The 56,711-nt window shown below is 36.3% G+C and carries 64 protein-coding genes, 2 pseudogenes, 1 riboswitch and 1 other annotated feature (1 of these 68 cut by a window edge); of the genes and pseudogenes, 46 read left to right on the top strand and 20 right to left on the bottom strand.

Translation table 11 applies throughout. The features are described 5' to 3' along the window. On the bottom strand, positions 1-352 hold the 5' portion of the coding sequence (locus PLX19_RS16000) for a GNAT family N-acetyltransferase (protein ID WP_272189703.1). It extends 206 nt beyond the left edge of the window; only the first 352 of its 558 coding nucleotides appear in the window; its start codon is at positions 350-352; its stop codon lies off the left edge, out of view. 122 nt (positions 353-474) lie between these two features. Between PLX19_RS16000 and PLX19_RS15995 the strand changes: the two genes are divergently transcribed. The 12 genes and pseudogenes from PLX19_RS15995 to PLX19_RS15940 all read left to right on the top strand — a co-directional run bounded on the left by PLX19_RS15995 (position 475) and on the right by PLX19_RS15940 (position 10,276). Further along, entirely contained in the window at positions 475-669 is a 195-nt protein-coding gene (locus PLX19_RS15995) for an abortive phage infection protein (protein ID WP_272189702.1), read from the top strand. An 18-nt stretch (positions 670-687) separates the two neighbouring features. After that, positions 688-1,005 (top strand): hypothetical protein, encoded by a 318-nt coding sequence (locus tag PLX19_RS15990; RefSeq protein ID WP_272189701.1) that lies wholly within the window; start codon positions 688-690, stop codon positions 1,003-1,005. Between the two features lie 392 nt (positions 1,006-1,397). Beyond that, a complete protein-coding gene (nrdI, locus tag PLX19_RS15985) occupies positions 1,398-1,757 on the top strand; it encodes a class Ib ribonucleoside-diphosphate reductase assembly flavoprotein NrdI (RefSeq protein WP_272189700.1) in 360 nt (119 codons plus the stop codon). After that, positions 1,744-2,508 (top strand): annotated as a pseudogene (locus PLX19_RS15980) (ribonucleotide reductase N-terminal alpha domain-containing protein); the annotation flags it as partial. The gene nrdI and the pseudogene PLX19_RS15980, both read left to right, overlap by 14 nt. A 349-nt stretch (positions 2,509-2,857) precedes the next feature. Next, positions 2,858-4,177 (top strand): annotated as a pseudogene (locus PLX19_RS15975) (ribonucleoside-diphosphate reductase subunit alpha); the annotation flags it as partial. Between the two features lie 189 nt (positions 4,178-4,366). Then, entirely contained in the window at positions 4,367-5,335 is a 969-nt protein-coding gene (nrdF, locus tag PLX19_RS15970) for a class 1b ribonucleoside-diphosphate reductase subunit beta (RefSeq protein ID WP_272189698.1), read from the top strand. A gap of 225 nt (positions 5,336-5,560) precedes the next feature. Then, the gene (locus PLX19_RS15965; RefSeq protein WP_272189696.1) at positions 5,561-5,950 is read left to right on the top strand and encodes a GntR family transcriptional regulator; all 390 of its coding nucleotides are present in this window, start codon (positions 5,561-5,563) and stop codon (positions 5,948-5,950) included. Continuing rightward, on the top strand, positions 5,938-6,636 hold the full coding sequence (locus PLX19_RS15960; protein WP_272189693.1) for an ABC transporter ATP-binding protein: 699 nt from the start codon (positions 5,938-5,940) through the stop codon (positions 6,634-6,636). Before PLX19_RS15965 ends, PLX19_RS15960 begins: the two co-directional genes overlap by 13 nt. Then, the gene (locus PLX19_RS15955; RefSeq protein WP_272189692.1) at positions 6,633-7,424 is read left to right on the top strand and encodes an ABC transporter permease; all 792 of its coding nucleotides are present in this window, start codon (positions 6,633-6,635) and stop codon (positions 7,422-7,424) included. The genes PLX19_RS15960 and PLX19_RS15955 overlap by 4 nt, the downstream gene beginning before the upstream one ends. A 14-nt stretch (positions 7,425-7,438) precedes the next feature. Further along, a complete protein-coding gene (locus tag PLX19_RS15950) occupies positions 7,439-8,341 on the top strand; it encodes an ABC transporter ATP-binding protein (protein ID WP_272189691.1) in 903 nt (300 codons plus the stop codon). After that, entirely contained in the window at positions 8,341-9,117 is a 777-nt protein-coding gene (locus PLX19_RS15945; protein ID WP_272189690.1) for an ABC transporter permease, read from the top strand. The genes PLX19_RS15950 and PLX19_RS15945 overlap by 1 nt, the downstream gene beginning before the upstream one ends. 133 nt (positions 9,118-9,250) lie before the next feature. Next, the gene (locus tag PLX19_RS15940) at positions 9,251-10,276 is read left to right on the top strand and encodes a type II CAAX endopeptidase family protein (RefSeq protein ID WP_272189735.1); all 1,026 of its coding nucleotides are present in this window, start codon (positions 9,251-9,253) and stop codon (positions 10,274-10,276) included. Positions 10,277-10,298: 22 nt separating this feature from the next. On the opposite strand, the gene PLX19_RS15935 is transcribed toward PLX19_RS15940, so the two are convergent. Then, entirely contained in the window at positions 10,299-10,481 is a 183-nt protein-coding gene (locus PLX19_RS15935) for a DUF3913 family protein (RefSeq protein ID WP_272189687.1), read from the bottom strand. Positions 10,482-10,813: 332 nt separating this feature from the next. Here PLX19_RS15935 and PLX19_RS15930 point away from each other — a divergent pair, with 332 nt between their 5' ends. Continuing rightward, complete coding sequence (locus PLX19_RS15930) at positions 10,814-11,212, top strand: SseB family protein (protein ID WP_272189686.1); 399 nt, start codon at positions 10,814-10,816, stop codon at positions 11,210-11,212. 144 nt (positions 11,213-11,356) lie between these two features. Then, positions 11,357-11,545, top strand: coding sequence for a hypothetical protein (locus tag PLX19_RS15925; RefSeq protein WP_272189685.1), 189 nt, complete (start codon positions 11,357-11,359; stop codon positions 11,543-11,545). 161 nt (positions 11,546-11,706) lie between these two features. Here the strand turns inward: PLX19_RS15925 and PLX19_RS15920 are convergent, their stop codons facing one another. Then, positions 11,707-12,609 carry a S66 peptidase family protein gene (locus tag PLX19_RS15920; RefSeq protein WP_272189684.1) on the bottom strand — a complete coding sequence of 301 codons (903 nt, stop codon included), beginning with the start codon at positions 12,607-12,609 and terminating at the stop codon, positions 11,707-11,709. Positions 12,610-12,719: 110 nt separating this feature from the next. On the opposite strand from PLX19_RS15920, the gene PLX19_RS15915 reads away from it, so the two are divergent. Beyond that, positions 12,720-13,805, top strand: coding sequence for an NAD(P)H-dependent flavin oxidoreductase (locus PLX19_RS15915; protein WP_272189683.1), 1,086 nt, complete (start codon positions 12,720-12,722; stop codon positions 13,803-13,805). A 33-nt stretch (positions 13,806-13,838) separates the two neighbouring features. On the opposite strand, the gene dltD is transcribed toward PLX19_RS15915, so the two are convergent. The 5 genes from dltD to PLX19_RS15890 are packed head-to-tail and all read right to left on the bottom strand — an operon-like array spanning position 13,839 to position 18,172. Further along, entirely contained in the window at positions 13,839-15,014 is a 1,176-nt protein-coding gene (gene dltD / locus PLX19_RS15910; protein ID WP_272189682.1) for a D-alanyl-lipoteichoic acid biosynthesis protein DltD, read from the bottom strand. Next, on the bottom strand, positions 15,011-15,250 hold the full coding sequence (dltC, locus tag PLX19_RS15905; protein WP_020061867.1) for a D-alanine--poly(phosphoribitol) ligase subunit DltC: 240 nt from the start codon (positions 15,248-15,250) through the stop codon (positions 15,011-15,013). The genes dltD and dltC overlap by 4 nt, the downstream gene beginning before the upstream one ends. Before the next feature lie 58 nt (positions 15,251-15,308). Next, positions 15,309-16,502, bottom strand: a complete 1,194-nt coding sequence (dltB, locus tag PLX19_RS15900; RefSeq protein WP_272189679.1) for a D-alanyl-lipoteichoic acid biosynthesis protein DltB — start codon at positions 16,500-16,502, stop codon at positions 15,309-15,311. Next, the gene (gene dltA, locus PLX19_RS15895) at positions 16,499-18,013 is read right to left on the bottom strand and encodes a D-alanine--poly(phosphoribitol) ligase subunit DltA (RefSeq protein ID WP_272189678.1); all 1,515 of its coding nucleotides are present in this window, start codon (positions 18,011-18,013) and stop codon (positions 16,499-16,501) included. The genes dltB and dltA overlap by 4 nt, the downstream gene beginning before the upstream one ends. A 12-nt stretch (positions 18,014-18,025) precedes the next feature. Beyond that, positions 18,026-18,172, bottom strand: a complete 147-nt coding sequence (locus PLX19_RS15890; RefSeq protein ID WP_035435359.1) for a teichoic acid D-Ala incorporation-associated protein DltX — start codon at positions 18,170-18,172, stop codon at positions 18,026-18,028. 320 nt (positions 18,173-18,492) lie between these two features. Between PLX19_RS15890 and PLX19_RS15885 the strand changes: the two genes are divergently transcribed. Continuing rightward, positions 18,493-19,671: a M20 metallopeptidase family protein gene (locus tag PLX19_RS15885; RefSeq protein ID WP_272189677.1), complete on the top strand. Its 1,179-nt coding sequence runs from the start codon at positions 18,493-18,495 to the stop codon at positions 19,669-19,671. 300 nt (positions 19,672-19,971) lie between these two features. Further along, positions 19,972-20,418, top strand: a complete 447-nt coding sequence (locus tag PLX19_RS15880) for a flavodoxin (RefSeq protein ID WP_272189675.1) — start codon at positions 19,972-19,974, stop codon at positions 20,416-20,418. Positions 20,419-20,474: 56 nt separating this feature from the next. On the opposite strand, the gene PLX19_RS15875 is transcribed toward PLX19_RS15880, so the two are convergent. The 5 genes from PLX19_RS15875 to PLX19_RS15855 form a co-directional block, all read right to left on the bottom strand. Further along, positions 20,475-21,383 carry a phosphotransferase family protein gene (locus tag PLX19_RS15875; protein ID WP_272189672.1) on the bottom strand — a complete coding sequence of 303 codons (909 nt, stop codon included), beginning with the start codon at positions 21,381-21,383 and terminating at the stop codon, positions 20,475-20,477. A 258-nt stretch (positions 21,384-21,641) separates the two neighbouring features. Further along, complete coding sequence (locus PLX19_RS15870; RefSeq protein WP_020061860.1) at positions 21,642-21,791, bottom strand: hypothetical protein; 150 nt, start codon at positions 21,789-21,791, stop codon at positions 21,642-21,644. A 17-nt stretch (positions 21,792-21,808) separates the two neighbouring features. Further along, positions 21,809-21,985, bottom strand: a complete 177-nt coding sequence (locus PLX19_RS15865) for a 2-isopropylmalate synthase (protein ID WP_272189671.1) — start codon at positions 21,983-21,985, stop codon at positions 21,809-21,811. Positions 21,986-22,270: 285 nt separating this feature from the next. Continuing rightward, positions 22,271-22,741, bottom strand: coding sequence for a L,D-transpeptidase (locus PLX19_RS15860; RefSeq protein ID WP_272189670.1), 471 nt, complete (start codon positions 22,739-22,741; stop codon positions 22,271-22,273). Positions 22,742-22,916: 175 nt separating this feature from the next. After that, the gene (locus tag PLX19_RS15855) at positions 22,917-24,275 is read right to left on the bottom strand and encodes an MATE family efflux transporter (RefSeq protein WP_272189668.1); all 1,359 of its coding nucleotides are present in this window, start codon (positions 24,273-24,275) and stop codon (positions 22,917-22,919) included. Between the two features lie 182 nt (positions 24,276-24,457). Here PLX19_RS15855 and bacA point away from each other — a divergent pair, with 182 nt between their 5' ends. Further along, positions 24,458-25,249 carry an undecaprenyl-diphosphate phosphatase gene (gene bacA, locus PLX19_RS15850; protein ID WP_272189666.1) on the top strand — a complete coding sequence of 264 codons (792 nt, stop codon included), beginning with the start codon at positions 24,458-24,460 and terminating at the stop codon, positions 25,247-25,249. Between the two features lie 26 nt (positions 25,250-25,275). Here bacA and PLX19_RS15845 read toward each other — a convergent pair whose 3' ends face one another. After that, on the bottom strand, positions 25,276-25,830 hold the full coding sequence (locus PLX19_RS15845; RefSeq protein ID WP_272189664.1) for a thioredoxin family protein: 555 nt from the start codon (positions 25,828-25,830) through the stop codon (positions 25,276-25,278). 64 nt (positions 25,831-25,894) lie between these two features. Next, on the bottom strand, positions 25,895-26,335 hold the full coding sequence (locus tag PLX19_RS15840) for a regulatory YrvL family protein (RefSeq protein WP_272189663.1): 441 nt from the start codon (positions 26,333-26,335) through the stop codon (positions 25,895-25,897). 368 nt (positions 26,336-26,703) lie between these two features. Here PLX19_RS15840 and PLX19_RS15835 point away from each other — a divergent pair, with 368 nt between their 5' ends. From PLX19_RS15835 to PLX19_RS15825, 3 genes are all read left to right on the top strand, one after another. After that, on the top strand, positions 26,704-27,123 hold the full coding sequence (locus PLX19_RS15835; RefSeq protein ID WP_272189662.1) for a MarR family winged helix-turn-helix transcriptional regulator: 420 nt from the start codon (positions 26,704-26,706) through the stop codon (positions 27,121-27,123). A gap of 140 nt (positions 27,124-27,263) precedes the next feature. Next, on the top strand, positions 27,264-27,419 hold the full coding sequence (locus PLX19_RS15830; protein WP_242217100.1) for an imidazoleglycerol-phosphate dehydratase: 156 nt from the start codon (positions 27,264-27,266) through the stop codon (positions 27,417-27,419). Between the two features lie 540 nt (positions 27,420-27,959). Next, a complete protein-coding gene (locus tag PLX19_RS15825; RefSeq protein ID WP_272189661.1) occupies positions 27,960-29,303 on the top strand; it encodes a TrkH family potassium uptake protein in 1,344 nt (447 codons plus the stop codon). A 179-nt stretch (positions 29,304-29,482) separates the two neighbouring features. On the opposite strand, the gene PLX19_RS15820 is transcribed toward PLX19_RS15825, so the two are convergent. Then, entirely contained in the window at positions 29,483-29,845 is a 363-nt protein-coding gene (locus tag PLX19_RS15820; RefSeq protein ID WP_272189660.1) for an imidazole glycerol phosphate synthase, read from the bottom strand. A 478-nt stretch (positions 29,846-30,323) separates the two neighbouring features. On the opposite strand from PLX19_RS15820, the gene ytfJ reads away from it, so the two are divergent. Both ytfJ and PLX19_RS15810 read left to right on the top strand, forming a co-directional pair. Further along, positions 30,324-30,698, top strand: a complete 375-nt coding sequence (gene ytfJ / locus PLX19_RS15815) for a GerW family sporulation protein (RefSeq protein WP_272189659.1) — start codon at positions 30,324-30,326, stop codon at positions 30,696-30,698. 127 nt (positions 30,699-30,825) lie between these two features. Further along, a complete protein-coding gene (locus tag PLX19_RS15810; RefSeq protein WP_272189658.1) occupies positions 30,826-30,915 on the top strand; it encodes a phosphoribosyl-ATP pyrophosphatase in 90 nt (29 codons plus the stop codon). A gap of 446 nt (positions 30,916-31,361) precedes the next feature. Here PLX19_RS15810 and PLX19_RS15805 read toward each other — a convergent pair whose 3' ends face one another. Further along, on the bottom strand, positions 31,362-31,604 hold the full coding sequence (locus tag PLX19_RS15805; protein WP_139207656.1) for a YkuS family protein: 243 nt from the start codon (positions 31,602-31,604) through the stop codon (positions 31,362-31,364). 98 nt (positions 31,605-31,702) lie between these two features. Next, positions 31,703-31,957 (bottom strand): DUF3911 family protein, encoded by a 255-nt coding sequence (locus PLX19_RS15800; protein ID WP_272189657.1) that lies wholly within the window; start codon positions 31,955-31,957, stop codon positions 31,703-31,705. Positions 31,958-32,362: 405 nt separating this feature from the next. On the opposite strand from PLX19_RS15800, the gene ilvE reads away from it, so the two are divergent. From ilvE to PLX19_RS15695, 21 genes are all read left to right on the top strand, one after another. After that, positions 32,363-33,259, top strand: coding sequence for a branched-chain-amino-acid transaminase (gene ilvE / locus PLX19_RS15795; RefSeq protein ID WP_272189656.1), 897 nt, complete (start codon positions 32,363-32,365; stop codon positions 33,257-33,259). 14 nt (positions 33,260-33,273) lie between these two features. Then, complete coding sequence (ilvD, locus tag PLX19_RS15790; RefSeq protein ID WP_272189655.1) at positions 33,274-34,941, top strand: dihydroxy-acid dehydratase; 1,668 nt, start codon at positions 33,274-33,276, stop codon at positions 34,939-34,941. A 23-nt stretch (positions 34,942-34,964) separates the two neighbouring features. Beyond that, positions 34,965-35,192, top strand: a binding site (T-box leader). Between the two features lie 73 nt (positions 35,193-35,265). Then, on the top strand, positions 35,266-36,960 hold the full coding sequence (ilvB, locus tag PLX19_RS15785) for an acetolactate synthase large subunit (protein ID WP_272189654.1): 1,695 nt from the start codon (positions 35,266-35,268) through the stop codon (positions 36,958-36,960). Continuing rightward, entirely contained in the window at positions 36,960-37,475 is a 516-nt protein-coding gene (gene ilvN, locus PLX19_RS15780; protein ID WP_272189653.1) for an acetolactate synthase small subunit, read from the top strand. Before ilvB ends, ilvN begins: the two co-directional genes overlap by 1 nt. Before the next feature lie 27 nt (positions 37,476-37,502). After that, complete coding sequence (gene ilvC / locus PLX19_RS15775) at positions 37,503-38,513, top strand: ketol-acid reductoisomerase (protein ID WP_272189652.1); 1,011 nt, start codon at positions 37,503-37,505, stop codon at positions 38,511-38,513. A gap of 1 nt (position 38,514) precedes the next feature. Beyond that, entirely contained in the window at positions 38,515-40,038 is a 1,524-nt protein-coding gene (locus tag PLX19_RS15770) for a 2-isopropylmalate synthase (protein WP_272189651.1), read from the top strand. A 14-nt stretch (positions 40,039-40,052) separates the two neighbouring features. Further along, positions 40,053-41,117: a 3-isopropylmalate dehydrogenase gene (gene leuB / locus PLX19_RS15765; RefSeq protein WP_272189650.1), complete on the top strand. Its 1,065-nt coding sequence runs from the start codon at positions 40,053-40,055 to the stop codon at positions 41,115-41,117. Then, positions 41,117-42,511 carry a 3-isopropylmalate dehydratase large subunit gene (leuC, locus tag PLX19_RS15760; protein WP_272189649.1) on the top strand — a complete coding sequence of 465 codons (1,395 nt, stop codon included), beginning with the start codon at positions 41,117-41,119 and terminating at the stop codon, positions 42,509-42,511. The genes leuB and leuC overlap by 1 nt, the downstream gene beginning before the upstream one ends. After that, the gene (gene leuD, locus PLX19_RS15755) at positions 42,489-43,067 is read left to right on the top strand and encodes a 3-isopropylmalate dehydratase small subunit (RefSeq protein ID WP_272189648.1); all 579 of its coding nucleotides are present in this window, start codon (positions 42,489-42,491) and stop codon (positions 43,065-43,067) included. Before leuC ends, leuD begins: the two co-directional genes overlap by 23 nt. Before the next feature lie 435 nt (positions 43,068-43,502). Continuing rightward, the gene (gene hisZ / locus PLX19_RS15750; protein WP_272189646.1) at positions 43,503-44,765 is read left to right on the top strand and encodes an ATP phosphoribosyltransferase regulatory subunit; all 1,263 of its coding nucleotides are present in this window, start codon (positions 43,503-43,505) and stop codon (positions 44,763-44,765) included. Then, entirely contained in the window at positions 44,741-45,376 is a 636-nt protein-coding gene (gene hisG, locus PLX19_RS15745) for an ATP phosphoribosyltransferase (RefSeq protein ID WP_272189645.1), read from the top strand. Before hisZ ends, hisG begins: the two co-directional genes overlap by 25 nt. A gap of 12 nt (positions 45,377-45,388) precedes the next feature. Further along, positions 45,389-46,681, top strand: coding sequence for a histidinol dehydrogenase (hisD, locus tag PLX19_RS15740; protein ID WP_272189644.1), 1,293 nt, complete (start codon positions 45,389-45,391; stop codon positions 46,679-46,681). Beyond that, positions 46,681-47,265, top strand: coding sequence for an imidazoleglycerol-phosphate dehydratase HisB (gene hisB / locus PLX19_RS15735; protein WP_272189643.1), 585 nt, complete (start codon positions 46,681-46,683; stop codon positions 47,263-47,265). Before hisD ends, hisB begins: the two co-directional genes overlap by 1 nt. A 1-nt stretch (position 47,266) precedes the next feature. Continuing rightward, positions 47,267-47,872: an imidazole glycerol phosphate synthase subunit HisH gene (hisH, locus tag PLX19_RS15730; protein WP_272189642.1), complete on the top strand. Its 606-nt coding sequence runs from the start codon at positions 47,267-47,269 to the stop codon at positions 47,870-47,872. Continuing rightward, the gene (hisA, locus tag PLX19_RS15725) at positions 47,869-48,588 is read left to right on the top strand and encodes a 1-(5-phosphoribosyl)-5-[(5-phosphoribosylamino)methylideneamino]imidazole-4-carboxamide isomerase (protein WP_272189641.1); all 720 of its coding nucleotides are present in this window, start codon (positions 47,869-47,871) and stop codon (positions 48,586-48,588) included. The genes hisH and hisA overlap by 4 nt, the downstream gene beginning before the upstream one ends. After that, on the top strand, positions 48,582-49,340 hold the full coding sequence (gene hisF, locus PLX19_RS15720; RefSeq protein WP_272189640.1) for an imidazole glycerol phosphate synthase subunit HisF: 759 nt from the start codon (positions 48,582-48,584) through the stop codon (positions 49,338-49,340). Before hisA ends, hisF begins: the two co-directional genes overlap by 7 nt. After that, positions 49,337-49,642 (top strand): phosphoribosyl-AMP cyclohydrolase, encoded by a 306-nt coding sequence (gene hisI, locus PLX19_RS15715; RefSeq protein ID WP_272189638.1) that lies wholly within the window; start codon positions 49,337-49,339, stop codon positions 49,640-49,642. The genes hisF and hisI overlap by 4 nt, the downstream gene beginning before the upstream one ends. Before the next feature lie 12 nt (positions 49,643-49,654). Continuing rightward, positions 49,655-49,978: a phosphoribosyl-ATP diphosphatase gene (hisE, locus tag PLX19_RS15710; RefSeq protein WP_272189637.1), complete on the top strand. Its 324-nt coding sequence runs from the start codon at positions 49,655-49,657 to the stop codon at positions 49,976-49,978. A gap of 11 nt (positions 49,979-49,989) precedes the next feature. After that, positions 49,990-51,009 carry a histidinol phosphate phosphatase domain-containing protein gene (locus PLX19_RS15705; protein ID WP_272189636.1) on the top strand — a complete coding sequence of 340 codons (1,020 nt, stop codon included), beginning with the start codon at positions 49,990-49,992 and terminating at the stop codon, positions 51,007-51,009. 115 nt (positions 51,010-51,124) lie between these two features. After that, positions 51,125-51,283, top strand: a complete 159-nt coding sequence (locus PLX19_RS15700; RefSeq protein WP_272189635.1) for a DUF4025 domain-containing protein — start codon at positions 51,125-51,127, stop codon at positions 51,281-51,283. A gap of 177 nt (positions 51,284-51,460) precedes the next feature. Next, positions 51,461-52,432, top strand: a complete 972-nt coding sequence (locus PLX19_RS15695) for an NAD(P)-dependent oxidoreductase (RefSeq protein ID WP_272189634.1) — start codon at positions 51,461-51,463, stop codon at positions 52,430-52,432. 37 nt (positions 52,433-52,469) lie between these two features. Here the strand turns inward: PLX19_RS15695 and pssA are convergent, their stop codons facing one another. Both pssA and PLX19_RS15685 read right to left on the bottom strand, forming a co-directional pair. Further along, positions 52,470-53,174 carry a CDP-diacylglycerol--serine O-phosphatidyltransferase gene (pssA, locus tag PLX19_RS15690; RefSeq protein WP_272189633.1) on the bottom strand — a complete coding sequence of 235 codons (705 nt, stop codon included), beginning with the start codon at positions 53,172-53,174 and terminating at the stop codon, positions 52,470-52,472. A 358-nt stretch (positions 53,175-53,532) separates the two neighbouring features. Beyond that, the gene (locus PLX19_RS15685; protein ID WP_272189632.1) at positions 53,533-55,419 is read right to left on the bottom strand and encodes an LTA synthase family protein; all 1,887 of its coding nucleotides are present in this window, start codon (positions 55,417-55,419) and stop codon (positions 53,533-53,535) included. 189 nt (positions 55,420-55,608) lie between these two features. Here PLX19_RS15685 and PLX19_RS15680 point away from each other — a divergent pair, with 189 nt between their 5' ends. Then, entirely contained in the window at positions 55,609-56,004 is a 396-nt protein-coding gene (locus tag PLX19_RS15680; RefSeq protein WP_272189631.1) for a DUF3888 domain-containing protein, read from the top strand. 89 nt (positions 56,005-56,093) lie between these two features. Next, positions 56,094-56,276, top strand: a riboswitch (Lysine riboswitch). Positions 56,277-56,628: 352 nt separating this feature from the next. After that, positions 56,629-56,711, top strand: an 83-nt coding sequence (locus tag PLX19_RS26235) for a hypothetical protein (protein WP_442869058.1), incomplete at its 3' end; no start/stop codon positions are given.

The raw sequence follows: 56,711 nt of genomic DNA, 5'->3' as shown, positions 1-56,711 counted from the left end.
AGGAAACAGATAGAGTATCAATATAATATTCATCTTCTTCTGCTTCTTTTTCTAATATAATAGAAGAATCTTGTTTAATGTCTCGTAACCGTTTCACAATTGGGTCATCTAGTTGAGTTGCTTCACTTCCGTGGTAGGCTACAATAATACCAACAGCTTTACCATCTCGTTCTTCAACGAAACAATTTTCATAACTGAGTCGGTTTTCCTTTTTCGTAAACCAATATTCTAACCCTTCTAGAACTTCCGTTTCATTTGTGCCGCCTGTTAATTTTTCAGCAATTTCATGCAGTGCGTTGTACAATAAAGGAGATATTGCTTGAGCATCTGTTTGTTTTGCTTTCCGAATCATGGTATCCCTCCTAGTGTCCATTTTATTGTATCATAAGAGTTAGCATGATAAGAAATGATTTGCTGCTTTAGGAGTGTATAGAAGTAGTCGTGAAATAAAAATACGACAGAGAGGTGATTAGTATGGATAAACAACAAGTAAATATGATTTTAGATCAGCTTAAAAATAAAGAAATACAAGAATACATTGTCACAAAAGAAGTGTTTTATACATTTCGAGAAGTTTTAGTAGAACGAGAAGACTTTAAGCATTTTCGAGGTAACGCACAGCACAGTGGGAAAATCATTTATACATATATGGAAACACCACGCTCGTAAGAAAGGAGAGGAGTTTATTTGGGAGAGTTTAAGCAAGGGATACTTCCGCATTGGGACTGTTTTTGGAAAGATGAGAAGGGAAGAAAATTTGTTGGGATGGTTATGTTTCCGGAGAAGCGAAAGCGAATGAAGGAAATCATAGGACAATTAAAACTAGCATATGAACAAGAACGAAGTGTGCTTGTAATAGCAAAACTTCAAAATTCTATTCAAAAAGTGAAAGGTACGATTGCGTATTTCGATGAAGAGTCACCTGTTTTTACGATGCAATGTAAAGATGAAATTTTCTATCATATATTTTTGAGCGATATCGTGCGCGTAGAACATCATGAATAGGAGTATACGTACAAATAAAATGATAGAAAAAATGTGTAACCGGTTTCGAACAGTTTCTAATAGGGAAACTGTTCGTTTTTTTTTGACAAATGAGAAATAGATTTCGCATGTATATTTCTTTTTTTGACAATTTGATACGATGAACTTTTTTGGAAATGTGGCTAAATCCGTTGACAACTTTTTTGAAATACACTTTATTGACATGTCTTTTAGAATGTTGTTTCATATTCTTTGTATTGTAAAAAGATCGGTCTATTTTGTCGAAAAAGTAAATTTTTAAAAAGAAAGAAATTATACATATATCTTGTGTCCTTTTTTAAAAAGTAATACAATATATAGAGAATTCATCGAGAACGAACATGACGCGAAAAGATGTAAAGGGAGGGTCGGAGATGTTAGTTGCATATGATTCTATGACAGGAAACGTAAAGCGTTTCATCCACAAATTAAATATGCCGGCCGTTCAAATTAATGAAAATCTCGTATTAGATGAAGAATTTGTCCTTATTACGTATACAACAGGTTTTGGAAATGTGCCGGAACGTGTTTTGAAATTTTTAGAACGTAATCATGAACGTTTAAAAGGAGTATCTGCAAGCGGAAATCGCAATTGGGGAGATATGTTTGGGGCAAGCGCAGACAAGATTTCAACGAGATATGAGGTGCCGGTTGTATCAAAATTTGAGTTATCTGGAACAAATAAAGATGTAGAATTTTTTAAAGAGAGGGTGCTGGAGATTGCGACACATTGAATTGAATAATGAGATCACGCAAATGCAGGACGGGTTCTATCAGCTTCATAAAGATAAAGAGGCACTAGCAGACTTTATGGAAGAGGCGAAAGAGAATACCGTTCCTTTTGATAGCGTGGCAGAACGCATCGAGTATATGTTAGAGTATGATTACTACTATGATGTGTTAAGCGAATATAAGATGGACGAGGTGGAAGCTGTATACGATATCACGTACGGCGAAAAGTTCGAATTTCAATCTTATATGGCAGCATCTAAGTTTTATAAAGATTACGCGTTAAAAACGAATGATCAAAAACAATACTTAGAAAGTTATCCTGATCGTGTGGCAATTGTATCGTTATACTTAGGACGAGGAAATGCCCAGAAGGCAAAGCAATTCGCAAGTATGATCGTCAAACAAAATTATCAACCAGCGACACCAACCTTTTTAAATGCAGGAAGAAGCAGAAGAGGAGAAATGGTGTCTTGTTTCTTGTTAGAGATGGACGACAGCTTAAACTCGATTGGGTTCAATATTAATACAGCAATGCAGTTATCAAAAATCGGCGGCGGCGTAGCGCTCAACTTGAGCAAATTACGAGCACGCGGTGAACAAATTAAAGGTATCGAGAATGCAGCAAGTGGTGTTGTACCAGTTATGAAATTACTTGAAGATTCGTTTTCGTATGCGAATCAGTTGGGCCAACGAAAAGGTGCCGGAGCTGTATATTTAAATATTTTCCATTGGGATATTATTGAGTTTTTGGATTAATTGGTAGTCCCTCTATACAGTAATGTATATGAGAAAACCTTGTGAACCTAGCCATTAGGGTGTCGCATTAGCGGCTAACGGTATCAGTTGAATAAGGAGTAGAGAAAAAGCTCACGAAGAAGCTGACTAAGAGAACCTACGGTCCATTATAAGTGGATAGCAGGTAATACCGTGCCAAGCTTGTTAGAAGTGCATATCTAGCAAGAAGGTGTAGAGACTATCGAACGCACGTCAGTAGACGTAAGCAAGTAGAGTAGGCTGGAGATAGGCACCAGTCGAAGTGCAAGGCAGCCAGTTACAGGTTGATGATATAGTCCAACCTTCATAGAAATATGAAGACATGTTGACCAAAAAAATAAATGCCGACGAGAAGAGCCGTATTCAGTCTCTTTCCATCGGAATTATCGTTCCAAGTAAGTTCTTTGAGCTTGCTGAGAAAAACGAACCATTCCATGTTTTCGCACCTTATACAGTGTATAAAGAGTACGGAAAACATTTAGACGATATTGACATTGATGAAATGTATGACGAACTGATGAGCAATCCAAAAATCAAAAAGAAACCGCTGGATATTAGCGCACGTGATATGCTTATTAAAATTGCAATGATTCAGCTTGAGTCTGGCTATCCATACTTAATGTTTAAATCAAATGCAAATAAACAACATCCGTTAAAGGATATTGGAACTGTGAAGATGTCGAATCTTTGTACAGAAATCTTCCAGTTACAAGAAACATCTGTAATCAATGATTATGGTACAGATGATATTATCCGCCGTGATATTAACTGTAACTTAGGATCATTAAATATCGTAAACGTAATGGAGAATAAAGAAATACGTGAAGCGGTTCATGCGGGAATGGAAGCTTTAACAGCTGTTTCTGATATGACAATTATTCCGAACGCACCGACTGTGAAAAAAGCAAATGAGGAGCTTCATTCTGTTGGTCTTGGAGCAATGAACCTACACGGTTATTTAGCGAAAAATAAAATCGCTTATGAAAGTGCAGAAGCGAAAGAATTTGCTCGTACATTCTTTATGATGCTAAATTACTACTCCATTGAAAAAAGTATGGAAATTGCAAAAGAGAAAGGTGAAACCTTTAAAGACTTTGAAAAGTCAGATTATGCAAATGGCACATACTTTGAGAAATATGAAACAACGGATTATAGCCCGGCAACTGAGAAAGTGCAGCAGTTATTTGAAGGGATTCATATTCCAACAAAAGAAGATTGGACAAACTTAAAAGAACAAGTACAGAAGCATGGCTTATATAATTCATATAGATTAGCAATTGCACCTACACAATCGATCAGTTACGTGCAGAATGCTACTTCATCAGTAATGCCAATCGTAAGCCAAATTGAATCAAGAACGTACGCAAATGCAACAACATATTATCCAATGCCGTATTTATCGAAAGATACGTTCTGGTACTATAAATCTTCTTATGATATGAATCAGTTTAAACTTATTGATTTAATCGCAGAAATTCAAGAGCATGTTGACCAAGGGATCAGTACAATTCTTTATGTAAATAGTGATATTTCTACTCGTGAATTAGCACGTTACTATATTTATGCTCATAAAAAAGGGTTAAAGAGCTTGTACTACACAAGAACACGTAAATTAAGTGTGGAAGAGTGTGTAGCCTGCACAGTATAATGTGTTCTTTTAGCAGAAAAGCATACAATTGATAGTTATTATATAAAACAGGATGAGCAGGGTTTAGAAAAACCCTGCTCATGCTAAGTAAACAAATTTACATTCTAACGTGCGGTTAGATTTTCATTTTGAAATGGAAGTTTTACCGCACGTTAGAACGATGCGATAATATAATAAAGGGGCGATTCAATGCGCGCGGTAAACTGGAACAAGAAAGAAGACGATTTTAGTTTAATGTTTTGGAAGCAAAACATCGCTCAGTTTTGGACAGAAGAGGAGATCGCGGTTTCTTCTGACAAAAACACGTGGGTGCAGTTATCTAAGGAAGAGCAAATTGCTTATAAACGTGTACTTGGGGGATTAACACTTCTAGATACGAAGCAAGGCGGCGAGGGAATGCCACTAATTCTTGTGCATCTTGAGAACTTACAAGCAAAAAGTGTGCTTGCGTTCATGGGAGCTATGGAAGAAGTACATGCGAAAAGTTACAGTCATATTTTTACAACACTCGCAACTGAAGAAGAAATTGATGGGATTTTTAAATGGGTAGATACACATCCGTTACTTGAGAAAAAATCAAGTATCATTACAAATTACTACCGTCGTTTATTAAAGCCTCAAGTAACGAAAAAAGAGCTATACATGGCAATGGTAGCAAGTGTGTTTTTAGAAAGCTACTTGTTCTATAGTGGATTCTTCTATCCTCTGTATTTAGCAGGGCAAGGAAAACTAACGGCGAGTGGAGAAATTATAAATTTAATAATTAGGGACGAGTCCATCCACGGCGTATTCGTCGGTATTTTAGCGCAGCAAGTGTTTGCAGAGCTTTCTTCCGAGGAGCAACAAGAAGTACAAAAAGAAACGAAGGATCTGTTATTAGAACTGTATGACATTGAAACAGCGTATACAGATGAAATTTATACATCGATTGGTCTTGTAGAAGAGGTAAATCGTTTCGTTCGTTACAATGCGAATAAAGGATTAATGAATCTAGGATTAGAACCGCACTTTGAAGAAGAAGAAATTAATCCAATCGTATTAAATGGTTTACGTACGGATACAAAAAATCATGATTTCTTCTCTGTAAAAGGGAACGGTTATGTGAAAGCGACAAATGTTGAAAAATTATCAGATGATGATTTTGTATTTAACTTTTAATAAGGCGAGTGCTCTATATGTATAGGGCACTTTTTTTTATGGGAAATATGTTTACATAACATGGTTATTTCGTTTGATTTTCTTGATGATATCTTATGAGGAGCAATGAAATTCGAGGATGTTATCATTAAAAAACATTATAAAAAAATATTCAAAATTCTCATTTACATTTTTTGTATCATAGTGTACTATTTGACTAGTACACTAAAACATTAGGAGGAAGAAATGAAAATCGAATTTTCTCCCAACATCCCAATTTACATTCAGGTGATGGAATACATAAAAAAGGAAGTTGTAACAGGTCATTTAGCGCCTGGTAGTAAAATTCCTTCTGTCCGTGAATTAGCGAGTGAGTTACAAGTGAATCCGAATACAATTCAACGTACATTTCAAGAGTTAGAACGCGAGGGTATCGTTGAGACGCGTAGAGGAATGGGAAGATATGTAGCAACTGAAGGAGAGAAAATTATGGAGCTGCGAAAAGATATGGCGAAAGAGTTGCTTCATGCCTTTATAAATGGAATGAACAACTTAGGGTTTTCAGAAGAGGAAATGTTGTCCATTCTTCATTCTTCATTAGAAGAGAAAAAGGGGGAGAACAGATGCGAGAATTAGTAAAAATAGAAAACTTATGGAAACGTTACGATTTAAAAGCTGTTATTAGAGATGTAAACATTACAATAACAGAAGGGAAAATTATTGGTCTTGTCGGGGATAATGGTAGCGGGAAAACGACACTGCTGAAAATGATTGTAGGTTTACAACATCCGTCTCAAGGAGATATTTTCATTGCTGATAAGAAAGTAAGTCGAGAAACGAAAAAAATCGTCTCATTCATGTCTGACCGTCCTATATTTGAAGAGTGGATGACTGTAAAGAATGCTTTGTTTTTTTATCGCGATTTTTATGAAGATTTTAATATTCAAAAAGCAGTGGATACAATCGCGAAATTGAAAATTCCATTAGAAGAAAAAATTAATGCTTTATCAAAAGGAATGGTAGAAAAACTACAGCTGATTTTAACCTTTTCAAGGCATGCAAAACTTTATGTATTAGATGAACCGCTTGGCGGAATCGACCTTGTCTCACGGGAGCATGTGTTAGAGTTAATTCTTCAATTTTATCGGGAAGACTGTACAATTTTAATTTCTACTCATTTAATTAGCGAAATTGAAAACTTGTTTGATGAAGTGATCTTTTTAAAGGACGGAGAAATTGTGTTACATGAAAATGTAGAAAATCTTCGTTTTCAAAGAGGAAAAGCAATACACGAGTTGTTCAAGGAGGTTTTTGGACAATGAATCAACTTCTTTACTATTTATATAACTGTAATAAAAAGAAAATATGGATTATTTACGTAGGATTTATTACGATTTCACTTATTCTATTATTTAATTTTATGGGTTCTGCTAAGCATATGACTTCAATGAAACAAAATGTAATATTGATTTTGTTTATTTTACTATTCAGTATAACGGTATTTTCAATTGGTTTAATAGCAGTCTCGTCTTTTCGGAGAATGTTAAAAAATTCTATGATTCGTTATACAGCAGTTCCTGCTAAAAAATATATATTTGCCAACCTATTGTTTTTTTCGCTAATGGTTACTCTACTGTCTTTAATTGGTTTAGGATTTGTTCATTTCTTTTCTTTAGATATTTACGGGAAAAACACAAATGGAGAGATTCAACGAGCAATGCAATACTTTTATAAATTTGGGTTGCTTCATCATTTCTTTTCTATCTTTTTATGGATTATAGATTTAACGAGTTGTTTAGCTTCTATATATATCATAATTGCAGTTATAAAACTTTTTAATGTGAATTCGTTATTAAGTAAGGTATTATTTATATTTTTCTTTTTGCTTCTAGCTGGAATTCAATTTTTTATAACTACTCTCTTGGAAAAAGTAGATAGATATGTATTTTTTACAAAAAATATTAAATTTATAGATAAAAATGGTTTTTTTGAAACATCATTTTATATGAATGAAGGGGCAAGTATTTCGTATATATGCTTTACCTTGTTATCAACCGTTCTCTTCATATTCATAGCATCCTACATCATCGACAAAAAGTTAGAGGTTTAAAGGAGGAATAGACATTGGGAAATGTAGTAGTGAAATTAGAAAATGTTCATAAAAAAATAGGCAGTGCTGAAATTATTCGTGGTCTTTCGTTTGAAGTACAGGAAGGGGAAGTGTACGGCTTTCTTGGGCCAAATGGAAGTGGAAAGACGACGACAATTCGGATGATGACAGGGCTGATTTCAGTATCAGAAGGTGATATTACAATTTGTGGCCATAGTATACGTACTGAACGTGAAAAAGCGCTAGAGTATATTGGAGCGATTGTAGAGAACCCGGAGCTATATGAATATATGACGGGAATGCAAAATTTAAAGCATTTTGCCAATATGGCTGTTACACCAATTGGTAAAGAACGAATTGCTGAAATTGTAAAGCTTGTTGAACTAGAGCATGCGATTCATAAAAAGGTAAAAACATATTCTCTTGGTATGAAACAACGTTTAGGGATTGCGCAAGCATTACTGCATAATCCGAAAATTTTAATTTTAGATGAGCCGACAAATGGTTTAGATCCAGCGGGAATTCGTGAAATTCGAGATTACTTACAGCGTTTGGCAAAAGAAGAAAACATTGCAGTCATTGTATCAAGTCACTTATTAAGTGAAATTGAGCTGATGTGTGATCGTGTCGTTATTATTAAGAAGGGACAATTTGTGCAAGAGTATAGTTTACGTGGACAGGTAAAAAGTGATGACAAGATTATGGTAGCCATTGAAGTGAATCAAGTAGAGAAAGCGAATGAACTGATTAAAGGAACCATACAAGAAAACAAAATTATTGTATCTGTCATGAAAGAGGAAATTCCGCAACTTGTGAAAAATTTAGTGCATGCTGATGTTCTTGTGTACGGTGTAACCGTTCAAAATAAATCATTAGAAGATGAATTCTTAGCAGTTACAGGGGGAGTGAAAGCATAATGATAAAGTTAATTCAAAATGAATTTTTAAAGTTGCATGCAAAAAAGAGTATGTATATTTTATTAGGAGTGCTAGCAGTATTAGAAATTGCAGCAGCAGTTATTATCAAAAAATGGGCTCCACCTGAAATCAAAATTGAAGGATTCATTATGTTTGCAGAGCAAAATATCGGCATGATTGTTACGTTTGCAACAATCTTTGGAGTTACGTTAGCATCCCGCACAATTACAGAGGAATTTCAAAAAGGGACAATTAAACAATTATTGATTCGACCAAGAAAACGAGTTACGATCTTATTTTCAAAATATATTACAATTCTCTTAGCTATATTGTTTGTATGTATTGCTTCTTTACTTACAGCAATGCTGATTGGTCTCATTGTATTTGGCGGGGACACTGGAGCGGTAACTTTTACAATTTTGTTAAAACGTTTTGCATATAATATTTTACCGATATTCTTTTATCCAACAGTTGCATTCTTGCTAGCGAATATTTTTAGAAAATCAGTTTTACCATTAGTTATTACACTATTTTTCTTCTTCCTAGAGGGAATGTTAAAAATGCTAGTATTCCAATTTGCTCAAGGTACAGCAAAATATATTGTAATGTTTCACTTAAATTTAAATATGTATGATAGTAATGTGTTGCTAAGTCAAGGGGCCAAACCAATATTTACAGAGTTTAGCTTTACAACTTCTTTATTATTTGTGCTAGCTCATTTTGCCGTTTTACTCGTTGCTTCGGGTGCATTGTTTCAAAAACGTGATGTGTTATAAAAATAAATCCTCGCTTAGGCGGGGATTTATTTTGGGAGTTGTAGGATGATACAAGACTAATTTAATAAAAAAAGGAAGAAATTACAGCATATTGATACTATAATATAAATATATCATGTTGGAAGTGTTTTCTATTAACCTTGCATTTTCACGGATTCGACTACGCAGTTTTTTTGGGTGGATGATTTTAGGTGCGTTTATTGTATATCTTCCACTAGAGATAATTGGTGCTGAAAATGGTGTATTCCAATTTGTCTCAGACACCCTAGTTTTCTTTGCTTTTCCATTACTTTGGTTGTTTTATAAGATGAAAAAACATAACGCAGTATTTACAAGTTTTTTTGATAAACCATCATCAATTCCATGGCGACTTATTTTAATTGCTACGGCTATGGGAATGATTTTTTCATTCGGTGTATCTTTTATTCAATTTTACATACTAGCTCAGATGATTCCGGACTTTTTAGTTGATTTATTAAGTGATGGAAATGTTATTGATATGAGCACTACTTTTACAAAAATTTTAAGTGTCATCTCAGCTTGTATATTTGCTCCAATTATGGAAGAAGTGATCTTCAGAGGCTTTTTCTTAAACCGAATGGCGTATAAATGGGGTGTGAAACGGGCCATTATCATTTCTTCGCTTATTTTTGGATTTGGGCATGTTGATGTAGTTGGTGCCTTTTTATTTGGTGTTGTTATGTGTCTTTTATATATAAAGACGAAAAGCCTATGGACAAATATTATTGTTCACGCCTTAAACAATACTGTTGTTAGTATCATTCAATTTACTGATAGCAGTGCACAAGAACCAGTAAAAATTGCTGATTTACAAGCACTGAGTAATTTATGGATGGGTCTTGTTATCATTATTATTAGCTTATTATGGCTTGTTCCCTTTATTCGTCGTAATTGGCGTACTGTAAGAGAAGTTGGACTGCCTCTACTTCGAATCATTCAAGAAGAAAAACAAGCTGATTTGATTGTAGAGCAAGCTGCATATAGTCAAGTTGTTTTCACCGAGCGCTACATGGCTGTTGAATTACCTGATGAAGCTGTCAATCACTTAGGTTTAGAAGAAAGTGATTATGTAAAAGTGGAACTAGTGAATGATACAATTGTGATAAAAAAAGCAGATGAAAGAGAAAGGCTCTCCTAAAAAGTATGGAGAGCTTTTTTCTTTAGTAAATAAAAATTTCAACATGAAAGTTATTCCCATTTTTTATATATTTAATGTCCGTTACAGTACGTACTTTCTTTAAAAGCTCTACTTTCTCACCGATTCGCGGAATAGTGGGAACGTTATCCCAAATACCGAGTAAATCATTTGTGGTTTTTGTTTTTTCGTAAAACCAAATTTTCACTGTGGTGCCCCTTTCTTAACTTTGTATTTTAATACATAATAAAACATTTTTATACTCATTGTAAGATGTTTTTACGTGTTTTTTGAATAAACTTAACAAAAAATATTTTCATTGAGGGAAGACATGTTTCATATCGGTTGTAATGCACTTTTCAAAAAACAATGTAAAAAAGCTATTATTGAATGTTTCAATTATAGCCAGAATGATTATTGTTAGCAGACTGAGAAAGGAGAAGTTACTTAGCTTTATAGTGAAAAAATAATTTTATAGAAAAAAATAAGAATATTTTGTATAATTACATTACAATAATTTTGAAAGCAGGGTGGCGGCGAATGGCACATATTCCAGTAAAAAAATTAGAAACATTATTAGCATTAGCTGATGAAGATAAACAAAAACAAAAAGAATTTTATGAAACGTTATTAACAACACACGTTTATGTTGCAGGAACGGTTGATATAAAAGAAGGAGATTCACAAGGAATAGTGCATTTACGCTATTTTCAGGGGGAAGGAAGATGGATTTTACCATTCTTTACGCAGCTTGAATTTTTACAAGCTGCATTGCCTGAAGATGTACCTGTTATTTCGATTCGTGGAAAAGAGTTATTTGAAAGCATTGATGTGGAAGCAACAGCGGTCTTAAATGTTGGCACAGATCTTGACAAAACATTTACACCTCCAGAAATTGCTGACATTGCTTCCGGAAGAATTTTTAATTATTATCAATAAATTGCCGTTACCATTCTTTCAAGGGGACATATAGTATTAGTAGCTTGACCAAGAGAGGATGGGGATATATGGCTAACGATAATAATAACAATAATAACAATAATAACAATAATAACAACAAGAATAACAAGAATAACTGCTGTTTTGGTTGGAACATGTGGAACAATAACAATAATAATAATAAGAACAACAACAATAACAACAATAACAACAATAACAAAAACAAGAATAACTGCTGTTTTGGTTGGAACATGTGGAACAACAATAACAACAACAACAAGAATTAATGAATGGAAAAAGGAGAAGCAGACAAGCTTCTCCTTTTTCCTATAAAAGTAGTATAAGAGTCAGAGAATATGAAGAAACTCTTCTTGATGCAAAGTTCACATTATCCCGCATTAACGGGCAGTAAGCCCCCAACCTCAAGGTTTGAAGGAGAAGTAAAGAAGAGGTGGGGATAATTGCCCGTAAAAGCCCGATTGGTGATGGAAGTTTCACTTTATACCAGAAGAGATAGAAAGTGTTTTTTGTTGCCCATTTATTGTAGCAGGAACACCTAGAGGGATTCCTATATTTGGTTGTATATGGCCAATTGGTAGGTTATACAAAAGGGGAATATTATAAGAGATAATGTAATCATATAAAATTTCAGAAATAGATAAAGCTGGTTTTGAAGATGTACACTTATGACAATTTGTAAAGATAACACCAGCACACTGTTCAAATTTCTTTCCTAAGCGCAATTGATTTAACATGCGATCAACGCGATAAGGCTCTTCGCCGATGTCTTCCAATAATAATAATTTGTTTTTTGTATCAATTTCGTACGGTGTACCGAGAGTACTTGTAATTACGCTTAAGTTTCCTCCGACAAGAGGAGCGGTGATGCAACAATTGAAAGAGTGAAGAAACGCTGCTCCTTCTAGAATAATAGAGTATGGACGAAAAAGTTGTTTGAAAGAGGAGAAAGAGAGGGTATCAAGTCCCTTTCCCACTTCCTCCATCATGGGACCATGAAACGTAACGAGTTGTGCCAATTGCTCAAAAGCGATGTGTAAAGCTGTAATATCACTATAACCCCAGAAAATTTTTGGATTATCTCGAATGAGTCCATAGTTAATAGAAGGTAGAAGGCGACCAGTCCCATATCCTCCTCTAGCACAAAAAATCCCTTTCACATATGGGTTTGTAAAGGCCTCGTGTAAGTCATGAAGGCGAACGGTATCATCTCCAGCTAAATATCCTCGTTTTTCTTGTACACTCTTTCCAATGATAACAAATAAGCCCATCTCTTCGAACTTTTGTTTTGCTTGAAGAATGTGGTCTATAGATGGGGGACCTGCTGGAGCGATGATCATAACGGTATCTCCGTATTGTAACGGTTCTGGATATTGCATCAAATTCCCACCTTTCTTACACTATATTCATGCAATGTGTCTTCAATAATTGAGGAAAGAAGGAAATGCTTTTGGTGGCCAAGAAAGTATAAGAGAAAGGAGAGAAATAAATGTTTTATAGCCGAGTATGTGAGAAGCTACAAATTACATATCCTATTATTCAAGCCGGGATGGCAGGAACAGTTGTAACACCAGAGTTAGTAGCTGCTGTGTCTAATAGCGGAGGATTAGGGACGTTAGGTGCAGGATATATGAGTTCTGAACAAATTCGCCTTGCAGTACGTTCAATTCGTCAGTTAACAGATAAACCGTTCGCAGTGAACTTGTTTATTACAAATGATATACAAATGAATGAAAAAGAAGTAGAAGAAGCACAGCATTTATTACAACCTATTCGGGAACAACTGCAATTAGAAATAGTGAAGAAAACAATGCAGTTACCAGAAAATTATAAAGAACAGCTGGAAGTTCTTATAGAAGAGAACGTGCCTGTTTTTAGTTTTACTTTTGATACACCAAAACGGGAAGAAATAGAGAGATTAAAGGGGCATGGGATAAAAATAGTTGGTACGGCAACAAATGTGGCCGAAGGGAAAGTATTGGCACATTTAGGTGTAGATATTATTGTAGGACAAGGAAGTGAAGCAGGAGGACATCGCGGAACATTTCTTGGAAAAGAACAAGATTCCATGATTGGCACAACTGCACTGATTCCGCAGCTTGTTGACGCTATTCCGCAAATCCCTATTGTTGCGGCAGGGGGAATTATGGATGGGCGGGGAGTAGTGGCAGCTTATGCACTTGGTTCCGAAGGAGTACAAATGGGCACAGCATTTTTAACTTGTTATGAAAGTGCGGCTCATAAGGCACATAAAGAAGCAATAATAAAGAGTACAGACCAAAGTACGACAATGACACGTGCATTTTCAGGTAAATATGCAAGAGGAATTCAAAATAGTTTTATCAAACAATTAAAAAATAAAGAAGAGAAATTTCCTGCATATCCAATTCAAAATGTATTAACAACAGAAATTCGCCAAGCGGCAGTTAAACAAAATAATCGTGAGTACATGTCACTTTGGGCAGGGCAAGCTTCATCCTTAGCAAAAATGGAAGAGGCAGAGCACATTATCATGCGAGTGATTAAAGAGACAAAGGAAACATTAACTAGATTACAAAGCACTATCTATAAGTAAAAAAGAACGCTTGAAAAATTCAAGCGTTCTTTTTTAGTTGCTTTTATAAAACTGTTGAAGTGACTCGTCGACATATACCCAGCCTTTCCAACCTAAATGCATCGTATCTTTTAAGAAATACTTATCATATTCGTGGCTTGAAAAGTCTGCAACTGGGAATCCAGCTTTAGCAATTTGTTCATTAATTTTTTTATAGTATACATCACGGCGTTCTTTTGGGAATCCAGCATAATCGTACCATGGACCATTAACAGGAACAGAAATAAACAATGGTTTTGCATGCGATTGTTTTAAAATGTCTAAGACTAATTGGAAATCGTCATACTCTGGTGATTCATCGAATGATTCATTCGCTCGATAACCTTTTAGATGTTCTAATTTCTTCTTAATGCCCTTATTATAGTACGGATCTTCAATGCCGAATGGATTCGTTTTAGATTCCAATTCACCAGTTTTTTCTGCTCGCTTACGAATTTCTTCCCAAGCAAGGGATTTTAATTCAGGATCTAAATGTGTTTTTCGCGGTTTAATATCAAATATTGATGTAACTAAGTCTTTACGGTCTAAAATATTACGATATACGTATGCAAATGGTTTTGCTGCCGCCGCTTTCACGTTATGTTTTGTGTCGTCATATACAATTCCTTCTAAAGAAGTTTTTAAGAGTGTATCTTTTCGAACAATCTCAAATCTTAATAATCGCTCAGCAATTTGCTTTTTCATCTCAGGCTTTAAGTCATTGTTAAAGATGAGATGGTACGCTTGTTGAGACGAAAAGTTTGGCGCAAAATGCACTTCATCTAAACCTTCTTTTACAAACCATTGTGGTGAAAGGACAAAGACAATTTTACGATTTTCTAACTGATCCATTGAGGAAGCTAGACTTAATACGTGAGTAAGACTTTGTGTTCCACCACGACCGATAAGAAACGGTGTGAATTCTTGATTTTTTACTTTAAAGTAGTTCGATGGATGGTACACATCCATGCGGGAAAATTCCGATGAACCATACATCGGAAGGTATTTTGGATCTTCTAGCATCTTTTGTTGTATTGCAATGCCTTGAAACATTTCTTTCTTTAAAGATGTTGTGGCATCGTCGACCTTTTGCTCCCCGATAAGTGGTAAAAAGAAGCGTGATGGAATAAATAACACCACGCAGAAAAGAGCAAATGCTAGAAGCATCGGGCCAAACGTTGTTTTTTTCATCGCATATCTTCCAGTTTCTTAATAATCATGTTTGGTGTTGCCCACTCGTCGCGATCAAAATCAGAAATAGACACTTCAATGCCTAAACGTTCTTGGAATTCTACTAATAATGATACTGTACCGAAAGAATCAAGAATGCCTTCTTCAAATAATTGTACATCTGTATTTTCTTTTACGATGTCATTTTCACATACTTCCTCTAAAATATCTAATACTTGATCTTTAAATTCAGCCATTGTTTATTCTCCTTTATATCCATAATGTATTATGTGTAACTTCCTAAGAAGTTTTTAACTAAAAGTGTCTGCCTAGGTTACCTGAGAAGAGTAGAAGACCGAGACAAACGAAATGGAATGTAATGATAATTCCAAGGACATGTGTAAATTTATTATTTGGCCAAAACTTATGCTTTTTATTTTTACGTTCAAATATATCAAACGCAATGAACAAAATGGCATGATACAAGCCATATGTAATATAATACCACGTTAGTCCATGCCAAATGCCCATAATTCCAAAGTTTAAAAATGCACCGATATAAGAAATTGTATAGCGGTTTTTAATTAATTTTTTCTTTGTTGCAAAAAAGACAAAGCGCATATAAATAAAGTCGCGGAACCAGAAAGATAATGTCATGTGCCAACGGTTCCAAAAGTCTTTAATATTACGACTTAAGAAAGGTTTGTTAAAGTTTTCTGGCATTTTAATACCCATTATATAACTTACACCGATTACGAATGCGCTATATCCTGCAAAGTCAAAGAATAGATATAAACTATAAGCGTACATATCAGTCATAAATGAAATAAATGTAGTTTGTTTAGAAATTGCTGCATCCCAAATATGGTTTTTAATTAAGTACGCAATAATAAATTTGTAAAGAAAGCCCTGGAAAATACGATTGATTCCTGTATAAAGCATTGCTTTATACTCATCTGCTGTTGGTGGTTTCTCTAAATCCTTTTGGAATCGACGATAACGATCGATCGGGCCAGTTGAAATCGCTGGGAAAAATAAAAGAAACTCCCAAAACTTAAATAGTGATATTTCTTTAATCAGACCATCACGAATTTCAAATACCATTTGTACAGCTCTAAATGTTACGTAGGATATACCAAGAAACACAATTAATTTGATAGCTGGTATATCATTAAAAAATACGATTGATTTTAAAGCTGGAATAGCAGGTACGATTTTCACTAAGATAAGTGGCAAAATCGATAAAATAACAGCGATGCAAAAAATACTCGTTTTGTTATCACGCTGTCTTAACGTTAAGTAGCCTTTAATCAAAACATATTGCCAAATTGCAAATATTGCTAGTGCAACAGCTTGTATTGGTTTATCTGAAAAGATAACAGCGAGCATAATAAGTGTTACAACCGCATTATATTTGCGCAGCATTTTCCCTCGTAACCCAGCAATAATGGTAGGAATAAGCAAAATGCCTACAATAGCGAAAAAATAAAATGATGCATATGGGGTCATGCTGTAACCTCACTCAATAATTTTTTACGATCTACTTTTCCATTTGGTGTCATTGGAATAGAAGATTGATACATGAATTTTCGTGGAATCATGTAATTCGGTAATCGTTCATTGAGTTCTTTTTTAATAGCAGATGTTAATTTGAATTCTTTTTCAAAAGAATGTTCACCTGGAACAACAACTGCTAATAAGTAGTCATATTTTTCACCTTTTTTAATTGGAAGTACAACAGCTCCTTCCACATATGAACAAGAACGAAGGTGGTGTTCAATTTCTTCTAATTCCATTCGATAACCGTGAAGTTTAATTTGGAAATCAAGACGACCGTTATAGAAAAGAAGTCCATTTTCTAAATAGCCAGCGTCACCTGTTTTATAAGCGCGTTCGCCGTCAATAACAGTGAATGCTTTTTCTGTTAATTCAGGGCTTCCTAAGTATCCAACACTTACACTTGGACCAACAATGACGATTTCACCCTTTTCACCGTCAGCCGCAATTGTACCATCTTCTTTCATAATGATGATGCGGCAATCTGATTTACAGTAACCGACTGGAAGAGATTGATATTTCTCCACTACTTCATTTGTTACATGGATACCAGTCACTGCAACAGTTGCTTCTGTTGGGCCATATGTATTCATAATCGTAGCTTTTGGGAAACGCTCTAACAGTTTTCTTGAAATATCATTAGATAATACTTCACCGCAGAATAAGAATGTTTTCATATTTGGAAGCATACCTTCTGAGAAAGATGGTTCCATTAAACACATTTCTGCAAAGGACGGTGTAGATGTCCAAACTTGTATATCTGATTGTTCTAAAGAAACAAATAAATCTTTTGGACGTGCAATCATATCTTTATCAATTGCCCATAGTGTACCACCGGTTACTAATGATGGATAAATGTCCATAACAGATAAGTCAAATGAGAAAGGCGCCTGGTTCAAGAAGACTTGTCCTGTTTGTAAGTTGAAGTCTTCAACTATCCATTTTGTAAAGCTTACAAGGCAGTTAGACGTAATTTGTACACCTTTTGGATTTCCTGTACTACCTGATGTGTAAATGATGTAGAAGTTGTCTTCGTCATTTACTGCATGGTCAGGATTTGGAATCTTTCCTTTATGAGTAAGAAGAATATCTTCTAATTTGTTTCCATCAATAGTCTCAACTGGTAATTCAGCTACTGTAACCTCAGTTGGAGATAAAAGCAGCTTTGCACCAGAACTTTCCGCAATGCGCAATACACGATCAGCTGGAATTGAGACGTCTACTGGAATATACGCATGACCAGCTTTGACACACCCTAGGAAACAGACAATCATTTCTGGTTGCATATGTCCGTATACGATAATTGGTGAACGGTCATCACCATATTGAGAAGAAATCCAATGTGCTAATGCATCAGAGTCTTCTTTTAATTGTTTGTACGTAATTTTCGCATCTCGCCAAACGAATGCAGTTTGGTCAGGCGTTTCAAGCGCCCATTTTTCAATCTGTTCTAATAACTTCATAACGCTCCCACCCTAAAATTCATTGTAAATAAATGTACTTGTATTTGTATCTTGGAATCCATACAACCATAGTAAAGCAAGTAAAATCGCAAGGTAGTAACAAGTTTTTGCAATCCATTGCGTGAGTGGTTGAGACCATATTTCTTTTAATATCTTCATGTCTGTCCCCCTCTTTGAAATAGTATCCGTATGTAAGTATCATATCCTACATCACTTTGAAAAACACAAAAATTCCACATTTTAGGTAAATGTAAGACGGAAAGGCTCTTTTTTGATAGTAGCACTAAATGTTAAAAAAGAAAATCCCTAACTTAACAATTATATTACATTCCAGATAGAATTGTAATTCCTTTGCAAAGGAAAGAGACAAGAATATGCTACTTCTAACTAAGATAGTACATAAACTTTCATTAAACAAGGGAATACGGTCATTAATGATGGAATAAGATTGTTAAAAATAGAATAGGGAGTTGAAGCGGATGAAAACATCTCACGTAGATTGGTTATGTTACCTTTCGGAAGATAATATTCGAATGTGGCGGCGCTATTTGCATCAGCACCCTGAACTGTCATTTCAGGAAAAACATACATCACAGTTTGTATATGACACATTGGATTCATTTTCTTATTTTGACCTAACAAGACCAACAGCATGCAGTGTAATGGCAAAGCGGAAAGGAAAAGGTACGGGTAAGACGATTGCAATCCGCGCAGATATAGATGCACTTCCAATTCAAGAGAAAACAATGAAGCCATATGCATCAACTGTACCAGGAGTTATGCATGCTTGTGGACATGATGCACATACGGCAATTTTATTAGGTGTAGCAGAAGCTTTAGCAAAATATGATGATGACTGGGGAGGGGAAATTCGTCTTTTGTTCCAACATGCTGAAGAACAATACCCTGGTGGAGGACAAGAGATGGTCAAGGCAGGCGTTATGGATGGCGTAGATTATGTGATCGGTTTACATGTTATGTCAGGACTAGATAGTGGGAAAATAGGAATTTCTTATGGGCCGATGATGGCGGCACCTGATGTATTTACCATTGAAATTAAAGGAAAAGGAGGACATGCTGCTCATCCAAAGCAAACAGTGGATCCCATTGTAATCGGTGCACAAATTATTACAAATTTACAGCATCTTGTTTCAAGGCGGACTGATGCATTTGAACAACGAGTGGTCTCGGTTACGCAATTTCATGCTGGAACAGCTGATAATGTTATTCCTGAGACAGCAATGATTTTAGGAACGGTGCGTTGCTTTGAGAACAGATTAAGACAAGAATCTGAAGGTATAATTGAACAAATTGTAAAAGGGATTACAGCAGCGCACGATGCAACGTACATATATACGTATCGATATGGATATAATCCAGTCATAAATGATTCATATGTGACAAAAATAGTAGAAAATAGCGCAATTGCATTGTTTGGAAAAGAAAGTATTACCTCACTGTCACCTTCTATGGGCGGAGAGGATTTTTCAGCATATTTACAAAAGGCTCCAGGCTGTTTTATAAAGCTAGGAACAGGCGATAAAAAGAAAGAAACATGCTACCCACATCATCATCCTAAATTTGATGTAGATGAAACAGCGTTAATTCGCGGTGCACAATTATTTTTACAAACGGCAATGGAACTATTGAAAGAATAAGTGTAAGTTTCACTGTATATTCCAAAATAAAAAAAGGCAACTGCAATATTCGCAGTTGCTTCTATTTCTTTCCGTTAGAGAGGGTTAAGAAAGAACTATGCTCATTTATAGTATATGTATGTCTTCCGGACAAGCTTGTATCTTTTCATCAATTTTTTAAAAATAGTCATTGACTTTGATAATCATTATCGATTAATCTAGTGGTGTTGTAATTGATAATAATTCTCAAAAGTGTTCACTAGTTGTAAAAGAGTGCTAAAAATATAGAGAATGAGATACATAGTAAAGGGAGAGAGTCTAATGAGTAAGTTAGTAATGATTTTTGCAAGTATGAGTGGAAATACAGAGGAGATGGCAGATCATATTGCCAGGGCGATTCGTAAGACAGGAAAAGAAATTGAAGTAATCGATATTATGTCGTCACCCAAAGCGTTTATTCTAGAAGAGTATGATGGAATTGTACTAGGTGCATACACATGGGGAGACGGCGATTTACCGGATGATTTCTTAGATTTCTATGATGAAATGGATAAAGTGGATTTAACAGGGAAAATAGCAGCAGTGTTTGGTTCGTGTGATTCTGCATATCCGAAATACGGGGCAGCTGTTGACATTTTAATTGGAAAATTACAAGAATGCGGAGCTAAAGTCGTACTCGAAGGGTTAAAAGTGGAATTAACGCCCGAAGATGATGATGTGGAAGCGTGCCTATGTTTTGGCACGGAGTTTGTGCAGCACCTTTCTTAATGATGAGCGTGAGATGAGGAGCATGAGCAGGAAAAAAGGTGCAAAGAAGCACCTTTTTATTTGTTTAAAATATGTAATAATCGTCGTTTATTTCTTTCAATTATTTTTTCGTTATTTGTCTCGAAACCGTATACGAGATCATGGAGTATAGGGCTGTATTGATAAAAGGAGACAATCCGCTCGAAAAAGGTTTTATCCTTGCTCTTCGTTAAAGAAATATAGTTGTTGTAAACTTCTAAAGTAAAATCATGCCCATAGTCAGCGTATAATCCAGCAAAATCAAATGCGGGATCGCCAATTTGTGCGTCTCCTATATCAATGATGCCAGCGATTTTCTTTGTATGAGGATGAAATAAAATATGATTATGTGTTAAGTCGGCATGTATAACGGTTTGTAAGGGAGTAATTGTATATAGTTGTTCTAAAAATGTTTGAAATAGTGTATTCAATCGATCAGTTTCTTCTATTGTAAATGTGGTAAACAGATAATCTTTTAGTTTTATATATAATTCGTTCCAATATTGAATAGTTTGTTCAACTTGAAATCCCCATTCTTTTGCAAGTGTTATAGGGACTGTATGCAAAGCAGCAAGAAATGATGCTAGTTGTGTAGTGATATGCGATTTTTCATTGACTGAGAGATTATGTAAGTAAGATGATTTGAATGGTTCACCGTGAATCATTTTATAGTAACTACAAACAGGAATAGAATCCACTTCGTTTTCATATAAAATCTGATAGTTCGGTACTTCTATCTGTTCTGCTTGCAGTTTAGAAAATAATGCTTTGTACAATTGCTTTTCACGAGGAATTTTTTTCGCATATTCAAATTTTCTAGGAAATCGAAATAACCATTCATCATTTACGATAATCGCAACATTATCCCAACCGCTTTCATCTTTATGATAGGAATGGATAGGGAAATGGGGGAGCGTTTTTTGAATGTAGTGTGTATAGTCTACCATTTGTTTCGCCTCTTTCGTTTATTGATGAAACAAAAGAAAATCCCTAAATTAGGGACTTCTTTTGTTTTTCTATATAAATCCATTTTAATTATTCTACATAACAGTTTCTGCTATGTAGAATACAATATGACCGCTACTTGCTTTCTTTTTTTGTTCTAAATCCGCATATGGCAGGAAAAGACGTTAACCGCTTCTGTGCACGGCCAGATGCTCTCGTCCCCCAAAAAAAGAAAGGGGTTTTATTATAGAGATATTGTTTTATAAATTCTCGTTTTGTTGCCCAATCTCCTTTTTAGCCAAAACAAGATTTGCATTTTCGATAGCTCGGTGTTTGTCCAAAGAGTCTCCAGCGTAACCCTTTTGCGTTTTTACAACTCGTTTGCTTGTACTTGCTCGGTTGTTATCCATATTAATCCTCCTGTCTTTTATCTAAAATATACGAAGGTAATTAGCAATAATAATACAGCTGCAAATACGACAATCCCTACTAAAAACGTCATATTCGAAAAACGAGAGGGGGGATGTACATCTTGGCGATAACTAGGTGAAATTTCCGGTGCAAACTCTTCTTGATAAGATTGTTGCTTTTCTGTTTCGTCCATTGTTGCAACTCCTTTCACTGTATGGATAGGTTACGCGCTATGAGGAAGAAATATACACTCAGTATGGTAAGGCTTGAATGAAAAGTATAAACAAAAATATTGGAAAAGAGATTGTAGAGAAGGGGGGGAACAGGGAATATACATCTAAATATCTCATTATAACGGGTTCTTAATATAGATTATAAATGAAGAAAAATGTTCTTAAAAAAGAACATTTTTCCCCAAAAAAAAGCATTATGTAACTATATATTCATATGAAACAGTAATTGCTTTATATGTTATTGCTTATTTGTTTGTGATAGTTACAGTTGTATTGACAGGAACGCGATCAAATAACCAATGCACATCTTCATTATACATGCGAATACAACCAAGTGTAGTCCATTTTCCAATCGCATTTACGTTATTGGTTCCATGGATTGCATATGTTGTTCCTTTCGTTCCATTTATATCAAGACCGAGCCAACGATCTCCTAATGGGTTACGTGGATCACCGCCAGGAATGTGTCTTTTGTAATATGGACGATTCTTAATTTTGTTAACAATCTTGTATGTTCCTAATGGTGTTTTTGTACTGCTTTTGCCAGTAGCAACTGTAAACTCTTTAATAAGTTTACCCTTTTCATAATATGCCATCTTATTAGTCGCAACATTGACAGTTATCAAATGATCTGGCTGATTTGTCTCTGCGTTGACTGCTTTGATAGGAAGCATAGAAGAAAAGCATAGTAGTAGTGCGATCATAAATTTCCTCATATTCAATTAATCTCCTTTATAGAAATATCAAAATCTATTATAGCTCTCTTTTATAAGGAATCCTATTCTTTTTTTAAATATTATAGATAATAATTGATATATTAAAAAAATAAATGGATACAAAAAATAGAGGGCTGTCCCTTTTGTATCTTTCAGATATTAAAAAAGCCGCTATTTAGCGGCTTTTTACTACAATATATTTTTTCTGTACTTGCAAAAGACGAGCAAGTAAAAAGATTGCTCCAAAAGCCAGTCCTAAAATAAGTCCAATCCAATATCCTTTTGCGGCTAAAGGTGTATAGGTTGCAAGGATATAACCGAGCGGCAGGCCTATGACCCAATAGGCGATGAGCGTCATAATAAGAGCGACATTTACATCTTTATAACCGCGAAGTGCCCCTTGTACTGGTGTAGCAACTGCATCAGAAAATTGGAACAAAATCGCAAATACTAGAAATTGTTTCGTTAAGTCGTGTACAACAGGATCATTTGTATAAATAGAAGTAATATTTTCATCAAATACAAATAGTAAGAGCGAATAAACAAACGCAAAAGCGAGTGCCAAGCCAATCCCTATAAAGCTATAGTGCTTAGCATCTTTATACCTGGATGCACCGACTTCGAATCCAACAGAAATTGTCATTGCCATAGATAAGCTGAGTGGTGTCATATATAAAAGAGACGCGAAGTTTATTGCAGACTGGTGAGCAGCGATGGTTGTTGTATTATAATTACTCATTAATAACGTAACAGCAGCAAAAATGCTTGTTTCAAAAAAGATTGCAAATCCAATAGGTATCCCAAGTTTTAATAATTCCTTCCAGCTAGATAGAGAGGGATGATATAGACATCGAAAGATACCATATGAGAAGAACGGTTCTTTTGTACGAATAATGATAATTGTGATTAGTAAAATACACCAGTATGTGGTTGTTGAGGCAATCGCAGCGCCGACTCCTCCGAGTTTAGGGAAACCGAAATGACCAAAAATGAGTACATAGTTCAACACAATATTAATCGGTAAAGATAGTAAAGTAATAATCATTGTAGTTCGTGTTTTTCCTAAGGCATCAATAAAACCGCGGAGAACTGTATAAACAAACAGTGGAATGATACCAAATGCGATAATGCTTAAAAATTGACTAGCAATTTGAGCTACTTGGTGTTCTAAATGCATGGCATGTAAAATAGGTGAAACTGTAAAAAAACCAATTAGTATAACGATAAGGCTAACAAAAATTGCTAAATATACAGCTTGTGTCACGACATGAGCGACTTTTTCTTTTTGTTTGGAACCAATAAGCTGAGCAACAATCGGAGTGGTTGCCATTAAAATACCTGTTAATCCTGTACTAATAGGAATCCATATACTTGTTCCAATTGCAACGCCAGCTAAATCCGTAGCACTTGCATGGCCTGACATCGTAGTATCGAAAAAGCTCATGGAAAATAATGATATTTGTGTAACAAATATAGGAAAAAATAATAAGACAAATTGTTTTATTTTTTGTGAAATCGATGAAGATTCTTTCATATTTACTCCTTTCTAATATACAAACAAACCGCTTTAATCATACTATTGAATAAGGATTTAGAAAAGTAATACGTATCCATGTATTTAGAATGAATTTGAAAAAAACGATGCGTGTTTTGTAAAGATGAGGTATTATGATAAAGTATGAATAAAGCATTAGAAGGTATTAAGGAGGCACGGGTGTGGCTGATTGGTTAATTGGATTAATCATGGGTGCTGTTGAAGGATTGACGGAGTTTTTACCTGTATCATCAACAGGACATATGATTTTAACAGGGCATTTAATTGGGTTTGAAGGAGATAAGGCAAAAACATTTGAAGTTGTTGTGCAATTAGGGTCCATTTTAGCGGTTGTTGTTGTATTTTGGAAACGATTATGGTCATTAGTTGGAATTGGACGAGTAAAGCAAGGGCCATCTTTAAACTTATTACATATTATTATTGGAATGATTCCAGCTGGTTTACTTGGTTTTTTATTTCATAGCAAAATCAAGGAGATTTTATTCGGGACAGGCCCGGTTGTTATTAGTTTAGTTGCTGGTGGTATTTTAATGATTATTGCTGAGAAGTTTTCAAAACCAAGCACAGCAAAAACATTGGACGAGATTACCTATAAACAAGCATTCACAATTGGAATGTTTCAATGTTTAGCACTATGGCCAGGATTTTCACGTTCTGGATCTACGATTAGTGGTGGGTTATTAGCTCGTGTATCTCATACGGCGGCTGCTGAATATACATTTATTCTTGCTGTACCAATGATGGTTGCAGCAACAGGTCTTGATTTAATTAAGAGTTGGAGTGAACTAAGTGTAGCAGATCTTCCATTATTTGCGAGCGGATTTATTACTGCATTTGTCGTTGCAATGTTAGCAATTGTTTCATTCTTAAAATTATTATCTCGTGTGAAGTTAACACCATTTGCATATTACCGTTTCATTCTTGCTGCGGTGTTTTATTTCTTTGTTTTATAATGAAAAAACTGCCATTTGGCAGTTTTTTATTTTGTTATTCTATCTATTATATGTTCCATTACGTGTTCCCAAATTGCTGTGTCAGAAGCTAATGTTTTACGGAATTCTGCATACATATTTTGCTGTTTTTCTTCGAATCCTGGATCTTCCTTATTAGGAAGTGTTGCACGCATAGATGTAACCAACTCTTGTACTTTTGGTGCCCGAGGTCCCCATACTGCTTTTTCATTCCCATCTTGATCGATAAAAATAAAAATTGGAATTGCACGTGCAGTACCATTTGTTAAATATTGATCCATCAACTCTAAATGATCATCGCGAATAAGTAAGCGCATTTCAATGCCAGCAACTTCGCAAATGCGTTTCATAATCGGTACGCAAAGAAGGGCATCGCCGCACCAATCTGCGGTTAAAACGATAACCTTTAAGTTGTCATTTTGGCGTGTTTCTAAAATTGGAAGAAGTTCATTTGGTATTAAGAAATTATTGTAAACGTGTAGTAATTCGTATTGGTTTACTGTCATATTATTTACATATGTATCAAAGGACATGCCTTTTTCAAACCATTGCTGTAATGTCATACATGACACTCCTTTCTATATTTTCTCATATTGTATCAAGTTTTTTTGCGGAAAGCTTGTAATATTACTTATTTTTCTTATCGGTAATCCATAGTTTATCAATTGTGAAAAAGGTTAGGACAATTAACAATTCTCCTATATTAGAAATGGTAACCCCATCAATCCATTCATCTGTAATATGAATTGTAATCCAATCAAAGGAAATTTGTAAAATAGCAAGAAGGAGAAATGAGAGCCATTTGGGCATTTGGTTTAATGGGGCGTTAAAAAATATTTTACACAAACCAATTCCAAAACTACTAAATATGTCTAAAGCAAGGCTTAATATAAAAAAGAGAAGAAGAGCTGTTCGAGATGTATATTCGACCCCAGTAAGATGAAATACACCAACAGAAATAAAAAATATAAAAGCCAATGCGAGAAAAATGAGTAGCGAAATACTACTAATTATAAGTGTTTTTTCTTTTATATTTAAATCTGAAAACGCCTCGTCTTGTTCCTTCATATAAACCCCCTCACTTATTTTGGGAAAAAATAACTTTTTGTTTATTGTAACATTTTTTAGGGAAATGAAGTATAGGTAGTGAAACTATAATCGGTGGGGACATCCTTCAATGTCGAAACTTTACATTAAGGGTACACTGTTTCATTATGTGGAATAAAATGAAAACAGGGTGCTTATAGGCACCCTGTTTTCGCGCTGATCAAGTGTGCAGCATTTGATAAAAGCAACTTTTATCATCTATTTCCATACAAGAAAGAAAAGATACATGAATTTCCAAATAAAATGGATGACAAAATGAAAAAAGTACGTTAATATAGTTCATAATATTTTTATTTAACTATATTAAGTACATAGGGGTGCTGTATATAATGGTTAACAATCGCGAGTTGCTCATCGAGAATTTGTCGACAAATTTTTTTGCTATGTTTCGTACAATCCGTAATGATATGAACAAAATTTTTGAGGATTATATTCCGTGGAATGAATTTCTTGTGTTACGTATTTTAAATCGAAACCAAAAGGAAATGGTTTCTCGTGTTGCGAATGAATTGAATGTATCGAATAGTCATATTACGGCTGTTGCAGAAAAATTAATCAAAAAAGGACTCGTAACGCGTTCGCGTAGTACATCAGATCGCCGCGTTGTGTATTTGGAGATTATTGATAAAGGGAAAGAGTTAGTAGTTGAGATGGAAAAACAGAACAAGTTGTATTTGAAAGAACGATTTTCTACTTTATCTGAAGAAGAAATGACAGTTATGATCGCTATATCACAAAAATTAATTTAATATTAATAAATTTTTGTATTTGCATTAGGAAACCATTTTGTTATGTTAAAGCCTTCGCGATTAAGCGAAGGTTTTTTATGTGTATTTTGAATGGAACGAAGCATACTAACAATATATGATAAAGAAGGGAAGGAAGCTGTATGACGAATCGTAATGGTAGTAAAGGGAGCGGGAATCAAGGAGCACCTAAAGCAGGTCAATACCAACAGGAATTTGGTACAGAGTTTATTGCTGGTGATGATAACAAAGGAAAAGAATATCGTTCGAAAAAAGGAAGCAAATCAAGGAAGGAGTGAAGTGTATTCACTTCTTCTTTTCTATATAAATTCAAATTTTAAAATCGACATAAAAGCTCTTTTCTTGTTGGGGAGGAAAAGAGCGTCTGGCCGTGCATAGAAACGGTCAGGGCCTTTTTCTACCACATGCAAGGTTTAAAACAAAAGGAGAAAGAAAGTAGAGGTTATGTTGTCATAGCAGCGACTTATATATTGAAATTTAAAATCGATTTATATATCAGGAGGGAATAAAAGTAGTGAAATAAAAAAAGCCATCTTTGCATTGCAAGATGGCCTAGGAAGGGGGACAATTTATGTCATTTTAAGTTAGGGACAGAAAGCTGTTTGAGACATTGGGGATGTCTCATTATTAGGGAGGAACAGCTTCGATAATTATACTATAAAAGACTGATGTGAATTCAATGTGAACTTGGAGTGAAGGAATTAGGAATTTTCTATTTTCTATTTTTTATATGGGAATAAAAGTTGAAATTCATATGAAAAAAGATTATGCTCAACTATGTTACATATTTTGGATGATGGATTAAGGGAGTTAGTGCTATGAAAATAATAGAAAAACGAGACTTAAACGATCGTTTTATACGATTAAGTCCACCGCAAATTTTAGCAATTGGCTTTTTTGCTTTGATTATCGTTGGAGGGATATTGTTGAAATTACCAATTTCAACAAAAACGTCTATTAGCTGGGTAGATGCTTTTTTTACAGCGACGTCAGCTGCGACTGTAACTGGCTTAGGTGTAGTGGATGTGAATAGTACATTTACAATATTTGGACAAGTTATCATTATGTTTCTAATACAAACTGGTGGTTTAGGTTTAATGACAATAGCTATTTTAATAGTTTGGGTGTTAGGGAAAAAGATAGGGCTGCGCCATCGTCTTCTTATTGGAGAAGCGTTAAACCAAACAAACATTGGCGGGCTTGTAAAATTAGTAAAACGGGTATTTTTCTTCTCTATTTGTATTGAATTAGTGGGTGTTGTATTTTTATCTATTCGCTTTGTTCCTGAATTTGGACTCGGAAAAGGACTATATTACAGCTTGTTCCATGTCGTGGCTGCTTATAATAATGCCGGCTTTGCATTATGGCCAGATAATTTAACGAGATATGTTGGCGATCCTATTGTAAATATTGGTATTTGTACGTTAATTGTAACAGGTGGTTTAGGTTTTACCGTGCTCATTGATATATGGTATAGCCGCAGTTTTCGAAAACTAGTATTGCATTCAAAAATCATGATTATTGGTACGGTTGTGTTAATTGTGGCTGCAATGCTTATTATATTTTTATTAGAATATAATAACGCAAAAACATTAGGTTCTTTATCATTAAGTGAGAAGTTGTGGGCATCGTTCTTCCAAGCAATTACACCGCGTACAGCTGGATTTAATACAATTGATTACGGAAGTATGGGAGAGTCAACACTGTTCTTTACGATGGTACTTATGTTTATTGGAGCGGGAAGTGTTTCGACTGGAGGCGGTATTAAGCTCACCACTTTTGTTATTTTAATTACATCTGTGCTTTCATTTTTTAAGAAAAGAGAAGACTTGGTTTTATTTCGTCGTACGATAAAAATGTCAACAGTGACGAGAGCATTGGCGATTGTAATTGCCAGTCAATTTTTAATTTTTGTGGCAGTATTTATACTAATGCTTACTGAAAATTTTAGTTTTATGGAAGTCTTATTTGAAACGATTTCAGCATTTGGAACAGTTGGATTAACAATGGGGATTACAGCTAAATTATCAGCTTTTGGAAAATGCGTGATTATGTTTGTTATGTTTTGCGGATTAATTGGACCGCTAACACTTGTATTTTCACTTGCTCGGCCAGCAAAACAAAAAATTCGCTATCCATCTGAGGATGTATTTACAGGATAAGGTATCTTGCAAGAAGCAAGATATCTTTTATTATGCTACATGATGGAAGCTTTGCGTTATCTCGCTATTTGCGGGCAGTAATACTCCCACCTTAAAATTTAGTAGAATGTTCGGTGGGAGATAAACTGCTGACATGCGCCCGAGTGGTGAAGGCTGATTAATGTTTCACTTTATCGTGTTTAAAAAAGAGAAAAGAATAAACCGATAAGAGCCGCCCGAAATATTAATGCGACAATTGCTGCTAAGCCGCCAACGACTGCAGCAATTCCACCTGTAACAGTAGCTCCGCGGTTATAAGCATAGATACCTAGTAGGACAGCAAGAAGTCCAAAGAGCGTTGGGAAAGTGAATAAAGATAAGACGGCAAGAGCGAGTGCGATAAATCCAGATGTTGCTCCTCCGGCTTTTGTCGTTACTTCTTCCCTGTTTTTGTAAGGCACACCGTTCGGTGCAATTTCAGCTGCATATTCTTCTTCGAAATGATCTTCGTTTTCTCTATAATGTTCTTCATGTTTATCAGTCAATGTGATATCTCCTTTCATAAAGAGCTTCATGTCTAGTATGAGCTACTTCTATTTTTTTATCCCGCTATTTGCGGACGGTAATACTCCCACCTCAAAGTTCGGCGAAAGCATTGTCCAGTTCCAGTGGCTAGAATGTTCGGTGGCTTCGCTTCTTCGTACGAGGTAAAAAGCACCTCTACGTCAGAAACTCCATCCCCCTCACATTCTGTGCGAGCCACTTCCACATTTCTTTTATTTGTTGTCCAGTTCCAGTGGCTAGAATGTTGGGTGGGAGATAAACTGCTGGCATGCGCCCGATTGGTGAGGGCTGATTAAAGTTTCATTTTATCCTATTGTTTGCAAATAGTAAGCTATGCTTTTAGTTCAAGTAACTTTTAGGGAAGAATGTTCTACAAGGAAGATCTACTTTCAAAATTATTAAGTTGTAAAAATTGGTATGTCTTTATCGTTTTTGGAAACGATAAAAAGGAATTGATAGGAAAAAGAGGTGGTTTCTATGACGCAACATCCAATTGAAAACTTAATGAAAACAGCAATGACAAATTTAAAAGAAATGGTGGATGTTAATACGATTGTCGGAAAGCCAGTATCAACAGCAGATGGCAGTATTATTTTAACCGTTTCAAAAGTTGCCTTTGGTTTTGGCGCAGGTGGCAGTGATTTTAATGTAAATAGACAAAAAACAGAGGCACAGAGCCTACATCCATTTGGAGGTGGAAGTGGTGCTGGGGTTTCCATTAATCCTGTTGCATTTTTAGTAGTTGGGGCAAAAGGGATTCAAGTATTGCACTTACATAGTGGTACACACCTTGTAGAAAAAGCATTGGAAACAGTGCCTAATGCAGTGCAAAGATTGGTAAATAAGCCTTAATAGGATACTTGTATTTTAAGGAAATTATGATATAGTAGATGAAGTGTGCTTAAAAACGATACGAATATAAGGTAAATGAAAACATATAGAGAATGATGATTTATGAAAGAACAAGGGAGAGGTATAAATGATTAACATCAAGAATTTTGTTGTCGGTTTATGTATGTTAGTGAGCGGATTCATTGTGTACGTACTAAAGGAAAAAGCGCAGTTTTAGCAAACAGGCTCATTTGTTGGCCTGTTTTTATTTTTGAAAAAATGTTGACATTGTTGTATGGAAGAGGTATGATGTATTTTCGTGTCTCGGTTACAGCTAGTATATATTGATTATTCTTTACTTATATAAATCACTGACTTGCTAAAGATCGGGCGATAATGCCAACAACTTTAGTGAGCACGTATAGGAGAGATTGTATTTGTAAACTGTATACACATACTAGTGTATCAGGAGCGGTCGTTGGAGCCGTAATGATGAGAGAGAGGTAGGGCTTTCATCCAGTATATGTTACTTTCCCGTTAGTTAAATATAGAAAAGAAGGCTACTTTTTTATAAATGGTAGCCTTCTTTTAATGTATTTCCGAAAGAAGTCCCCATCTTCGAGAGTTTGATGGGATCGCAAAGTGAAGCTTCCTATAGGATTCCTTATTCATTAAAGTTTCACTTTATTGAATTCTACTTTCGACTTGTTGACAAATTTCATCGGTTGTTAATCCTCTTGCGTCAATAACAGATCCCTTTATCACAGCATTACTAATCCCCGCTACATTAGAATCTTGACCGCTTATAACGCAGCAGTCACATCCTTGTACATCACTTTCCGATTGTAATGAGACTACGTCATGTCCTTTTTGCTGCAGAGCTTGTTGTACGTTTGTTAAAGTATTTTCTACTCCAATTTTCGCCATGTTATTCACCTCCTGCCATCTAGTAATATGTTCCTTTTTCGGAAGAATATTCACTAATTAGCAGAAGAGTTCACACATGTGGCAGAAGAAGAAGTAAACTAGTCGTTATAAACTCCAGTTAACATGTCACATACAAAACGATCATTTTGCACATCTTGCATCGTATAATCATTTGATTGTACATCAACAGAAGCAATATACATCGGATGTTGTGTCGTTTTATTTTGCTCTGTATATGGGAGTAATTCTACATAATCCTCTAATTTACACAGGCCTTTTGTATTCATTAAGTCAAATAACTGAAGCATTTCCATTACTTCTTGTCTTGTTCCTTTAATTTGTAAACATGCCATATGATTTAGCCCCCTTAAATTTGTCAAAATGATTTTTGAAAATAGGATTATGAGTAACGAGGAAAAAATATGAGTGTTATCCTCAAATTTTATTTTTTATTTTTCCACCTCGCTTTATTTATCCTCTTTTTCCTAAAAATAGATAGGACGTCCGTTTATTGAATACAATACATTCGCATCTTTAGACATAAATCCTTCTCTTAGACGAAAAAAATTTTTGTTGCAAAATGCAGAAAAATATTTTTTGACATTTTGTAAACGGTAACAATGTTGATATAACAATATAAAATGGGTTGTTCTTATTTTTAAAAATTTAAAATTTTCAAAAATTTCTTTGATTTATTTGAAAAGGGGGCGTAAACTAGGAAACAATAAAAAATTCAAGGATATAGGGGGCGCTTTCAAGTGAACGAGCAATGGATTTTCTTAAATGGAGAATTTGTTCCAAAAGATGAAGCAAAAGTATCTGTTTATGATCATGGATATTTATATGGTGATGGGGTATTTGAAGGCATTCGTGTATATAGTGGGAATGTTTTTCGATTAAAAGAGCACCTCATTCGTTTGTATGAATCAGCAAAATCCATTTTATTAGAAATTCCATATACGTTGGAAGAAGTGACCAATATTGTTGTGGAAACGATAAGGCGTAATCAGTTATCCAATGGATATATTCGTTTAGTTGTATCACGCGGGGCTGGAAATCTTGGTTTAGATCCTGATTCGTGTTTAAAGCCAAATGTTGTTGTGATTGCGGAACAACTAGCATTGTTTCCGGCTGAATATTATGAAAAGGGTATCCCGGTTGTGACAGTTGCAACAAGGCGGAATCGCCCAGATGTATTAACACCACAAGTGAAATCATTGAATTACCTCAATAATATTTTAGTTAGAATTGAAGCTAAACTTGCTGGTGTACAGGAAGCGCTGATGTTAAATGAGCAAGGGTATGTTGCAGAAGGTTCAGGTGACAATGTATTTATTGTAAAAGGAAATAAATTAATTACGCCGCCAAGTTCTGCGGGAGCACTGGAAGGAATTACGCGGAATGCGATTATGGAAATTGGTGAGAAGCTTGGCTATGAAGTAAGGGAAGAATTATTTACTCGTCATGATGTGTATGTAGCGGATGAAGTATTTTTAACAGGTACAGCAGCTGAAGTTATTGCGGTAACAAAGGTTGACGGAAGAGAAATCGGTGCTGGGAAACCAGGAACACATACAAATCGTTTATTGGAAGAATTCCGTAAGCTAGTAGTAGAAGATGGTGAAAAAATTTATGAAGAAAATAAAGTAAGTTGATAGGAGAGTAACCGATGCGAAGCAATATGATTAAACAAGGTATTGACCGGGCGCCGCATCGAAGTTTGCTTCATGCGGCAGGCGTTAAAGAAGAAGATTTTCATAAACCATTTATTGCAATTTGTAATTCATATATAGATATTGTTCCAGGACATATTCATTTAAGGGAACTTGCTGATGTAGCGAAAGCTGCCATACGCGCGGCAGGAGGTGTTCCTTTTGAATTTAATACAATCGGCGTTGATGATGGAATTGCAATGGGACATATTGGAATGCGCTATTCACTTCCAAGTCGAGAGATCATTGCAGATGCAGCAGAAACTGTTATTCAAGCTCATTGGTTTGACGGAGTTATGTTTATGCCAAATTGTGACAAAATTACACCAGGAATGTTAATGGCATCCGTTCGGACGAATGTTCCTTCTGTTTTTGTCTCAGGGGGACCGATGGAAGCTGGAAAAGCAAAAGATGGTACACCTCTTTCTTTAGCATCTGTATTTGAGGGGGTTGGCGCTCATAAATCAGGGAAGTTAAGTTTAGAGCAGCTGATTGATATGGAAAAATCAGCATGTCCAACGTGTGGTTCTTGTTCAGGGATGTTTACAGCCAATTCTATGAATACCATTATGGAAATGCTCGGCGTTGCACTTCCGGGAAATGGAACAATCGTTGCAACAAGCGAAGCACGTCATAACTTAATTCGTCAAGCTGCGATTCATTTAATGGATTTAATTAAGCGTGATATAAAGCCGCGTGACATTATTACGAAAGAAGCAATTGACGATGCCTTTGCATTAGATATGGCGATGGGTGGATCGACAAATACCGTTTTACATATGTTAGCTATCGCGAATGAGGCTGGTATTGATTATGACTTGCAGCGTATTAATGATATTGCAAAGTGTGTTCCATACTTAGCGAAAATTAGCCCAGCATCTCATTATTCTATGCATGATGTACATGAAGCGGGCGGGGTGGCAGCTATTATTAAGGAGCTTTCACGGATTCCAGGGGCAATTCATCCTGAGCGCATTACAATTTCAGGGAAAACTATCTATGAAACAGTAGAAGATGGGAAAATTTTAGATGAAAAAGTAATTCGTCCGAAAGAGCGGCCTTATCGTAAAACAGGTGGACTATCTATTCTCTTTGGTAATTTAGCACCTGATGGTTCGGTCCTAAAAGTTGGAGCGATTGATGAATCGGTTACTTCATTTGTTGGGGAAGCAATTTGCTTTGATTCTCATGATGAAGCAGTTGCTGCAATTCATAGTGGTATTGTGAAAGAAGGGCATGTTGTAGTCATCCGCCATGAAGGTCCAAAAGGAGGACCTGGTATGCCGGAAATGTTAGCTCCAACATCAGCAATCGTTGGAAGAGGACTAGGAACAAAGGTTGCATTAGTTACCGATGGGCGCTTCTCAGGGGCAACAAGAGGGATTGCAATTGGGCATGTATCGCCAGAAGCAGCTGAAGGAGGGCCGATTGCATATGTGAGAGATGGTGACTCAATCATTATTAATGTAAAAGATGGAAGTATTCATTGGGAAATTTCTAACGATGTATTAGAAGAGCGAAAAAAACAATTTATTTCTCCAGAGCCGAAAGTAAAAACGGGTTATTTAGCACGATATGCAAAGCTTGTGACTTCGGCAAACACTGGAGGAGTTATGAAAGTATAAAGTGAAACTTCCGTTCGCGGATGGATAAAGCGTTGAGAGGGAGGAGTAGTTGATTGTGAAGCCTCACAGAGAGTCGGTGGTTGGTGGAAACCGATGGTTCACGTTGATGAACATCGCCCTTGAGTGCCAAACTGAAGCACTTGTCTAGGTTTGGACGGTAGCTCCGTTATTAGCTTGATTCGATTAGAGTCACTGAGGCAAGAGTTTTTCTTGCAAAGAAGGGTGGTACCACGAAGTCTTTCGTCCCTTCAGCACATAGCTGAAGTGTGGGCGAAAGACTTTTTTATTTATATAGGTATTTCATAAAGGAGGTTTGTAGAAACGATGTCTTCAAAAACGGAAGAGAAGATGGCAACTGGTGCACAGCTATTGTTACATGCGCTCAGAAAGGAAAAGGTAGAAGTCATTTTTGGTTATCCAGGAGGAGCTGTTTTACCACTATATGATGCGCTTTACGATTGTGAAATTCCTCATATTTTGACGCGGCATGAGCAAGGGGCGATCCATGCAGCTGAAGGGTATGCAAGAATTACTGGAAAGCCTGGTGTTGTAATTGCTACAAGCGGACCGGGAGCGACAAATGTTATTACTGGCTTAGCGGATGCGATGATGGATTCTTTACCACTTGTCGTATTTACAGGTCAAGTTGCAACAATGCTTATAGGAAGTGACGCCTTTCAAGAAGCGGATGTTATCGGACTTACGATGCCAGTCACAAAGCATAATTATCAAGTGCGAAATGTTTCGGATTTACCAAGAATTATAAAAGAAGCATTTCATATTGCAGCAACGGGTAGACCGGGTCCGGTCGTCATTGATCTTCCAAAAAATATGGTTGTAGAAACGGGAGAGCGATGTAGTGATGCCTTGATGGATTTACCTGGATACCAACCAAACTATCACCCAAATCAATTGCAGATAACAAAGCTGTTACAAGCAATTGAAACGGCAAAGAAACCACTTATTTTAGCAGGTGCAGGTGTACTCCATGCCAAAGCGGCAAATGAATTAACCGCATTTGCTCGTATGTATCAACTTCCGGTCGTTCATACATTGCTTGGTCTTGGAGGATTTCCAGCGGAGGATACATTATTTTTAGGAATGGGTGGTATGCACGGTTCATACGCAGCGAATATGGCGTTGTATGAATGTGACTTGTTAATAAATATAGGGGCCCGTTTTGATGATCGTCTGACTGGAAATTTAACACACTTTGCAAAGGAAGCAACGGTAGCGCATATTGATATTGATCCTGCAGAAATTGGAAAGAACGTTGTGACAGAAATTCCAATTGTCGCAAGTGCTAAGCATGCTTTAGAAGCGTTACTAGCGTGTAAAGGGGAGAAACAAAATCATAAAGAATGGCTACAGCTTCTGCAAAAAAGAAAGAATCGCTATCCGTTTTGTTATGAAGACGATTCACAAAAGTTAAAACCGCAAGCTGCAATCCAAATGCTGTATGAAGTTACAAATGGAAATGCAATTATAACAACGGATGTCGGACAGCATCAAATGTGGGCTGCACAATATTATAAATTACAACAACCTGATAAGTGGATCACGTCAGGAGGGCTTGGAACAATGGGATTTGGTTTGCCAGCTGCGATTGGGGCACAAATTGCCGAACCAAATGAACTCGTTGTAGCAATTGTAGGTGATGCCGGCTTTCAAATGACATTACAAGAATTAAGTGTTTTAAAGGAACATAGCCTCCCTGTGAAAGTGCTTATTTTAAACAATGAAGCACTTGGGATGGTACGGCAATGGCAAGATGAGTTTTATAATCAGCGTTATTCGTATTCGGTAATTTCTTGTCAACCAGACTTCGTCATGTTAGCTCATGCCTATGGAATAAAAGGAATCCGTATTGAACAGCCGTTAACAGCAAAAGAACAATTAAAAGAGGCGATAAATTTACAAGAACCAGTGCTAATTGATTGCCGAGTTTTACAATCTGAAAAAGTTATGCCTATGGTTGCTCCAGGAAAAGGTGTTCATCAAATGGAGGGGGTGAAATAGTGAAACGGATTGTGACAGCGACAGTTCGAAATCAAAGTGGAGTTTTAAATCGAATTACAGGCGTGATGGCGAGAAGGCAATTTAATATTGAAAGTATTTCAGTAGGCCATACAGAATCATCCCATATTTCAAGAATGACATTTGTTGTTCATGTTGAAAATGTCCAGCAAGTCGAACAGCTTATTAAACAGCTTCATAAACAAATTGATGTATTAAAAGTATCTGATATTACAGAAGAAGCAATGCTTGCAAGAGAACTTGCACTTATTAAAGTGTCTACATCAATTGCTTCTAGACCCGAATTGTATAGCTTAATTGAGCCATTTCGCGCTGCTGTTATCGATGTTGGGAAGGATTCCATCGTCGTTCAAGTAACAGGAACGCAAGAAAAAGTAGAAGCGCTTATTGAATTGTTGCGTCCATACGGTTTAAAAGAAATTGCAAGAACAGGAGTAACAGCTTTTACAAGAAGTATGAAAAAGCAAGATAAACAACAAGTAATGTTAATTAACTAACTTTTAAAATATAGGAGGAGAAAGAAAATGGCAAAAGTTTATTATGAAAAGGATGTAACTGTAAATGTATTAAAAGGAAAGAAAGTAGCAATTGTTGGCTATGGATCTCAAGGTCATGCTCATGCGCAAAATTTACGCGATAACGGTTTTGATGTTGTTGTAGGTCTTCGGCAAGGAAAGTCTTGGGAAAAGGCAAAAGAAGATGGGTTCTCTGTATATAAGGTTACTGAAGCTACAAAACTAGCAGAAGTTGTAATGGTTTTGCTTCCAGATGAACAACAGCCGGAAGTATATGAAACAGAAATTGCACCGAATTTGCAAGAAGGAAATGCACTTGTGTTTGCTCATGGGTTTAACGTTCATTTTAATCAAATTACACCACCTGAAGATGTAGATGTATTCCTTGTAGCACCAAAAGGACCGGGGCATCTTGTACGCCGAACATTTGTAGAAGGTGCAGCCGTACCAGCACTATTTGCGGTCTATCAAGATGCAACAGGAACAGCTTATGAAAAAGCATTATCGTATGCCGATGGAATCGGGGCGACTCGCGCTGGCGTACTTCAAACGACCTTTAAAGAAGAAACCGAAACAGATCTATTTGGAGAGCAAGCAGTACTTTGCGGAGGAGCAACTGCTCTTGTGAAGGCAGGTTTTGAAACATTAGTAGAAGCTGGTTATCAACCTGAACTTGCCTATTTTGAGTGTTTACATGAGCTGAAGCTTATTGTCGATCTTATGTATGAAGGCGGATTAGAAAATATGCGCTATTCAGTTTCGGACACAGCGCAGTGGGGGGATTTCGTATCGGGGCCGCGCGTTGTAACAGAGCAGACGAAACAAGCGATGCAAGAAGTATTAAAAGATATTCAAGATGGGACGTTTGCGAGAGGATGGATTGAAGAACATAAAGCAGGAAGACAAAACTTCCATGCAATTAATGCAGAGGAGAATGCGCATCAAATTGAAGTAGTAGGCCGTAAGTTACGTGAGATGATGCCGTTTGTGAAGCCGAGAGTGAAGATGGAGGTTAAGTAAAATGAAGCAAATTTTGTTCATGGATACGACGCTTCGTGATGGGGAGCAATCACCTGGAGTAAATTTAAATGAACAAGAAAAATTACAAATTGCACGGCAGTTAGAGAGACTTGGAATTCATGTAATGGAGGCGGGCTTTGCGTCCGCTTCTGAAGGTGATTTTCGGTCGGTGAAACGTATTGCCGAAACGATTCAAAATGCTTCTGTTATGAGTCTGGCTCGTGCAAAGGAAAGTGATATTCGTACTGCATATGAAGCGTTAAAAGGAGGCGTCTCTCCCCGGTTGCATGTATTTCTCGCAACCAGCGACATTCATATGAAATATAAGCTCTGTATGTCAAAAGATGAAGTGTTAGATACAATTTACCATTCAGTAAAACTTGGGAAATCATTGTTTCCAGCGGTGCAATTTTCTGCAGAAGATGCAACGCGAACAACCTCTTCTTTTTTAGCGGAAGCTGTAGAAGTTGCGATTCGCGCCGGGGCGGATGTCATTAATATTCCTGATACAGTAGGATATACAAATCCAGAAGAATATTATTCTCTTTTCCGATATTTGCAAGAACATGTTCTATCTTATGAGAAAGCTATTTTCTCTTGCCATTGCCATGATGATCTTGGTATGGCAGTAGCTAACTCATTATCGGCAATTGAAGGCGGTGCACTTCAAGTAGAAGGAACGATTAATGGCATAGGAGAACGTGCTGGCAATGCCGCTCTCGAAGAAGTTGCAGTTGCACTCCATATTCGAAATGATTATTACGGGGCATCATCTTCCATACAATTAAAAGAAATTAAAAGGGCGAGTACACTTGTAAGTCGATTAACGGGAATGGTTGTTCCAAAAAACAAAGCAATTGTTGGGGCCAATGCGTTTGCACATGAATCTGGTATTCATCAAGATGGAGTTTTAAAAGAAGCATCTACTTATGAGATTATTTCACCTTCTCTTGTAGGAGAAGAACGAAATCAATTTGTACTTGGGAAACACTCCGGACGACATGCTTTTACAGAGAAGATGAAAGAATTAGGGTATGATTTTACAGAAGAAGAGAGGGAGTTAGCATTTCGTGCATTTAAACGGTTAGCGGATCGAAAAAAAGAAATTACAGAAGAAGATTTAAGAGCGCTTGTATTAGGGGAAACTGCATTTGCTAAGCAACAATACGATATTAAACAGTTGCAAGTTCATTTTGTATCAAACAGCATTCAAAGTGCAACCGTCTGCTTAGAAGATACTGAGGGGAATGAGCTGGAGGATGCTGCGACTGGAGCTGGTAGTATTGAAGCCATCTATAATGCAATTCAAAGAATTCTTCATTTACAATGTGAGCTCGCTGACTATCGTATTCAGTCGATTACGCAAGGACAGGACGCGTTAGCTCATGTTCATGTTGAATTGAAAGAAGATGGACATCAAGTTTCTGGTTTTGGCGTAGCTCAGGATGTACTAGAAGCTTCGGCTCGTGCTTACGTGTATGCAGCTGGGAAATTAAAAGCATTACGATCACTTACAAAATCGTAAAGGAGTGCTTGAAGATGGAAAAACGAATTGTTTGTTTAGCTGGTGATGGAGTTGGGACAGAAATAATGGCTAGTGCTAAGCAAGTATTAGAGATGGTAGAAAGGTTATACGGTCATCAGTTTTATCTGCAAGATGAATTGTTTGGAGGAGCAGCAATTGATGTATTTGGTCAACCGCTTCCGTCCCGCACATTAACAGCGTGCTTAGCAAGTGATGCAGTATTACTAGGCGCAGTTGGAGGCCCGTATTGGGATCACGCAAAAGAACGTCCTGAACAAGGACTTCTAACTTTGCGAAAAGGCTTAGGTGTATTCGCGAACGTTCGCCCGGTTTCTGTAGAAGAAGCAACAGCGCACTTATCACCGCTAAAAACAGCTGAGCAAGTTGATTTTGTTGTTGTTCGTGAATTAACAGGTGGCATCTATTTTTCGTTTCCGAAAGAACGAACAGAAGAAGTCGCAACGGATACACTCACCTATCATCGACGTGAAATAGAACGAATTGTTTCCTATGCATTTCAATTAGCGAAAAAACGCCGAAAAAAAGTAACTTCTATTGATAAGGCGAATGTTTTAGAATCTAGTAAACTATGGCGACAAGTAACAGAAGAAGTAGCAGCACGCCATCCTGAGGTAGAGTTAGAACATTTATTAGTAGATGCTGCCGCAATGGAACTCATTCGGAATCCAAGACGATTTGATGTGATCGTTACAGAAAATTTATTTGGCGATATTTTAAGTGATGAAGCATCTGTATTAGCAGGTTCATTAGGAATGTTACCGTCTGCAAGTCATGCGGAGAATGGCCCGTCTCTTTATGAGCCAATTCATGGATCAGCACCAGATATTGCTGGGAAAAATAAAGTAAATCCAATCGCTATGCTTCGCTCCACTGCAATGATGCTTGGGCAATCATTTGGGTTAAGAAAAGAAGGAGAAGCAATTGAAGAAGCCATTTCTACAGTTCTTCGTGCTGGAAGATGTACAGCGGATTTAGGCGGGAATGAAACGACAACTTCGTTTACAACGTATGTATTACAAGCGATGGAAGAGCAAGCGCTAGTAGGGAGATGGCGATAATGGGGAAAACATTATTCGATAAACTATGGGAACGGCATGTTGTAGCAACAGATGAGAATGGATTGGATTTATTATATATTGATCTTCATCTCGTTCATGAAGTAACATCGCCGCAAGCCTTTGAAGGCTTGCGGCTTGCTAATCGAACTGTACGGCGGCCAGATTTAACGTTTGCTACAATGGATCATAATGTACCAACAAAGGATGTATGGAACGTTACAGATCATATCGCAAAACAACAGATGGATACGCTTCGTCATAATTGCGAGCAATTTCATGTACGATTAGCCGATATAGGAGACGAGGCGCAAGGAATTGTGCATGTAATTGGCCCGGAACTTGGATTAACACAACCTGGAAAAATAATTGTGTGCGGAGATAGTCATACAGCAACACATGGAGCGTTTGGTGCGCTGGCGTTTGGGATTGGTACGAGTGAGGTTGAACATGTATTAGCGACCCAAACTTTATGGCAACGGAAGGCGAAATCGATGGGAGTAGAATTAAAAGGAACATTGCCAAAGGGCGTATATGCAAAAGATATTATTTTACATTTACTTGCTACATACGGTGTTTCCGTCGGGGCAGGACATGTGATGGAGTTCTATGGAGATACTGTACAAGAAATGACAATGGAAGAGCGAATGACACTTTGTAATATGGCGATTGAAGGAGGAGCAAAAGCAGGCATGATTGCTCCAGATGAAACGACGTTTGCTTATGTAAGAGGGCGCCAATATGCACCAAAAGAGTTTGAGCAAGCAGTGGAAAACTGGCGTGAATTATACACAGATGAAGATGCGATGTATGATGTAGTCATTACAGTTGATGTGACGAATTTGGCGCCGTATGTAACGTGGGGGACCAATCCAGGAATGGGGCTTCGCATCGATGAGGTACTTCCACCAGCAAATGATAAAAATGATAAACGTGCCTATGCATATATGAGTCTTCAATCAGGTCAATGCGTAACGGATATTCCAATCCAACACGTGTTTATTGGTTCTTGCACAAATTCCCGTTTGTCTGATTTAGAAATTGCTGCTGCAGTTGTAAAAGGAAAGAAGGTAAAAGAAGGAGTAAGGGCTCTTGTTGTACCTGGGTCAAAACAAGTGAGAGATGAAGCAATGAAACAAGGATTACACCTTATTTTTGAAGAGGCAGGATTTGAATGGAGGGAACCTGGATGTTCGATGTGTCTTGGTATGAATCCAGATCAAGTACCAGAAGGTGAGCATTGCGCTTCTACTTCAAACCGGAATTTTGAAGGAAGACAAGGAAAAGGAGCAAGAACGCATCTCGTTAGTCCGGCAATGGCCGCTGCGGCTGCAATTTACGGTCATTTTGTTGATGTGAGAAAGGAGAACTACGATGGAGCCATTTCGTATTCATAAAGGTACAACTGCAGTGTTGATGCATGATAATATTGATACAGATCAAATTATTCCGAAGCAATATTTAAAACGTATTGAAAGAACAGGATTTGGAGAGTTTTTATTTGATGAATGGCGTTATTTAGATAATCGTCAAGAAAATCATGCGTTTCCGTTGAATGCTCCTGAGCGAAAAGGCGCTACGATTCTAATTACAGGAGAAAACTTCGGTTGTGGATCTTCTAGAGAACATGCACCGTGGGCCCTTGCGGATTACGGATTTCGGGCTATTATTGCAGGAAGTTTTGCAGATATTTTTTATATGAACTGTATGAAAAATGGAATTCTTCCCATTGTTATGACAAAAGAAGCTCGTGAGCATCTTGCATCTGTAACACCGCAAGCGATAATAGAAATAGATTTAGAGAATGAAACGATAACAACTCCTGAGCGCAGCTTGTCTTTTTCTATTGAACGCATGTGGAAAGAAAAGTTGTTAAGTGGTTTAGATGATATTGGGGTTACACTTCAATATGAGAATGCGATTACAGAATATGAGATAAAAATGTGTCGTTAATAGATAGAAATAAAAAATGAATGCCGCATTTTTCTGAAAGTTAAAATAAAATTATTTACTTTCAGTTTAATTGGTAGTATACTGACTTCAAACTAAGAGGAGAAAGGGAGTAATGACAATGTTTACTTTCCAATCAGTCATTTTATGCACACAACATCATCATACGTAAACCCTTGAACCTAGCGTGAAAAAACGTGTAGGTACAAGGGTTATTCCTGTTGTACCTACATTCTCTAAAGAGCTATGTAGGTATTTTTATCTACATAGCTCTTTTTTTCGTTTTCTAAACGCTATGTTGTGGATGTATGGGTGAAGATGAAATCGTTAGTGAGAGTAGTTCAAGAAATGAATAAGGGACATGGAAGAGAATCAAGTTAAGTATGTTATTTTTGTAGATTTTTTGTATATATGTGTCAAGAAAGTAGAGGTGTGACGATGAAAAAATGGAAGCGAGCCAATCCAAATGGAACAAGAGATTTTTTGTTTCAAGAATGTACATTAATGGAGGAGGCTGAACAAAGGTTAAGACGTACATTTATTGAGAGAGGATACGAAGAAATACGGACACCTATGATTGAATTTTATGATGTATTTGCGTTTCAAAATCGTCCTATTGACGAGGAGAAGATGTATAAGTTTTTTGACTCAGAGGGGCGCATCCTTGTTCTGAGACCTGATATGACGATTCCGCTGGCACGTGTAATCGGAACAAAAAGAATGGAAGTTCCTTTTAAATTAACATATAGTGGAAATGTTTTTCGGGCAAATGAATCTTTAACAGGCAAATATAATGAAATTACACAAACAGGAATTGAGATTATCGGTATCGATAATATTCGTGCTGAAATTGAGTGTATTGTAAGCGCAATTGCCGCTTTGCAATCAGTTGGTATTCAATCATTTAAAATTGAAATTGGTCAAGTGGAACTCTATAAATCCATTGTGAAAAAATTGTCTTTACGAGAAGAAGATGAATATGCATTGCGAGAATATATTGAGAGTAAAAATTTTGCGACCTTGTCCCGTTTTTTACAAGAAAAGCAGTTGGATATGCAAGATAAAACTGTGCGGTTATTACAAAAATTACCTCGTTTATTTGGAGGGTTAGAAGTAGTTGAAGAAGCTGAAAAACTTGCTGTGAGTAAAGAGATGAAAAGAGCAATTGCGAGGATAAAAAATATATACGAAAACATTGACCGCCTTGGTTATGGTCAATATATATCTATTGATTTTGGGATGATCCAACATCTGAATTATTATACCGGTGTAATCTTTCGTGGATATATATGCGATGTTGGAGAAGAGGTTGTTAGCGGCGGAAGATATGATGAATTGATTGGGAATTTTGGTGAATCTTTACCTGCAGTAGGCTTAGCCATACAAGTAAATCAAATTGTACGTACCTTACAAGAACGGAAAGAAAATTCATACCAAAAACAAATAGATGCTCTCATATATTATTCGTTAAATATGATTTCCGAAGCAGAGAAATTACGTGTTTTACTTGGAAAAGATGGTATAAAAGTTGAACTTTCAATGTTAGAAAATTTACAAGATACATTTCAATTTGCAAGAACACAGGATGTGAAAACTGTAATTGATGTATCAGGAGAAACGTTAGTTGAATATGCTTGGAAAGATAAATGGATCATGAAGAAAAAAGGAGAATCCTCATGCGTAACATTCAAATTGCGTTAACGAAGGGAAGATTGGAAAAACATGTGATTCCGTTATTTGAACGAATCGGTATCGATTGTTCAGAGCTAAAGGATAAAGGAAGGAAGCTTGTATTTCAAAGTAACTCTTCACAAGTTTCATTTATCCTTGTAAAAGCAGTTGATGTTGTAACGTATGTAGAACATGGTATAGCTGATATGGGTGTTGTGGGTAAAGATATCTTGCTTGAACATGAAAATGATGTATATGAAATGATTGATTTAGGAGTAGGACGTTGTAAATTTTGTGTTGCTTCTGTTTCATCGTATCGTCCAAACGGTTATAACAAAAAGAGAATTGCAACAAAATATCCGAACATTACTTCTGCACATTTTCGTAAGAAGGGAGAAGATGTAGAGATTATTAAAATAGAAGGCTCTGTAGAGATTGCTCCTTTGTTAGGATTAGCAGATGCAATCGTTGATATTGTAGAAACAGGACAAACGTTGAAAGAAAACGGGTTGCTCGTATTTGAAGAAGTTTGTGATATTTCAGCACGTTTAATTGTAAATAAAGCATCTTTAAAAATGAAAAAAGACGAAATATTCAGTATTATAAATAAAATGGAAAGTACCTTAATAGAAAAGGAATGAAGGATGGTAAATATGAAAATTGTATCCGAGAATTATTCTGATATTTTATGTAAGGTGAAGCAGTTAAGGGAACAGGCAAATACAATAGAAGAGATGATTCAACAAGATGTGAGGAAAATTGTTGGAAGTGTAAGGGAAAAAAAAGATGAAGCTCTATTTTCGTATACGAAGGCTTTTGACAAAGTAGAATTAACTAAATTTCAAGTTTCAGAAGAAGAATTGGTGTTAGCTTATCAAAGTGTTGAACCAGCATTTTTAGCAGCATTAGAAGAAGCAAAGAAGAATATCATTTCCTATCATGAAAAGCAAAAGAGACAAGCTTTTATTGATACAGAAAAAGGGGGGATTATTCGCGGGCAGCTTGTTCGGCCACTGCAAATTGTTGGTGTATATGTACCAGGGGGAACGGCAGCATATCCATCATCGGTTCTCATGAATGTTTTGCCAGCAAAAATTGCGGGCGTTGATAAAATTATCATGGTAACACCGCCGAATCGTGAAGGAGTAGACCCACATATTTTAGCTGCAGCAAAAGTTGCTGGAGTTGATGAAGTGTATACAGTGGGGGGAGCGCAAGCAATTGCTGCGTTAGCATACGGAACAGAATCAATTCCGCGTGTTGATAAGATTGTAGGACCAGGAAATATATATGTTGCATTAGCGAAGCGAGAAGTATTTGGTTCAGTGCATATCGATATGATTGCTGGTCCATCTGAAATTGTTGTTATTTCTGATGAAACGGGAAATGCGGCATATATTACGGCTGATTTATTATCACAAGCCGAACATGACAGACGAGCAACTGCTATTTGTATCACAACTTGTTTGAAATTAGCGCAGGAAGTGAAGCGAGAAATAGAAAAACAATTGATGAATCTTCCAAGAAGCGAAATAGCTCGTGAATCCATTAACAGAAACGGAGCAATTCTTGTTGTAGAGTCATTAGAACAAGCGTTTCAGCTCTCAAATGAAATAGCTCCAGAACATTTAGAACTGCACATCAAAGAACCGATGACAGCTCTTTCATCAATTCAACATGCAGGATCTATATTTTTAGGTCCATATGCGCCTGAGCCATTAGGTGATTATATGGCAGGTCCGAATCACGTGTTACCAACGAGTGGAACAGCAAGGTTCTTTTCTCCATTATCTGTGGATGATTTTATTAAAAAATCGAGCTTTTTATTTTATACAAAAGAGGCTCTCGGGAAGGTACAACATCATATTGTCAATCTAGCTGAAAAAGAAGGATTACAAGCTCATGCGAGAGCAATTGAGATTCGTTTTAAGGGAGGGGAAAAGTGATGCGCACTGCAAAGCAAATGAGAAGTACAACGGAAACAAAAATTTCTGTGGCACTGCAATTAGATGGTAATCAAGAAGTTTCCATTCAAACAGGAGTTGGTTTTTTTGATCATATGCTAACTTTATTTGCAAAGCATGGTCGTTTTGGATTGCAAATTGAAGCTGATGGTGATGTGTATATTGATGCTCATCATACAGTAGAAGATGTTGGGATTGTTCTTGGGAATTGTTTGAAAGAAGCACTTGGTGATAAAGCGGGAATTAATCGTTACGGTACAGCTTATGTACCAATGGATGAAGCATTAGGGTTTGTTACGGTTGATATAAGCGGAAGGTCGTATCTCGTATTTGATGGTGAATTTACAAATCCCAAACTTGGTGAATTTGATACAGAGCTAGCAGAAGAATTTTTTCGTGCGGTTGCCCATGCGGCGAATATAACATTACATGCACGTGTTTTATATGGAAGCAACACGCATCACAAAATTGAAGCGCTCTTTAAAGCATTTGGACGTGCACTTTGTGAGGCTACCGAGAAAAATGAAAAAATTATTGGGGTAAATTCTACGAAAGGACTGTTGTAATTTGATTGCAATTGTAGATTACGGAATGGGTAATATTCGAAGTGTCGAGCAAGCTTTAAAGCATATTGGTGCAACGTATGTTGTAACAGATGAGACGGAAAAAATTATAAATAGCGATGGTGTTATTTTGCCGGGAGTTGGTGCATTTCCAAGAGCGATGAATTGCTTAGAAGAAAAAGGACTTATTTCTGTTATTCAAAAGGTTGCTCATACAGGAAAACCGTTGCTTGGCATTTGTTTAGGCATGCAGCTTTTATTTGAAGAAAGTGAAGAGATTGAAAGAACGAAAGGATTAGGTTTACTTCCAGGGAGAGTAAGGAAATTAAATGTAGCGCATAAAATTCCGCATATGGGATGGAATCAGTTGCAAAAGAAAACGGAGCATTCTTTATGGAATGAGATAGAAGAGGGTTCCTTCGTTTATTATGTTCATTCTTATTATGTACAATGTCCAATTGAAGTTGTAGTTGGTGGGAGTGAGTACGGAGTTTTCGTACCAGGGCTTGTTGCAAGAGAAAATGTATTTGGAGCTCAGTTCCACCCGGAAAAAAGTGGGGAAATAGGAATTCGAATATTGCGGAATTTCAAGGAGGTTATAGAAAAATGAAAATCTTTCCGGCAATCGATTTAAAAAATGGTCGTTGCGTTCGTTTATATCAAGGGAAATTTCAACAAGAAACAGTCATGAATGAAAACCCGGTTGCACAGGCCGTGTTATTTGAACAACTTGGTGCACGTGCATTGCACCTTGTCGATTTAGACGGTGCAGTTGCTGGTCGATCAGAGAATTTTTCTGTCATTGAAGATATTTGCAAAGCAGTGCGAATTCCAGTGCAAGTTGGAGGAGGGATTCGTTCGATTGCTACGATTGAAGCACTTTTATCAGTTGGAGTGATGAAAATAATTCTTGGAACGGCAGCACTGTATAATCGTACATTTTTAGAAGAGGCAGTTTGTTTATATGGAGACAAAATTATTGTTGGAATTGATGCGAAAAATGGATATGTAGCAACGCGAGGATGGCTAGATATGTCGGAAATGTCATATGTACAACTAGCAAAAGAAATGGAAGAAGTAGGTGTACAGACACTTATTTTTACTGACATTTCTAGGGACGGAACACTTGCAGGTCCAAATTTCGAACAATTACAACAATTACAAAGTGAAGTTTCACTTCAAATCGTTGCTTCTGGTGGTGTAAGCTCGCTTGCTGATGTTGAGAAGTTACAGGATATGGACTTATATGGCGTGATTATAGGGAAAGCATTGTATGATAAAAAAGTTAGGTTAGAAGAAGCATTGCAGGTGACAGGGGCATGTTAACGAAGCGAATTATTCCGTGTTTAGATGTAAAAAATGGTCGCGTTGTAAAAGGAGTAAATTTTGTAGGATTACAAGATGTTGGGGATCCTGTTGCCATTGCCGCTGTATACAACGAAGCAGGTGCGGATGAACTTGTGTTTTTAGATATTACGGCAACGTATGAAGATCGGAAAACGATGATTGATGTTGTAGAACGCACAGCATCGGAGGTATTTATTCCTCTTACAGTTGGAGGGGGAATCACCTCTGTTCAAGATATGTATGGATTACTTCGAGCAGGTGCAGATAAAGTTTCATTAAATTCAGCTGCAGTGCAAAGACCAGAGTTAATACAAGAAGGTGCAGAGCAATTTGGCTCTCAATGTATAGTTGTTGCAATTGATGCTAAGAAAAGCGAAGAAAACAAATGGAATGTGTATGTAAATGGTGGCCGCATTGATACAGGGATGGATGTAGTCGAATGGGCAAAACGCGTGGAACGCCTAGGCGCTGGAGAATTACTGTTAACAAGCATGGATGCAGATGGGACAAAAGATGGCTATGATTTACTTTTAACAGAAACAGTTTCAAAAGCAGTTGGTATTCCGGTAATTGCTTCGGGTGGATGTGGATCTATTGAACATATTGCAGAAGTTTTTCAGCAAACATCAGCAAACGCGGCGTTAGCAGCTTCTATTTTTCATTACGGCGAGGCAACCATTCAAGAAACGAAACAAAAGTTACAAGAAGCGCAAATTGAGGTGAGATTGTGAAGCCGAATTTTTCAAAAGGATTATTGCCAGCTGTTGTGATAGAAGAGGGTACAAAAGAAGTTTTGATGCTAGCTTATATGAATGAAGAAGCGTACGAAAAAACATTAGACACAAAAACGACTTGGTTTTATTCTCGTTCACGAAGAGGCTTGTGGAATAAGGGGGAAACATCAGGACATGTTCAACATGTGAAATCATTATATTTAGATTGCGATCAAGATTCTATTATGGTAGTTGTCCAGCAGGTAGGTGTAGCTTGCCATACAGGAGAAAAGTCATGTTTTTATAATAAGGTGTTATAGGGGGATAAGGAAATGAGTGATGTGTTGCAACAGTTATACGAAACAATTCAACAACGAAAAGAGAAACCTATCTCTGAATCGTATACGAACTACTTATTTACAAAAGGAGAAGACAAAATATTAAAGAAATTAGGAGAAGAATGTACTGAAGTCGTAATTGCGGCGAAAAATAATGAGAAAGATGAGCTTATAAAAGAAGTTGTTGATTTTACGTACCATTGCTTAGTGCTGCTCGTAGAAAAAAATGTATCATTACAAGAGATAGCAGAAGAATTAAATAAACGTCAAGGACAATTATCGAAAATGGGCGAACGAAAAGAAATTGACACATTATAGGAGGGAGAAAGATGAGAGTAGATTACCACCTTCACTTAGAAGAAGGGCCGTATTCAATGCGGTGGTTATCTCGTACAAATGAAGCGCTCGAGTATTTTGCACCGATTGAGGAAGAGAAACATTCAATGGGATGGATCTTAAACATAGGGGAACGTTTGCAAAAGCGTGTAAAGGAAGGCGCATTTTCACAGGATTGGATTGACTTATATTTGGAGGAAGCTGTGCGTAAAGGAATACGGGAAGTTGGAATAGTTGACCACTTATATCGTTTCTACGAGGCTAAGGAGTACTATGAGCGCTATGTCGATATTAGTGATTCAGAACTTGGACATCTGCAAAAAGAATGGCTAGATCAGGTGAGAGTAGAGTCGATTATAAATTTTACTAAAGCAATTGAAGATGCAAAAGAAAGATGGAGCAAACGAGGCGTGATATTACGGCTTGGAATAGAAGCAGATTATTTTATTGGCGGAGAAGAGGAACTAGCGAAACTATTAACGTTAGGAAATTGGGATTATGTCATTGGTTCTGTTCATTTTATTAATGGATGGGGATTTGATAATCCAGATACAGACAATTATTTTAGACAGCATGATTTAAGTACGTTATATCAGACATTTTTTCAAACGTTAGAAAAAGCAATACGTTCTGGCTTATTTGATATTGTTGCACATTTAGATAATATAAAAGTGTTTAATTACCGCATAGATGAAAATGAGCAATTGCCATATTACGAAACAATTGCTAAAGCTTTGATTGAAACGAATACGGCTACGGAAGTGAATGCTGGATTATATTATCGATATCCTGTAAGAGAAATGTGCCCAAGCCCTTTGTTTTTACAGCGCTTAGTACATCATGGTGTTCCGATTACAATTTCGTCTGATGCACATTTTCCGAATGATTTAGGTAGTTACGTACAAGAAAATATAGAATCGCTTCGTAATCACGGTGTGACACATATAGCAACATTTGAAAAAAGAATTCGAAATATGAAACCGCTCGAATATGTAAAAGAGAATGTTTTATGATAAAGTGAAACCTCCATCAGCAGAAGAGGCTTTATTCTTTACTTCCCGCGAATAGCGGAATGGAAACTTCCTTTTTTGTTTACACTAACGTTGAACAAAAAAGGAGGGTTTTCTTATGGAGAAACAACAATATAAAGACACTGGGAAGTTAACAAATCAGAGCAATACTCAACAAAAAAATCAACTAGAGCAATCAGTTATACAAGAACAAATCAGTGATACAGTAGCAGAAGGCACAATTGATGTGAAGCTAGCACAAGGAAAAGATAAATAAAGTAAAACTTTTAGTGGTGAGGGGCTGAATGGATTCAGCCTCTTTTTCACGATTTTGTAAAAAAGAGTGATAAGAATCATGATAGTTTAATCAAATTCCTTGTCTTTTTTCGACAGGCTTTTTTACAATAATATTGAATGAACATATTTTGAAGTGAAAAAGAAAGGATGCTTAAACATGGCGAAAATTTTAATAGCAGGACAAATTCCAGAAATCGGACTACAGTTGCTACGAGATCATGAAGTGGAAATGTATGATGAAGAAGAGTTGATTAGCACAGAAGAGCTAGTAGCGCGTGTCAAAGATAAAGATGCATTATTAAGCTTACTTTCAACAAAAGTGCCGAAAGAAGTCATCGATGCAGCACCGCATTTGAAAATTATTGCAAACTACGGAGCTGGATATGACAATCTTGATTATAAATATGCGGTGGAAAAGGATATAGCGGTTACGAACACACCGAAAGTTTCTACAGAGGCAACAGCAGAGCTAACGTTTTCCATTTTATTAGCAGCGGCGCGCCGTATTCCTGAAGGAGATACACTATGTCGTACAGTTGGTTTTAATGGCTGGGCACCGCTCTTTTTCTTAGGGCGTGAAGCATACGGTAAAACGATTGGCATTATTGGGCTTGGAGAAATCGGAAAAGCGGTAGCCAAGCGAGCGAAAGCTTTTGGGATGAACATTGTGTATACAGGACCAAATCGTAAATATAGGGCGGAGGAAGAATTAGGAGCAACATATGTAACGCTGGAAGAACTATTGCAAACAGCGGATTTTGTTACTATTAACTGTGCTTATAATCCGAAGTTGCATCACATGATTGCTGAGGAACAATTTAGACTAATGAAAAAAACAGCTTATATTATTAATGCGGCACGTGGTCCAATTATGAACGAAGAAGCGCTTGTAATTGCATTAGAAACAAAGGAAATCGAAGGAGCAGCGCTTGATGTTTTTGAGTTTGAACCGAAAATTACAGAGAGATTAAAAGAATTAACAAATGTTGTGTTAACACCGCATATTGGAAACGCGACGATTGAAACGCGTGATGCAATGGCAGAAATGGCAGTGCGCAATATTTTAGCAGTATTAGAAGGGAGTGAACCGTTAACGCCAGTGTATCAAAAAGAACTTGTGGCGAAATAAAAAAGAAACCTTCCTTATGATTAGGAAGGTTTCTTTTTTATTCTTTGTTTGCTCGGTTTTTATGTGATGGGCGTTGTCTAAGAAATTGAGATAGCATATACAAAATATAAAGAGGAATAGCAATGAATAAAAACACTGAAATATTACCGAAGCTTGTTTTATACATTGTATAAATGATTCCAATTAAAAAGAGTGTCACGATAATACTATATTTTGGAATCGGTACATCTTTCATACTTGGAATACGAATGCGACTAACCATAAGAAAAGCGAATGTCACGAATACTGTAATGAGTACGATTTTTGGAATCGTATGTGAAAATAAAGTAAGGAAGGCAACGAGGCCACCTGCAGCTGTAATTGGTACACCAGTAAAGTATTTCATTGATGTTGATGATGGTGTGACATTGAAACGAGCTAATCTGTATGCTCCAAATAGAGGGAAAAGTCCTGCTATGTATAGTCCGATAATACCGTAATTAGAGAAGGATGTGTAATACATCAATACAGCGGGTGCAGCACCAAATGTAACGACGTCTGCTAATGAATCAAGCTCTTTTCCAAGCTGTGAATCGACGCGAAGTAGGCGTGCAATCCTTCCATCAAGGCTGTCTAGCATCATTCCGATTAAAACTAAAATTGCCGCTGATTTGTAGTATCCTAATGAAGCGTAGCCGATTGATAGAAATCCACTATATAAATTTCCGAGCGTAAATAAGTTTGGAATGGCTGCTCTGTACAAAATCTGATCCCTTGCTTTCTATTATAGATTCTTGATTAGTTTATGAAAGTTTATACTTTTTATCATAACATAAATTTCCTATGCCCGTCGAAAAAATTCTCCATTTTGAGAAAGATTTTAGCTTGTTTTTATTTGTTTAATTCCAAGCTATCGTAGTATATATTATTTTTTCGGCATATAAGCAGCTGCGGTGCAAAATTCAATATGAACGCAAGTAGCGTTCATATTGAATTTTGCACTTAGCACCTCTTTCTATACGTGGCTAGATGCTCTTGTCCCTCCTAAAAAGAAGGGGGTATTTGGATTTATTGTATATAGAAAATAACCCTCGAATCGTTATCGGTCGAGGGTTATTTTCTTATTCGAATTTCGTTATCATCGTACCAGTTTTATATTGATTATGCGGGTCAAATCGTAATAAATCACCGTAGATGAGTTTATCAGAGTAATTCAACTCTGTTTTTGCTTTTTCGATATACGGTTGACAAATAGAAATATCAGTCGGTTCACCAGTTTTTTTGTTGTAGCATACATTTTTTGTATACAGATAATCATTTGTGATGAAGCTTCCATCACGCATAACCATAAGTGGATCATCATTTGTTTCAAATAAATCTGCGCCAAATTCAATAGAATTGTTAGTTTTTATACCGAGTAAATGTAACAGTGTTGGCTTCACATCAATTTGCCCAGACACTTTTGAAATGACTTGTCCCTTTTGACCGGGAATGTGAATGATGAGCGGTACTCGTTGTAGCTGCATCATATCAAAAGGAGTAAGTGTTTCCTTTTCTAAAAATTGAGCCATAGCTGCATTATGATTTTCAGAAATACCATAATGATCTCCGTAAATAATGATAATAGAATTATCGTATAATCCTTCTTTTTTTAATTGTTCAACAAAATGTTTTAATGCTTCATCTGTATAACGTACAGTTGGAAAATAACGATTTACAACGCCGCTTTCTGAATTGTATTCATTAATGAGTTGATCTTCCGGTTGCAGCAAAAATGGAAAATGGTTTGTTAATGTAATAAATTTTGTATAGAACGGCTGTGGTAAAGATTTTAACTTTGGGATAGATTGTTCGAAAAAAGCTTTATCTTTTAATCCCCAACCAACAGACATTTGTTCTGCGTTTGTATAGTCTTGTAAATTGAAATAGCGGTCATATCCGAGCGCAGGATACATCAAATCGCGATTCCAAAAAGCTTTATCATTTGAATGAAATACAGCAGAGTAATATCCATGTTTTTTGAGTTGTTCTGGTGTAGCTGTATATTCATTATTAGCATGTGTAAAGAAAACAGAGCCGCGATCAAGTGGATATAAAGAGTTTTCAATAATAAATTCCGCGTCTGATGTTTTTCCTTGTCCGGTTTGATGATAAAAGTTATTGAAATAATAGCTTTCTTTAATAAAGTCATTTAAAAATGGTGTAATTTCTTTTCCATTTATTTTTTGATTGATGACAAAACTTTGTGTAGATTCCATTGAAATTAAGATAACATTCTTTCCTTTTGCTACGCCGAATAAATCTTTATTCGCTTGTCTATCTTTTGTTTTTACATAGTTATCAATTTCAGAAAATGTACCTCCACTTGCGAAGGCGCGCTGGGCAGACGATTTCGATTGGAGCGCAATATCATAAATATGATATGTATATAAGCCAAGATTTTTCACAACTGTTTGGCGATCAAATGAATGTGAAAAGAGTTGTGGTTTATAAATAACTGAAATAATCATTTGCAGAGCTAATACTGCTGTTACACCGCTGAAAAATGTTTGTTTTTCTTTTCTCGATAGAGGAGTTGTGTCACAAAAACTAGGGAATTTTCGAGATAATATGGCTAAAACAATAGTATCTGCAAATAAAAGGAGTGTTTTATATGTAAACAGTTCTTTTATACTCGTTCCTAAATCAGCCATGTTATTTGTTTGAAATAATACCGGGAATGTTACAAAATCATTGTAAAATCCATAAAACATGGCGTTGCCAAATAAAATAAAAGATAACACCATACTAATACTAATAATGATACGATTTCGATGTTTTGTTGCAAATAAAGCGAAACCGAAAAATAATAATAATGAAGCTAACGGGTTAAAGAACAATATTATTTGTTCGAAAGCGTTATTGATTTTCATATCAAAAGCTAATTTGTATACAATATATGTTTTGATCCATAATAAGACGACCGCTATGAGAGCGAATCGTATTTTTGGAAACAAGCGTTGCATCATATTGGGCTCCTCCTACTACCTACAAGTAACCGCTTCTATAATATATAACCGGTTACATATCTCTATGTTTTTTACTATGTGTACTATTATATAAAAACATAATGAATTTGTGGATGTTTTTCTCATAATTGGGTAGAAAAAGGGAAGATGGATAAAATAATGTCATCTTTGGAAATGTGGAGGAGTACTATGAAGAAAATATTTTGTTTTATATTGAGTTGTTTCATTTTACTTGGAAATCCAGCTCCTTTTTTGGCTGAACATGAACCGTTATTATTAGAAGATGCCCTATATTCAGTGCTATTTCCGAGAATAAATGAAGCGATTCAAAAGCATTACGGAAAACAAAAGCCATATGAATGTCCGAAAATCGTTAGTATGAAAAAAATGTACAGTGGTACATATTTGTTCCGTGCTTCTATTGAAATCATTAAATATGAGCCAGGAGTAGGAGGGAAGAAACTCCCGCCGTTTGAAAAAGTAACGATCATGTTTGAAAATGATGATGGTGAGTGGACTGTGAAGAATATAGATGCAAAGCGCATGCCAGATACTACAAAATTAAATTGTCGTAAACCAATTTAAAAAAGTATTTGACAAATAAATTAGTCATTTGCTATTGTTAATAGCAATAAAAAGATGCTTGAAAATTAAATAGACTTACCTCATCTACACTCAAGGGTAGAGGCCGCGGTAATCAAAAGTAAGCTATAGGAAATAAAGTGGTATTCATGATTATAGTCTGAAAGGGATTACCGCCGAAATATATGAATACTCACTTTATTCATATATTGGGACTGCATTGAATAAATGTAGTACTGTCATAAGTTTTTGGCTTATGGAGAGCTATTTGGAGATGTTTGATGCGGTTTCTTATTTGAGAAAATAACAATAAGTTTATTTTTTCATCATATATTCTTCCAATAAGAAACGCGTGTGAACATTGTTCCGCGCGTTTTTTGTTTACCTAATTAGGGATAATATGAACAACTAAGGCATGGAATATATATGTGAAAAGAACGACAAAAAACCCTCCCTTCTTTTTAGGGGGTGTCAAGGGCATTTGGCCGCGTTTCCTACCACATGCGATGTTTAAAACAAAAGGAAGAAGCAAGTAGCGTTTATGTTGTATTCTGCATAGCAACGACTTATATGTCGAAAAATTAAAATGGATATATAGATGTTTTTGAGAAAAAGGGAGGAATTCACATGTATTTACACGGCACAAGCCGAATTAACGAGCAAGGACACTTAGAAATTGGGGGATGCGATGCTACTGAACTTACAGCGAC

This window comes from Bacillus sp. BP-3, from assembly GCF_028401955.1.
In the GTDB taxonomy this organism is placed as follows: Bacteria; Bacillota; Bacilli; order Bacillales; family Bacillaceae_G; genus Bacillus_A.
Note: the sequence above shows the minus strand (reverse complement) of the source record. Positions and strands in the feature narration are given on the sequence as shown.

Excerpts from the sequence above, each read along its gene's own strand:
- ilvD (WP_272189655.1), top strand. The coding sequence starts at position 33,274 with ATGCGAAGCAATATGATTAAACAAGGTATTGACCGGGCGCCGCATCGA.
- PLX19_RS15885 (WP_272189677.1), top strand. The coding sequence starts at position 18,493 with ATGAAAACATCTCACGTAGATTGGTTATGTTACCTTTCGGAAGATAAT.
- PLX19_RS15695 (WP_272189634.1), top strand. The coding sequence starts at position 51,461 with ATGGCGAAAATTTTAATAGCAGGACAAATTCCAGAAATCGGACTACAG.
- nrdI (WP_272189700.1), top strand. The coding sequence starts at position 1,398 with ATGTTAGTTGCATATGATTCTATGACAGGAAACGTAAAGCGTTTCATC.
- PLX19_RS15880 (WP_272189675.1), top strand. The coding sequence starts at position 19,972 with ATGAGTAAGTTAGTAATGATTTTTGCAAGTATGAGTGGAAATACAGAG.
- hisD (WP_272189644.1), top strand. The coding sequence starts at position 45,389 with ATGAAAATTGTATCCGAGAATTATTCTGATATTTTATGTAAGGTGAAG.
- dltD (WP_272189682.1), bottom strand. The coding sequence starts at position 15,014 with ATGAAAAAAACAACGTTTGGCCCGATGCTTCTAGCATTTGCTCTTTTC.
- PLX19_RS15955 (WP_272189692.1), top strand. The coding sequence starts at position 6,633 with ATGAATCAACTTCTTTACTATTTATATAACTGTAATAAAAAGAAAATA.
- PLX19_RS15930 (WP_272189686.1), top strand. The coding sequence starts at position 10,814 with ATGGCACATATTCCAGTAAAAAAATTAGAAACATTATTAGCATTAGCT.
- dltA (WP_272189678.1), bottom strand. The coding sequence starts at position 18,013 with ATGAAGTTATTAGAACAGATTGAAAAATGGGCGCTTGAAACGCCTGAC.
- PLX19_RS15870 (WP_020061860.1), bottom strand. The coding sequence starts at position 21,791 with ATGGATAACAACCGAGCAAGTACAAGCAAACGAGTTGTAAAAACGCAA.
- PLX19_RS15830 (WP_242217100.1), top strand. The coding sequence starts at position 27,264 with ATGACGAATCGTAATGGTAGTAAAGGGAGCGGGAATCAAGGAGCACCT.
- PLX19_RS15875 (WP_272189672.1), bottom strand. The coding sequence starts at position 21,383 with ATGGTAGACTATACACACTACATTCAAAAAACGCTCCCCCATTTCCCT.
- PLX19_RS15770 (WP_272189651.1), top strand. The coding sequence starts at position 38,515 with ATGAAGCAAATTTTGTTCATGGATACGACGCTTCGTGATGGGGAGCAA.
- PLX19_RS15820 (WP_272189660.1), bottom strand. The coding sequence starts at position 29,845 with ATGAAAGGAGATATCACATTGACTGATAAACATGAAGAACATTATAGA.
- PLX19_RS15700 (WP_272189635.1), top strand. The coding sequence starts at position 51,125 with ATGGAGAAACAACAATATAAAGACACTGGGAAGTTAACAAATCAGAGC.
- PLX19_RS15810 (WP_272189658.1), top strand. The coding sequence starts at position 30,826 with ATGATTAACATCAAGAATTTTGTTGTCGGTTTATGTATGTTAGTGAGC.
- PLX19_RS15960 (WP_272189693.1), top strand. The coding sequence starts at position 5,938 with ATGCGAGAATTAGTAAAAATAGAAAACTTATGGAAACGTTACGATTTA.
- PLX19_RS15685 (WP_272189632.1), bottom strand. The coding sequence starts at position 55,419 with ATGATGCAACGCTTGTTTCCAAAAATACGATTCGCTCTCATAGCGGTC.
- leuC (WP_272189649.1), top strand. The coding sequence starts at position 41,117 with ATGGGGAAAACATTATTCGATAAACTATGGGAACGGCATGTTGTAGCA.
- PLX19_RS15835 (WP_272189662.1), top strand. The coding sequence starts at position 26,704 with ATGGTTAACAATCGCGAGTTGCTCATCGAGAATTTGTCGACAAATTTT.
- PLX19_RS15680 (WP_272189631.1), top strand. The coding sequence starts at position 55,609 with ATGAAGAAAATATTTTGTTTTATATTGAGTTGTTTCATTTTACTTGGA.
- hisB (WP_272189643.1), top strand. The coding sequence starts at position 46,681 with ATGCGCACTGCAAAGCAAATGAGAAGTACAACGGAAACAAAAATTTCT.
- PLX19_RS15860 (WP_272189670.1), bottom strand. The coding sequence starts at position 22,741 with ATGAGGAAATTTATGATCGCACTACTACTATGCTTTTCTTCTATGCTT.
- leuD (WP_272189648.1), top strand. The coding sequence starts at position 42,489 with ATGGAGCCATTTCGTATTCATAAAGGTACAACTGCAGTGTTGATGCAT.
- ytfJ (WP_272189659.1), top strand. The coding sequence starts at position 30,324 with ATGACGCAACATCCAATTGAAAACTTAATGAAAACAGCAATGACAAAT.
- PLX19_RS15995 (WP_272189702.1), top strand. The coding sequence starts at position 475 with ATGGATAAACAACAAGTAAATATGATTTTAGATCAGCTTAAAAATAAA.
- PLX19_RS15890 (WP_035435359.1), bottom strand. The coding sequence starts at position 18,172 with ATGAAGATATTAAAAGAAATATGGTCTCAACCACTCACGCAATGGATT.
- PLX19_RS15825 (WP_272189661.1), top strand. The coding sequence starts at position 27,960 with ATGAAAATAATAGAAAAACGAGACTTAAACGATCGTTTTATACGATTA.
- ilvC (WP_272189652.1), top strand. The coding sequence starts at position 37,503 with ATGGCAAAAGTTTATTATGAAAAGGATGTAACTGTAAATGTATTAAAA.
- PLX19_RS15945 (WP_272189690.1), top strand. The coding sequence starts at position 8,341 with ATGATAAAGTTAATTCAAAATGAATTTTTAAAGTTGCATGCAAAAAAG.
- PLX19_RS15840 (WP_272189663.1), bottom strand. The coding sequence starts at position 26,335 with ATGAAGGAACAAGACGAGGCGTTTTCAGATTTAAATATAAAAGAAAAA.
- hisE (WP_272189637.1), top strand. The coding sequence starts at position 49,655 with ATGAGTGATGTGTTGCAACAGTTATACGAAACAATTCAACAACGAAAA.
- PLX19_RS15915 (WP_272189683.1), top strand. The coding sequence starts at position 12,720 with ATGTTTTATAGCCGAGTATGTGAGAAGCTACAAATTACATATCCTATT.
- hisA (WP_272189641.1), top strand. The coding sequence starts at position 47,869 with ATGAAAATCTTTCCGGCAATCGATTTAAAAAATGGTCGTTGCGTTCGT.
- nrdF (WP_272189698.1), top strand. The coding sequence starts at position 4,367 with ATGCGCGCGGTAAACTGGAACAAGAAAGAAGACGATTTTAGTTTAATG.
- dltC (WP_020061867.1), bottom strand. The coding sequence starts at position 15,250 with ATGGCTGAATTTAAAGATCAAGTATTAGATATTTTAGAGGAAGTATGT.
- PLX19_RS15965 (WP_272189696.1), top strand. The coding sequence starts at position 5,561 with ATGAAAATCGAATTTTCTCCCAACATCCCAATTTACATTCAGGTGATG.
- PLX19_RS15800 (WP_272189657.1), bottom strand. The coding sequence starts at position 31,957 with ATGGCATGTTTACAAATTAAAGGAACAAGACAAGAAGTAATGGAAATG.
- PLX19_RS15855 (WP_272189668.1), bottom strand. The coding sequence starts at position 24,275 with ATGAAAGAATCTTCATCGATTTCACAAAAAATAAAACAATTTGTCTTA.
- hisG (WP_272189645.1), top strand. The coding sequence starts at position 44,741 with ATGCGTAACATTCAAATTGCGTTAACGAAGGGAAGATTGGAAAAACAT.
- PLX19_RS15705 (WP_272189636.1), top strand. The coding sequence starts at position 49,990 with ATGAGAGTAGATTACCACCTTCACTTAGAAGAAGGGCCGTATTCAATG.
- PLX19_RS15865 (WP_272189671.1), bottom strand. The coding sequence starts at position 21,985 with ATGGACGAAACAGAAAAGCAACAATCTTATCAAGAAGAGTTTGCACCG.
- PLX19_RS15920 (WP_272189684.1), bottom strand. The coding sequence starts at position 12,609 with ATGCAATATCCAGAACCGTTACAATACGGAGATACCGTTATGATCATC.
- PLX19_RS15845 (WP_272189664.1), bottom strand. The coding sequence starts at position 25,830 with ATGACATTACAGCAATGGTTTGAAAAAGGCATGTCCTTTGATACATAT.
- ilvB (WP_272189654.1), top strand. The coding sequence starts at position 35,266 with ATGTCTTCAAAAACGGAAGAGAAGATGGCAACTGGTGCACAGCTATTG.
- hisZ (WP_272189646.1), top strand. The coding sequence starts at position 43,503 with ATGAAAAAATGGAAGCGAGCCAATCCAAATGGAACAAGAGATTTTTTG.
- hisF (WP_272189640.1), top strand. The coding sequence starts at position 48,582 with ATGTTAACGAAGCGAATTATTCCGTGTTTAGATGTAAAAAATGGTCGC.
- leuB (WP_272189650.1), top strand. The coding sequence starts at position 40,053 with ATGGAAAAACGAATTGTTTGTTTAGCTGGTGATGGAGTTGGGACAGAA.
- dltB (WP_272189679.1), bottom strand. The coding sequence starts at position 16,502 with ATGACCCCATATGCATCATTTTATTTTTTCGCTATTGTAGGCATTTTG.
- PLX19_RS15805 (WP_139207656.1), bottom strand. The coding sequence starts at position 31,604 with ATGGCGAAAATTGGAGTAGAAAATACTTTAACAAACGTACAACAAGCT.